This is a genomic window from Laedolimicola sp. (assembly GCF_051972735.1).
In the GTDB taxonomy this organism is placed as follows: domain Bacteria; phylum Bacillota; class Clostridia; order Lachnospirales; family Lachnospiraceae; genus Laedolimicola; species Laedolimicola intestinihominis.
Genome location: NZ_JBOKYU010000016.1, coordinates 1 through 45730 on the forward strand (window position 1 = coordinate 1; position 45730 = coordinate 45730).

Below are 45730 nucleotides of genomic sequence, written 5' to 3' on the forward strand. Positions count from 1 at the left end.
GATCATAATTTTAACAAAATCCGCGCCACGCAGCTTCGCCGTTTTCACCAGATCCCGGTAGCCCTGGTGATCATCGTAAGGCAAACCAACGATCCCGCCGTAATGCCCCCTCCTGTGAATGGCGAAAATCGGTGACCGATAATCAATGCCATATTCCCCTGCCAGCTCTCTGGCCCGCTCCGACACGCCGTAAGCGTCGCCGCCGTCCCGCACAAAGGTGATACCCGCCTGCTGCCAGGCCGTCAGATGCTCCCGAATGGCTTCCTCGTCTGGCTTCTCCTTATGTATCGCCACCGCCGCCTTATAATTTTTCCCGTCCATGATCACATGGGCATGACACTCTCCAAACATCAAGAATCCGCCTCCGTTTTCTGATTTGCCCTGTAGGATTTCTACTCTGTCAAGTGTACTCAAATGCCCGAAAAAAGTCAATCTTTCGCCCCGTTTTTGATTGACACCGATTGCCGTTTGTGATACTCTAAACCCAGCCGCATTAACGCGGTAATAAACCTTTTTTAATTATTTTGGAGGTATCACAATGAACAAAGGTACAGTTAAGTGGTTCAACAACCAGAAGGGTTACGGATTCATCTCTGACGAGCAGGGAAACGATATTTTCGTACACTTCTCCGGCATTAAATCTGATGGATTCAAGTCTCTGGAAGAGGGTCAGGCTGTAGAGTTTGACGTAATCGACGGAGCTAAGGGACCGCAGGCTACCAACGTAACCAAGTTATAATCAGCCGTAAATCATGTGCCTTTTTCTAATATACAGATTGAACAGTTTCTGACTAGAAAGAAAGCATCGTAATTAAAAGCAGATTAGGAAAAAGGGGACGCCGCTTCTGTGATAACTCACGAAGCAGCTCCCCTTTTTTCTTTGCAGAACTTCATCTGAATTTTCGCATTTATTTCGCAACTGGTCAGTTCAGTGTAACTGGCCAGGTATTGAGCAGTTACATTATTTCAATAATTCCTTCAGAATCTCATTGACTTTACCCGGGTTTGCCTTTCCTTTCATCTCTTTCATGGTCTGACCCACCAGGAAGCCCAGAGCCTTCTCCTTGCCGCCCTTGTAATCGGCTACGGACTGGGGATTGGCCGCCACGATGCGTTCGATGGTTTCACGCAGGGCGCCCTCGTCGTTGACTGTCTTCAGGCCCTTCTCCTCCACATACTTCTCCGGATCCACATCCTCATGGAAGATATGCTCAAAGACCTCTTTGGCTACACTGCTGTTGATGGTTCCTGCGTCCGCAAGCTCGATAAGCTTCGCCAGATGCTCCGGGGAAAACTTCATATCCTCGGGCTCCTGTCCGGCCTCTTTTAAGAGACGCATAGTCTCCACCATTAGCCAGTTGGATACCTTCTTCGGCTTCTTGCAGATGGCTGTTGCCGCCTCGAACATATCCGCCATCTGCTTGGAACCTGTCAGAATCCGCGCGTCATAATCGGGAATCTCAAACTCCTCCTTGTAGCGCTTCAGCTTCTCAGTCCGCAGCTCCGGCTGACGGGCCTTAATTTCCTGAAGCCACTCCTCGCTGATATCGATGGGCACCAGGTCAGGCTCCGGGAAATAACGGTAATCCTGGGCGTCCTCCTTGGAACGCATGGCGTGGGAGCTCTCTTTATTATCATCCCAGCGGCGTGTCTCCTGGATGACCTGTTTGCCCTCCTCCAGCAGCTCAATCTGACGCTGGCGCTCGCCCTCGATGGCGCGGCCAATGGCCTTGAAGGAGTTCAGGTTCTTCATTTCAGTACGGGTACCGAATTTCTCCGTGCCCACCTCACGGACGGACAGGTTCACATCCGCACGCATGGAGCCCTCCTGGAGCTTGCAGTCAGACGCACCCAGATACTGAATGATCAGACGCAGCTTATCCAGATAAGCAATGACTTCTTCCGCGCTTCGCATATCCGGTTCGGACACGATCTCGATCAGCGGCACGCCGCTTCGGTTATAATCCACTAACGAACAGTCTTCCCATTCATCGTGAATCAGCTTTCCGGCGTCCTCCTCCATGTGAATCTCATGGATGCCGATTTTCTTCACACCGGTCTCCGTCTCGATTTCCACATAACCATTTCTGCAAATAGGCGCATACAGCTGAGAAATCTGGTAGTTCTGGGGGTTATCAGGATAGAAATAGTTCTTCCGGTCAAATTTACTGTGACGGGTAATGGTACAGTTGGTGGCCAGACCTACAGCCATGGCGTACTCTACCACCTTCTTGTTCAGCACCGGCAGGGAACCGGGCATACCGGTACACACCGGGCAGGTGTGGGTGTTGGGCGCTCCTCCAAATGCGGTGCTGCAGGAGCAGAAAATCTTGGTTTTAGTGGCCAGCTCTACATGGACCTCCAGACCGATGACGGTCTCATACTGTTTACTCATTTTCTCCACTCCTTCCTAATCTCTCTTGCCTGCAAGGGCCGTCCGGCCCCGGCTGCACTCATATGCGTAAGCTGCCCGGATGATATGCTCCTCTTTGAAGCAGTCGCCCAGAAGCTGCAGACCGATGGGCAGTCCCTTGGAATCCATGCCGCAGGGCAGACAAATACCGGGAAGCCCGGCCAGGTTCGCGGAAATGGTATATACATCGCCCAGATACATCTGCAACGGATCGGACAGGGACTCGCCCAGCTTCGGCGCAGTGGTCGGCGCCGCCGGTCCCAGAATCACGTCATATTTTTCAAAGGCACGGTCAAAGGCCTGACGAATCAGAGCCTTGGTGCGCAGGGCCTTCAGATAATAAGCATCATAGTAACCGGAGCTTAAGACGAAGGAGCCCAACATAATCCGGCGCTTGACCTCGGGACCGAAGCCCTCGGAACGGGTCTTCTTGTACATGTTGTGGAGACCTTCGTACTCCTCGGTGCGGTAACCGTATTTCACGCCGTCAAAACGGGCCAGGTTGGAGCTGGCCTCGGCGGAAGCGATGACATAGTAAGCGGGGATGGCGTAGTCCACCAGGCTTAAGTCGAATTCTTCCACGACAGCGCCCTTCTCCTCCAGAACCTTCGCTGCCGCCTTCACTGCAGCCGCCACCTCCGGATCCAGGCCTTCGCCAAAGTAGTCCCGCGGGATACCAATACGCAGGCCCTTCACATCATCCTTTAAGGCGGAAGTGAAGTCATAGGACTCCCGCTTCACGGAAGTGCTGTCCTTCTTATCATAGGAAGCGATAGCCTCCAGAAGCAGCGCGCAGTCCGTCACATCCTTTGCCACCGGTCCGATCTGGTCCAGCGAAGAACCATAGGCAATCAGACCGTAACGGGATACCGTTCCGTAGGTGGGCTTGATGCCGGTCACGCCACAGAAGGAACTGGGCTGACGGATGGATCCGCCGGTATCGGAGCCCAGAGCGCAGGGTGCTTCGCCGGAAGCCACAGCCGCGCAGGATCCGCCTGAGGAACCGCCCGGCACATGCTCCGTGTTCCAGGGATTGCGGGTAACGCCAAAGGCAGAGGTCTCGGTGGTGCTTCCCATGGCGAACTCGTCCATGTTGGTCTTGCCGATCACAATCATTCCAGCTTTTTCCAGATTCAAAACTGCCTCTGCAGAATAGGTCGGCTCAAAGTTATACAGGATTTTGGAAGAGCAGGTGGTCTTAAGACCCTTTGTGCACATGTTGTCCTTGACGGCAATGGGAACGCCTGCCAGCGGACCGGTCAGTTCACCGTTGTCGATGTGCTTCTGCACCTCTTTTGCTCTTTTCAGAGCTCCTTCTTCGTCCACGGTGACAAAGCTATTCAAAACCTCATCCTGTTTTTTTATCTCAGCCAGGGCTGCTTTCACAGCGTCCACAGCTGTCATTTCTCCGGTCTTGATCTTCTGTCCAATTTCCGCTGCTGTCATTTCACGAAATTCCATTCTCTGTCACCTCCTACTCTACGGTCTTCGGTACCATATACATACCGTCCTTGACCTTGGGCGCGTTCGCCAGCATCTCCTTGTGGTCATCCCCATTTTCCACCTCGTCCTCCCGGAACACATTGCTCACGGGAAATACATGGGACATGGGCTCCACGCCTGCAGTGTCCAGCTCGTTCAGTTTATCGATATAATCCAGCATCCGGCCCATGTCCTTCTTGGCCGCCTCTTTCTCCTCGTCGGAGAGCTCCAGCTTCGCCAGAATGCCTACATATTCAATGGTTTCATCGGAAATAATGTTTGCCATGTTTTTCTCCTTTACTCCGCAGTGCACGCTCGATTTTGCTTCGCAAAACCTCGCTTTACGGGCTTCGCCCTATAGCCTGCCATAAAAAGTCATTGCTTCCTGCAAGCAGGCGCACTGCCTTTTTACGGCAGGCTGCACTGCTCATTGCCAACGCTAAGGCTCTAATCTGCTAAGGTCTCTCGGAAACAGGGTTGTTTCACGTACATTGTCTTCGCCTACCAGTTTCATGGTCAGTCGCTCCAGACCGATGCCAAGTCCGCCGTGGGGCGGCATGCCGTATTTAAAGGTATCCAGATACTGCTCCATGCCCTCCTCGGTCATGCCTCTGGCCGCGATCTTGTCAAGCAGCATCTGATAATCATGGATACGCTGACCGCCTGTGGTAATCTCCAGACCATCGAACAGCAGATCAAAACTTAAGGTGAACTTCGGATCCGCCGGGTCATCCATGGCGTAGAACGGACGCTTCTTGGACGGATAATGGGTGACAAATACAAAGTCAGAACCGTACTCCTCTTTGAAATAACGTCCGATCAGCACTTCCTCCTCCGGCTCCAGGTCGTAAGGGTTGCGAATCTTGTGTCCGTATTTCTCTGAAGCCAGGCGCTTTGCCTCATCGAAACGGACTGCCGGAATCCTGTCAGCCTTCGGTAAAGTAATACCGAGAATCTGAAGCTCCGACGCATAATCCTTTTCCAGAAGGGCCAGCATGTACTGAATAAATCCGGTCTCCATGGCCATAATGTCCTCGAAACCGTCGATATAACCCATCTCGAAATCCAGACTGGTATACTCATTCAAGTGGCGCTTGGTATTGTGCTTCTCCGCACGGAATACCGGGCCAGTCTCGAAGACACGGTCAAACACGCCTACCATCATCTGCTTATAGAACTGGGGGCTCTGTGCCAGCACAGCCGGGCGGTGGAAATAATCCAGACGGAACAGGTTTGAGCCGCCCTCAGCGCCCTTGGCTCCGAGCTTCGGGGTGTGAATTTCTGTGAAGCCCTGGCTGTAAAGGAAATCCCGGAAGGCTCTTACCACGCCCTCCTGAATCCGGAACTTTGCACGCTCTCTTACGTTCCGAAGGGAAATAGATCTGCGGTTCAGCTTGGCGTCCAGGGAAGTGTTCAGCTTCCATTTAGCAATAGGCAGCGGCATGGGCGCAGCCGGCTCAGACAATACGGTGATGCCGGTCAGTCGAAGCTCCACGCCGTGAGGGGCGCGCTCCTCTTTGTAAATCGTTCCCTCTGCCACGATACTGGACGCCTCTTTCAATGTCTTCAGGTCAAAGGCTGTCACGCCTTCCTCAAATACACACTGTAAAAGACCGTCACGCCGCCTTAAGATAAGGAAGGCTACCTCGCCCATGTTGCGAATGGTATGGACGGTTCCCTCAATTTTCACCGTCTTTCCTTCCATACCCTCTGCGGTCACTGCCGCCAGATCTACGGTTTCCTTTTCTTTCACTCCTGTCATGAATTCCATCATTTTTACCTACCTTTCGAATATTTGCCTTTTCAGGCTTAAAGCTCTTCCGGGCAGGTATCAGATAAAATCCTGCTTTGCAGGATTCTCCGCCTGCGGTGGGTCGCCTAAGCGACAACATCCACTCCGCCGCAGTGCGATCCCCCGGAGGGCTTTTGCATAGCCGGAATTTCCTGCTATACAAAAAGAACCCCGTCCCGGAATATTCTTATTCCGGGACGGGGTTTCGTATTCAACAGAAATCCCGCGGTACCACCCGCATTGAAATGCGTCCGCTCTTTCGTCAGGCTCACATTTCCTCTTTTATGCCCGTAACGTGGACAGCTCCGTACCGGCCTACGTCCGAATCTGCTATGCAAATTCAGGTTCGACCAATCTGCTCCCAAGTGTTCCCGAGATGGTACTGTTCACTTCGTTCACACTACCACACGGGATAGTGACTGCGAAAAGTAACATCATGATTTCCTAATCCAAATAGCGCTCTCAGTCGGTGACGCCATATTCCTGTCGGCCTCTGAAAATCCGAGTCTTGTTCTTTGCATTTCGTTATAGTATAATCGTTTGTAGCAGTTACAAACTTTTTTATGCGAGAAATATAGCACAATCTTTTTTCAATTGCAAGAGTTTTTTTCAGACTTTTTTGTGATTTTTAAATTTTTATGTGCCAGGTTCTGTTTGCCGAAATATTTTTCGTATTAACGCATTAAAATCTTAAGAATGAGGAGCAACTGATTATGGAACATCTGTACATACCGACGGATTATACCCCGGCGCTGGGGCTCTATGACACCCAGGTAGCCATCAAGACAGTTAAAGACTTTTTCCAGCAGTCCCTGGCAGAGCAGCTTTACCTGCTGCGCGTGTCCGCGCCGCTTTTCGTTACCCCGGAATCCGGCCTGAACGACAACCTGAATGGCGTGGAGCGCCCCGTCACCTTCGGCATCCGGGAGCAGAATGAGCGTCCGACTGAGATCGTACACTCTCTTGCCAAATGGAAGCGCAACGCCCTGAAGCAGTACGGCTTCCACATCGGCGAAGGCCTCTACACCGACATGAGCGCCATCCGCCGGGATGAGGACACCGACAACATTCATTCTATCTATGTGGATCAGTGGGATTGGGAGAAAATCATCCTGAAAGAGGACCGCAACGTGGAATATCTGAAAGAGACGGTCCGCAAGGTTTATAAGGCCCTGAAAAAAACCGAGAAATACATGGCTATCCGCTATGATTACATCGAAGAGATTCTTCCGAAGGAAATCTTCTTCATCACCACCCAGGAGCTGGCGGATCTCTACCCGGATAAGACGCCCAAGGAGCGCGAGGATATCATTGCCCGGGAAAAGGGCGCTGTCTTCCTCATGGAGATCGGAGACAAGCTGGCAAATGGCGAACCCCACGATGGACGGGCGCCGGACTATGACGACTGGCACTTGAACGGCGATATCATCGTGTGGTACCCGGTTCTGGGCCACGCGCTGGAGCTGTCCTCCATGGGTATCCGTGTGGACGAGGATTCCCTGGCACGCCAGCTGAAGCTTTCCGGCTGTGAGGACCGAGCGAAGCTGCCCTTCCAGAAGGCCATTCTGGAGAAAAAACTGCCCTACACCGTCGGCGGCGGTATCGGCCAGTCCCGCATCTGCATGTTCTATCTCCGCAAGGCTCACATCGGCGAGGTTCAGGTATCCATCTGGCCGGATGAGGTGCGGGAGAAATGCGCGAAATGCGGTATTAACCTGCTGTAAACTTGATTTCCGGCATAAAATAGAATCCTGCTCTGCAGGATTCTCCGCCTGCGGCGGATCGCTTTAGCGACATCATTCCATTCCGCCGCAGTGCAATCCCCCGGAGGGGCTTTTTGCTCTATAGGAATCACAACTTTCACGTTTTAATGCAGCACAGCATTTCCTATAGAGCAAAAAGGAGCGCGTCATCAAACGATGACACGCTCCTTCTTTTACATCTCAGGCTTTACTCTCATATGCCAGAATTTTCTGATAGATATCCTCATAGCTGACGGTACTGAAATCCGTCACGTCCACCGGTATGTCCAGCCCCAGGTTTATATTATATTCCTTATGGCTGATCGACGCCGTAAATTCTTCGAAGGTTGGCGCAAGCCTGGATACGGAATGCAGCATCTCCGGCCGGTAGGTTTCCTTATGGTAGCTGGTCAATAGATGTCCCGGATGTCTGTCATCCTCCTCATCCCGCTTTGCTCCCCGCCGGTAGACAGTCTCCGGATCGGTATACAGATACACAGTCACCGCGTCATAGCCGGATTCCTGAATCAGCTCCTCCAGCTTCGGTTTATGGCGCTGATAGAAGGGATACTCAATGAGAATGGTTTTATTCTCCCACATCCGTTTCTGAATCGTCAGATAAAACTCCTCCAGACACCACCAGTTTAACCTGTCCTTCTGCTTCTCATTGTCAAAGCCGAAGATATCCCAGTTTTTTTCTTTTATCTCGTCATAGCTGATCTTTACAATCTCATCATTTCCCAGATAGTCCAGAAAACGACGGGCCGTTCCGCTCTTGCCGGTTCCCGGCCCGCCTGTAAAGATAAGCAGTGTTCTTGGATTCGGAAATGTTTTCTTCATAGAGCTTTTCCTAGAACTGGAAGGTTCCGTCACGCATAGCCTGGACGTTTTCCGGGCTGATCTTTCCCTCCATGGGACCAAACGCCGCCACGTTCAACGCTCCGGCTGCCGCTGCAATCTCTGCGCATTCCTTCAGCTCCTTACCCTCCAGCAAAGCACACAGAAATGCTCCGATTGAAGTATCGCCGGCGCCGGTGGGATCTACACAGTTTACCTTATAAAGTCCCTGCTCTACCACCAGACCGTCACGGGTATAGATCTTAGAGCCCTTATCTCCGTTCTTCAGCATCAGAATCTCCAGGTTCGGGTTCTCAAAGCATTTCTTCACTGCTGCGTCCACATCATCCAGACCAGTAAGAAGCTTCAGCTCATCCAGACCCGGCGCAAAGAGATTGGTGATCTCCAACACCGCATTGATAATCTCAAAGGATTCCTTACTCTTCTTCGGATTGGTCAGATGCTCCACACGTACATTGGGATCAAAGCTGATCTTGGTTCCCTGGGCCTTCATGGCCCTGGCAGTCTTTACAATCTCCCAGCCATAGCTCAGACGGGCTGTCAGCGCGCAGCCCATGATATGAAGATACTTTGCTTCCTTCAGGGACGGCTCTGTCACATCGGGCATCACTGCCTTGGTTGCCGGAGTATCATCCCAATGGAACAGATATCTTCTGTCGCCCTTATTGTCGTAGGCTACAAAGGCACAGGCTGTAGAACCGTCCGGATCTACCAGAACCTTCGATACATCTACGCCGTCCTTCTTCAGACGGTTCAGCATACACTCTCCGAAACCGTCCTTTCCCACGCCGGAAATAATTCCGCAGCTGTGTCCCATCCGCGCAACCGTAGAAATCATAATTGCGGAGGATCCGGACGGATAGGGACCGGAAAACAGCGCTGTTTCATTCAGAGGCTTGTCAACCTCTGTTCTCATAATCTCAACCAGGGTCTCGCCCATTGTCCAAATCTCAGCCAAGTGCCTTCACCGCCTTTTCCTTTTCCTCTTCGGACGCAAATTTCTGAATAAATTCTACTACCTCATGGTTCGGTCCGAGAATGGTGATATACTCTACGCCATGCTCCCAGTAAGGCAGAAATGCCGGTCCTTCATTGATATAATAACCTGCTTCTCTGATCTCCTTTACACAGGTTACGATATCGGTACAGTTCAGAGCTACGTGGTCGATAGCGCCGGTGGCGTTGGTTGCGCCTCCATCCTTCTCATAGGTCTCAATAATAATGTTGCCGTGCTCAAAGAATTTTACCGGATGTCCTCCGTAGGTGGTCTCCCATTTCAGCTTGAAGCCAAGACCCAGATAGAATTCCTCTGTCTTTTTGATATCATCTGTAGGAATTCCGATGTGCTGATAACCTTCTACATAATTTGTAAGCATAATAAAACCCTCCTTAAACTCATAGGGCAGATACTTTTTTCAAAATACCTGCCCTTTTTTCTTGTTTTACATTCTGATTTAGCCGTAAATGCTCTTCAGTACAGCCGGAGCCTTTCCGCTGCAGTTGAAGAAATCACTCTTGCTTGCGATTTCAGCTGCAATTGCCTTACGTCCCGGTCCTGCAATCTTACGCGGGTCATACTCAGTCTCCGGAAGTGTCTTGATTGCCTCTCTGACTGCGTCGGTATATACCTTCTTCAGTCCTGTTCCCACATTAATCTTGCTCATACCCATAGCAACACACTTGCGGAAATCATCCTCCGGCACGCCTGTACCACCGTGAAGTACCAGCGCAACGTCTGTCTGCTTGCGGATCTCCTCCAGAAGGTCAAATTTGATTTCCGGAGCAGCCTTATAGAAGCCATGTGCGGTACCGATAGCAACTGCCAGAGCGTCAATACCGGTTCTCTCTACAAATTCCTTTACCAGAGACGGATCGGTATATGCTTTTCCGGACTCCTCTACGTGGATATTGTCCTCGTGACCTGCCAGCATTCCCAGCTCTGCCTCTACGGAGCAGCCGTTAATACCATACGGACTGTGATTATGGGCGAAATCCGCGATTTCCTTGGATCTTGCAATGTTGGTCTCAAAGTCTTCCTTGGAAGCGTCAATCATAACATTGGTGAAGCCTGCCACAACAGCCTGCTTAATCTGCTCCATATCTGTCGCATGATCCAGATGCAGACAGAAGGGAACCTCCGGATAAGTCTTTGCGATACCCTTTGCAGTCTCTGCAATCAGCTCCAGGGAACCGATGTATTTGATTGCACCCAGGGAAGCCATCAGGATAACCGGCGCATTCTTTTCACGTGCACCCTCTACGATACCAACCATCTCCGGAATGGTGCTGAAATTAAATGCTCCTACTGCATATCTTTCCTTCGGATCTACATCTGTAGTAGCAAGCTTTACAGAGTCAGCCATAATCTGTTTCATTGTAAGTAACGGCATAATATTTCTCCTCTTTTCTTAAATTTGACCTTACAGGCTTCCGTCAATGGCTTTTTTCACCATGACATACGCGCCGTAAGCTACAACCTTGTCATTCAGCTCGGAAACACGGATTCTGTCCTCGTCAAAGGGGAAGCAGGCATGTCTGCGTATCTCGTTCATCATGCTGTAACGGAAATACTTATCTGCCTTTGCCATTCCGCCTGCCAGAACAATCACATCCGGATCAAGCAGGTTAATCAGGTTGGACAGTCCCACACCAATATAGTATCCCTCCTGCCGCAGCATGTCAATGGCATAGGCGTCCCCCTCTGCCGCTGCGTCGCTCAGGATTTTTCCATTTACCTTTTCCGGATCATAGTCAATGCTTTCAAAAGCAGCGGACTTGATTCCGGAACGGATATCCCGTTTCATGCGCTGATTTACTGCAGTTCCGGAAGCATACAGCTCAAAGCATCCGCTTCCGCCGCAGCCGCATCTGGGACCCGCAAAATTAATTGTCATGTGTCCGAACTCTCCGGCAAATCCGGAGCGTCCATGATAAATCTCACCTCCGATGGCAATACCGCCGCCGCAGCCGGTGCTGATGGTCTGATAAAGAACCACCTGCTCGCCCTTGGCCACGCCTACATTTGCCTCTGCCAGCGCACCCAGATTTCCATCGTTTTCCACATAAACCGGAACGCCGAACTCTTCTCTCAGTCGATCTCCAAGTGGAAAATTCTTCCAGCCCATCATCGGTACATCAATAATCAGACCGGTACGGTAATCCAGCGGACCGGGCGCCGCAACGCCAACACCCGCCAGATCCTCTTTTGTTTTTCCGGCTTCCTCCAGAACCTCATAAGCAAGCTCAATGGTATTCTGGAATACAGCATCCTCACCCTCATAGGTTCTGGACTTTTTTACCTTAAATTCAGTAATCGGCTCCCCCTGATCATTGAACACTACAGAGGTCGTTTTCGTTCCGCCGATATCAATAATCAAATAGTACTTCATACTTACTCTTCTTTACCCTTCTGTGCCATATCAAGCATAACTGCCAGGATAATGATTGCTCCGATTACGACCTTCTGCCAGTATGCGGAAATCTCCATCAGAGTCATACCGTTGTTGATAACTGCAATGATAGCGCATCCAAACATAGCTCTTGCTACAGATCCGGAACCGCCGGCCAGGGAAGTTCCGCCCAGAACGGTTGCTGCGATAGCGAACATCTCATATCCGTCACCGGTTGCCGGATGTCCATTGTTTACCTTGGAAGCTGCTACGATACCTGCCAGACCTGCTGTAATACCACAGATCATATGGCACTTCAGTGTTACCATCTTTGTATTGATACCACACATATGCGCTACAGAGGCATTGGAACCAACTGCGAATACGTGACGTCCGAATACAGTCTTGGTCAGAATAATGTGGAAAATTAAAACAACTATAATGGTAAACAGTACGATAACCGGAATAATACCTGTCTTAAAGCTCTCTGTCTCAATCAGACGTCCTGCACCCAGTACAGAGAAGCCATTGGGCAGACCATAAACCGGACCGCCGCCGGAAATGATGTAAGCCAGTCCACGGAATGCCTGCATCAGAGCCAGGGTACAAATCATGGGAACCAGTCCTCTATACGCTACCAGCCAGCCAATAAAGAGACCAATCAGGGCTCCGCCTGCCAGACCAACCAGAATCTGGACTGCCATAATCAGCGGTGTAGACTGAATATTCAGTGCCAGTACAACCTGTGCTGCCAGGATACCGGTAATCGCCATGGAGGAACCAACGCTGATATCGATACCGCCCAGGATGATTACATAGGTCAGACCAGTTGCCAGAATTGCGTTCAGACACATCTGTCCGAACAGGTTGATTACGTTTGCTGTCTTCAGGAAAGTCGTGTTACCGATGGAGAAACCGATAACCAGAAGAACCAGTACGACAATTACAATATTATCAGTAATTAACTGTTTAATATTTTTTTCTTTCATTTTATTTTCCTCTCTTATCTATAAGCTTTGAATATCTATAAGCCTTCCAATTTTTTTCGGTATTACTGCTTGTCTGAACCATCGGTAACCGGATTTGCAAGAGAAATCAGATTCAGCTCTGTAATCTCCTCACGGTTCAGCTCACCTGTCAGACGTCCCTCTGACATAACGTAAGCACGGTCGGCGACCTTGATAACCTCCGGCATATCAGAGGAAATCATGATAATACATCCGCCGTTTTCAACAAACTGGTTCATCAATGCATAAAACTCTGCTCTCGCATTTACGTCGATACCCTTGGTAGGCTCGTCCAGAATCAGAAGCTTTACACCGGCTGCCAGCCATTTAGAAAGGATAACCTTCTGCTGATTACCACCTGACAGATTTCCGCACAGTGCCTTGATGTTCGGCGCTTTAATCTTCAGCTTGTCCATGTACTCCTCACTGGTGGATACCTCCCAGGGAACATTGACAAAACCATTCTTTGCGTGGAACGGCAGGTTCGGCAGCGCAACATTTTCTTCAATTGATTTTTTCAGAAGAAGTCCGGTACGACGACGGTCCTCAGTAGCAAGTCCGACTTTTCGCCGAATTGCATCCGCCGGGTTCTTAATATGTACTTCTTCTCCATACAGGAATACCTTACCGGAAGTAATCTTGGTAGCTCCGAAGATCGCCTCCATAACCTCGGTACGTCCTGCTCCAACCAGACCGGAGAACGCTACAATCTCGCCGGCATTGGCATGGAAGCTTACATTTTCAAATACACCCTTCTGAGTAAGGTTTTCAACGCGAAGCATCTCTTCCTTCGCGGTATGTTCCGGTTTCACATAAGCGCCCAGCTCACGGCCAACCATGCTGTTGACGATGGTCTGCTCGCTTACCTCATTTACTTTATATTCTGCCACCTTCAGACCATCGCGGAAGATAGAACACTTCTCGCAGATGATAGGAAGCTCTGCCATACGGTGTGTTACATAAATCATTGTGGTGTTGGCAGCTTTCATCTTCCGGACCTGCTCAAAAAGAGAATCAATCTCTTTCTCAGAAAGTGAGGAAGTCGGCTCATCAAGGACTACTACCTTTGCGTGTTTGGAAATAACCTTTGCAATCTCGACCATCTGCAGCTGTGCAGCGGTCAGTTTGGAACAAAGAGTATGCGCATCTACTTCCAGACCCATTTCGTCCAGAACGGCCTGCGCATCGGCCTCCATTTTTTTACGATCCAGTAAACCGTTTTTCTGTTTCGGCTCACATCCCAGATACATGTTCTCAGCTACGGTCAGATGGGGAGCAATTGCTGTCTCCTGCTCAATAACTGCGATACCTGCATCCAAAGCATCCTTCGGAGTTTTAAAGTTACATACTTTTCCGTCCAGAATGACTTCGCCCCTTGTGGGCTTATAAATTGAAGCAATAATTTTAATCAGTGTAGATTTTCCGGCGCCGTTTTCACCGACCAGAGCATGGCATTCACCCGGATAAAAATCAATGCTGATATCCTCCAACGCTTTTACGCCCGGAAATTCTTTGGCAATATTTTTTACCTGTAAGAGCGGTTCCATATCTGTCCTCCATTTCCCTCTTTATTAAAAAGTGCCCAGAACCAATGGCCTGGGCACTTTAGACCAATACTTACTTAGTCTGATTTCCTATAGAAATTACTTCAGGTAATCTGCAACGTTCTCAGCAGTTACAAGCTTACACTCGATCAGGTCCTTCTGATCTCCTGCGATTGCGCCAGTTGTGAAGTACTCAGCGATCTTATCTACGATACCAGCGCCGATACCAACCGGATCCTGTGCAACTTCTGCTTCCCAAATCTTACCAACAACCGGGTCAGCGATGTACTGGCAAGCTGTCTCACCTGCATCGAAACCAACGATCTTTGTGCTTGCGCCTGCTGCCTGGATAGAGGACAGTGCGCCGTAACCGGTCGGGTCACCTACTACGAAGATGTAGGAAAGGTCATCGCCGTACTTTGTGATCAGGTTCTGCATGATATCAGCAGCCTTTGCCTGGTCGTTATCAGCATCCTGAGACTCGATCAGCGTCAGATCCTTGCCGCCGTCGATAGCAGCCTGGATGGTCTCCTCGAAACCAGCCTGACGGTCCTGAGTGGACTGTGCGGAAGCGTATGTGATACATCCAACGATGGATCCTTCCGGAGCATGCTCAGCAACGTACTCACCAGCAGTAACACCACCAGCCTTGTTGTTGGAGCCTACGAATGCAAGGTACTGATCCAGATACTGGTCATCCAGTGTACAGTCAAATGTGAAGATCTTAACGCCCTCTTTGTTAGCTGCCTGGATAGCCGGCATGGTTCCTGCGGGGTCGTTTGCGGAAAGTGCAACTGCGTCATAGCCTGCGCCTACGTAGTTGTTGATCAGGTCGGAGCACTTATTTCCGTCAAGCTCCTGGTCGCCAAGTGTCGGAGCCGGGATACCGAGCTTCTCACACTGAGACTTGATACCTTCCTCAACGCTCTGATAGAAAGCGTCGTTCTCTGTACCAACGATGAATGCCAGCTTCAGGTCTGCCAGATCCTTTGTCTCGCCTGCTGCGTCAGCGTCAGCTGCCGGAGCCTCTGCGGTCTCCTCTGTCTTTGTGTCTGCTGCTGCGTCTGTGCTCTCAGCCGGCTTGGAGCCGCATGCTGCCAGAGATGCAACCATCATTGTTGCCATCAGCGCTGCTAAAACTTTTTTCTTCATCTTTTTCATCCTCCTAATTTTGAAAAGATTTTTTAGAGTGTATTTAAATACTTCCCGCTCTGGAAGTATACACTTTCTCCCTTTTATTCCGGTCTCTCTTATTTTGCTGCCGGATACTCTGTACAGAGCAGTCTGTACGGTGCTTCATCCTCCTCGATGGACGGATATCTTCCCAGCGGATTCTTGAAGCGGTTGTCTGTGTTGTCATCATTGGTTGCGGAAACCTCTCCAATCAGGGACGGGCCGCCTTCCGGAATGATGAACTCATGATACAGGTACGGATACAGTGTCATGCTTTCGCCCGGGTGAAGGGTTACCTTGCTTCCTGCCGGCATGGTGTACTGTCTGCCGTCCTGGCAAATCATAACGTCGGTATCCAGGAAATCTCCTGTCTCCGGATCTGCGTTGTAGAATGTAAAGATAATGTCGTTTCCGCCGCGGTTGATGATGTCTTCCATCTTATTCCAGTGGAAATGCATCGGAGAAACCTGACCGGAATCACACATCATAATTTTCTCTGCGTAGGGCTTTTTATATTTCGGATTATGTACATTACCATTGCGGATGGTAATCAGCGCCAGACCCAGGGTATCGAAATGACCCTCACCGTAGTCTGTTACGTCCCAGCCCAGAGCATTGTCACGAATCTCATCATACTCATGACCCTTCTCTGCCCACTCCTCCGGAGTGAAGCTTAAGTACGGCGGAAGCGCGAATTTGTACTCTGCCAGTAATGCTTCAAATTTTTTGATAACTGCATTGATTTCTGATCTCTTCATAACTCTGACTCCTTCTATGCTTTTATCGCATTGATTTTCTCTATTGCTGCATCTATCTTATCTTTTCCCTCGATGACGGAGAACTTAAGAACGTTGGTCTCCTTCTCAAAGGGTTCCAGATAATGTACGGTATTATTTTCAATATGATGAAGCTTTCCGTATACGCTGGAATTGGACGGCTCCAGACCCAGGACATAATCTCCGGATGCCATGGACTTCCATTCCATAAAATATGGAAGATTCTTCTGATTGAACTCAATGGTCAGGCCGATGTTCAGCTCATGGTTGGCTACCAGTACCATAGTGTCCAGCTTGTCGTCGGACTGCATATCATGGATGAACACGTACTCGCACTCATTGTCAATGGGCGTCTCCAGCTTGTTCCATCGTTCTACGTACTTCTCGGAAAATTTTTCTCTTCCGACCACCTTTTTGGAAGGTACGTAAAGCTCACAGTTTTCATTCAGGAACGGATATCCCACATTGCAATGATACAGGAGCATCAGCGGTTCCGGACGGAACGCCTGATTTTCAATCTCGTCCGTTACCGTAATACTGTTTTCTCCCAGAACGCTTTCTATCCTTCTGCGAAGAACCATATTCTCACCGAACAGCTCTGCCTCCCGCATCTCGCCGGAAATCACCAGCTTGCAGGTCTCGCCCTCGGTAATCACATCTGTGCATACATGCTCGGCCGGTGTGGTACGCATACGGCCGTGCATCGGATAATCCTTTCCGTCTACGGTGCAGGGAGCGCAGATATTTTCCAGGCCACAGGTGAAAAACAACCCACCCATGATGCTTCGAAGCGCTTCCTCTCCGTTGGTGTCATACTGATTTCTTCCTTCCAGCCCGGGCTTCGCAAGAAACGTCATGTTCATGCCCTTATAGGAAAAATCCGTAACGTCCAGCGCCTTATCCGCTGCGGAATGGAAGAAAATGTCGCCGCATTTTGCTTCGATGGCGTTCATGTACTCCGCGCGTCCCTCTTTATAAACAATCGGACGGGCGTATACCATCTGCTGCAGGCTTCCGCAATATTTCATCAGTTTCTTATCCATTGCTGTCATCCTCTCAACCGCTTACTCAAGATTTGCGTGATATCTCCAGAGGCTCTTCATATCAATCTTACGCTCGTCGATAATCATCTTTGCAACTACATCTCCGAAAAGCAGAAGGCTCTGCTCAAACAGGGATGTCATGGGCTGTACGGAATCAATCTCGTCCTCCAGATAATTCTTGGTTCTCACCGGAATACGAACCATGAACTCGCACAGGTCCTTCATCTCACTGTTGGGATTGGAACCGATATGTACGATTTTAGCGCCGATTCCATGTGCCTTCTTCGCAATCCCCAGCGGGAACAGGGAGCCGCCGCTTCCGGATCCTACAATCAGAAGATCCTTATCGGTGATAGCCGGCTCGGTGATCTCTCCCACGTAGTGGGTTTTGATTCCCAGATGCGCCAGCCTCTTGCAGATAGCCTGCAGGGAGAGAAGTACTCTTCCGACTCCTACGAAGTATACCTGATCTGCTTCCAGAACTGCCTGTACGAATTTTTCAACCGTTTCCGGTTCTACGGCTCCCAGAGCCTTGTCCAGCTCACCCAGGACTGATTTTACGGTTTCATTATAATTATCACTGTAATATCCCATCTTTATGACCTCTTGCTGTTAATCTCATCTTCCATGGCCTTCAGTCTCTTCAGACTTCCGGTCTGGTCATCCTTCTTGATACAGGTGCTTCCCGCTACGAAGATATCCGCTTCGCCGGACATTCCATAAGTAGAAATGTTCTCCGGGGAAATTCTTCCGTCCAGAATCACTCTGGTATCCAGCCCTCTCGCGGTAATCATTTCATGTAAATCATGAATCTTCTTTGCCGAGTAAGCTGTCTGTGCCTCGCCTTTCACCTGGGCGAAGCCCGGATTAATCAGCATCAGAAGCACTGCGTCGCATTTATCAAGGATGTACTCCAGCTCATACAGCGGCGTCGCCGGCTTCAGAGCCACACCAGCGCGGATACCCTTGCTGTGAATGTAATTCAGCATACCGTCCACGTGGTCACAGGTTTCTATGTGAAATACAATCTGAGAAGCGCCTGCCTCAATCAGTTCGTCGATAAAGAACTGTGGATCCGTTACCATTACATGTGCTTCGAACTCCAGATTGGTTTTCTTTCGGAGCTGCTTTACAGTATCAAGACCCAGCGGCATGCTCGGGCTGAAATGTCCGTCCAGAATATCTACATGAATCATCTCCAGTCCGGCTTTCTCTACCATCCGGCACTGCTGCTCCAGGTTACACATATCCAGCGTAATCATGGACGGGGAGATATGACAGGATTTTGCCCAAATTTTCTCGTTCATTTTTCCTTTTCTCCTACATCTTGTACATTAGTGCATTGCCCTTACTAACTTTATATGAACAAATTATACATCATTCTCATCATTTGTCAATCCGGCAATTCCAATTTTTATGTTTTACACAAAAGCTGTTTTCTTTTTTGTATAAATTACACAAAAAAGGAGAAGTCTGCTGGTTCATTCTCCCACCAGCATTCTTCTCCTTTGTACATTGACTTTATTTTAACATTTAATCCAGCATTTCCCCTTCAAAGGTTTTGTTTACTGCATTACACACAGCGCCGAGGACCGGCATTTTCTCCATAAACTTTACCTTTTTCACCAGAGTCCGAACCTTTTTGTTGGCAAACTTCCGTTCGTTGATGATGTCCTCCAGCCGCTTCAGATACTTTTCCTGCCAGAAGATACTGTCCATTCCCAACAGGATAATCTCGAAGTTCATGATATTCTGCAGACTGATGATCGCGCAGGACAAGTCGTCGATCAGCTCCTGCATAACCCGATCTGCTTCCGGATCCTCCATCTGACAGAATTCCCGATACGGAATCTTTCTGCCAAAGACGGCCTCTATCTTTTCCTCCACTCTGTCAGAACCGATGTAAGCCTCCAGACAGCCGATATTGCCGCAGACACATTTCCGGCCATGATGGTTGATGGAAAGGTGTCCCATCTCCGGAGGATAGCCGGAATTGCTCTGGTATCTGTGTCCATTGGTCATGATACCGCTTCCGACGCCCTTTTCAATACCCAGTACCAGCACATCCTGATATCCCTGCCCGTTTCCGTAGAGCTGTTCCACCAGCGCCGCGCTCTGGACATCATGATCCAGGAACACCGGAATTCCATAGCGCTTCTGCATAGGCTCCGCCACATCCAGATTCTGTATTCCGTGAAAATAACCCGGATTGATAATCCGGCCCTTCTTCACATCTACCGGTCCCGGCGTCGCTACTCCGATGGCAATGATCTTTTCTTCCCGCTCCAGCAGGCGATCCAGCAGACGGTAGGCGATCTCCATGATTTCCTCTCCGCCCGACCATTCCCGTTCTACCCGTTCGTAGGCAATGATATTCATGTTCAAATCACAGATCGCCGCCTCCAGACAGCCGCGTCCAAACAGAATTCCTATGTATTTCGGAGCTTCAGGACTAATCTCCAGCTTTACAGGCGTTCTTCCCAGCTTTGCCTTCGTCGTCACTGCCGCTTCTCTTAAGTATCCCTGCTCAATCAGTTCATTGACAATCGCGGAGATCGCCGTCTTGGTCAGATGCACCTCTCTTGCCAGTTCGATTCTGGAGGTGCATTTTCCCGTAGCGATCAGTTGGAGTACCAGACCTCGGTTTCGTTTTTTCAGATAATCTTTATTTACCCCTAGTCTAGCCATAGCATTTATCAGTTCTCTGCGAGAAACTTCTCAACCTTCTCTCTGGTAGGCAGAGATGAGATCGCTCCTTTCTCCTGTACGGAAAGGGAGCCGCTCACATTGCCGTATTTTACCGCTTCCTTAAGAAGCTCCGCATTCAGCTGCTCCACGGAAGATACACCGTGATTCAGCACACAGGAAAGGAAACCGCCCCAGAATGCGTCTCCGGCTCCCGTGGTGTCTGCCACATGGGATACCGGAAAGCCCGGAACCACATAAGACTTTCCGTCGTAGAATACCTCCGCGCCATCGCCGCCCAGGGTCAGGACTGCCGCTGCAATATCATATTCCTTCATGACATTCAGAAGGTTATCATGTCCCCCTACCATGTCAATCTCCTCATCGGAGAGCTTCAGGAAATCCACGTATTTCAGAATGGAAAGCACCTTCTCGGTGCAGGCCTTCTTGTCATCCTTCCACATCAGATTCCGGTAATTGATGTCAAAGCCTACCAGCTTACCCAGCTCTTTCGCTCTGGCCATGGCATACTCGGTAGCCTCCACTGCCGGTCCGGCAGAAAGGCTGCAGGAGCCTGCCTGTACGATACGGCAGTCCTTCAGATCCTCGTCCCGGATCTCGCTCTTGTCCAGCAGCATATCCGCGCCGGGCTTTCTCGCGAAGGTAAAGCTTCTGTCATTGTTCTCGTTCAGAGATACAAACGCCATGGTTGTAGTCGCGTCGTCTGTCATCTCCGGCGCCAGCGGCGTTACATGATTCTCCCGCAGGGTTTTCAGCAGAAACTTTCCGAAATCGTCATTGCCCACCTTGCAGTACATGCCTGCCTGAAGTCCGTTTCTTGCCGCGCTGATTGCTACATTTGCGGGCGCGCCGCCTGCGTTCCGGATATAACTTGCCTCCTCCTGGCCGGGAAGAAAATCAATCACCATCTCACCAATCGTAATAAAATCCATAAGCCCTCCTACTTCATCCTTCTTGTATTTTAAAGCACTTCACTTTAATCCTATGCTACTAAAATCATAACAATAAACGAAAAAATGTCAATCCCTGTTTTTCATTTGGCGTTTTCTCTCCCGTACTTCCATAAGGATTCTGCCCGCTGCCAGAAAGCTTACAAGCAGCAGAAACAGATAGATTTCCACCGGCGTCTCATCCCCGGTCGGCGCAGCCTGGGCACTGGTCAGCGCGTCTGGACCTCCTGCATGTTCTTCCGGTTTTCTCATATTCTGAATCGTCAGGCTTAATTTTATCAGCTCTGTATTTTCCCCTGCGTAAGTAAGGGTAAACGGCTGCTTCTCCTCTGAAAGCAGATACCCATCCGGAGCTGTGATCTCCTTCACATAATAGCAGCCAAAGGGCAGATCTGCTGTGAAAACAAGGGTGCCGTCCGCGTCTGTAACGCCTGTTTCCAGAAGCGTGTCCGCCGTGAGGAGACAGGTGCCATCCGCCCGATTGACGGGTTCTGCCGTATACAGGCCGATTTCTGCTCCCGCCAGGGCTTTACCGTCGGCGGCATCTGTCTTATGCACGGTCACTTCACTCCTCTGACGGGGATTGAGCCAGCGGACGCTTCCCTGCCGCGCATCTACCGTACTGGTGTAGCCGTCCCGGTAAGCAAGGGTGAAGAGAATCGGCTTTTCATCGCGCACATAGCCTTCCGCTGTCTTCAGTTCCCGAATCTCATACTGGCCCAGATAAAGTTCTTTGAACTCCAGTATGCCACTCTTATCTGTAACGCCCCGGGCCTCCTGCTTTTCAGAGCGTACACCCGTCAGCACCTGCTCACCTTTCCGGAAGCAAATTCCCGTGACGCCGTCCGGATGTTCAATGTCCTCCGCCGCATAGACTGCGAATTCCACCTGACCCAGACCCTTTTCCCGGTATCCAAAGGTCGAACGCAGCCACTGGCCCACATGCTGTGCCGGTGTCCAGCTTTCCAGAATTTCTCCGTCCTTTTGCAGATGCACATCGCCGGTTACAAAGGGATTTTCCAGGACAATGCAGCCCGTCTCCGGCACTGAGGCCGGGTTCAGATGGCCGCCCTCTGTCACACTGCCCGGCGCGTCCGGAATCTGAAACTCCACTTTTGCTCCCTCCGGCTCCCGCAGTTCCACATTGCCGCTCTCTGTATAGCTCTCTGTAAATTTCACCAGATAGCCCTCCCGCGGCAGCTTTTCTGTGATGGTGTAACACTTATCCACAGAGAGCCCCCGGATGGTATACCCGTTATCCACTCTGGTCATCCAGGTTTCCACAGGCTCTCCCTTCTCATCCGTAATCTCCAGGCAGGCGTCCGCCAGTTCGTTATGGGTCAGATCGTCCTGCAGGCGGATCGTGAGCTTCGTCGGGGCATTTTCCACAAAATCACTGAAATTCAGGTAATGAACGGAATCATCCTCCCTGTCCTTCGCCACGTCATAAAGAATCTCCTTCGTGCTGCTGTAGTAGCCGTCCGGCGCTTTCGTCTCCCGGATGCGGTAGAGACCGATGGGAACATCTGTCACAAAGCGCGCCAGCCCGTCCGCTCCGGACAGGGCCGTCTCCACCTCCGTTCCTTCCCGGTAAATCAGCTCACCAAAAATATTGCGGACGTCCTCTGCCGCGTATAGGGTAAAAGCGGCGCCGGATACCGGAATCCGTTCTTCTCCGTCCACACCGTATTTTTCTGCCAGCATGCCGATCCGGCGGGGAGCATCCGGATCTTTATCTGGATCCTTATCCGGATCTTCACCCGGTTTTTCGATCTCCTGTTTCGGATTCTCAAACCGTACGGAAATGATGTCTCCCAGATCCACCGTCTGCGTACACATTCCCGGATCCCGATAATAGCCAGCCGGAGCCTTCACCTCCACGACACGGTAGCTTCCCGCCGGAAGTCCGGTTACCTGCACCTTGCCATCCTGCCCGGTCCGCAGCACAAGCGCTGCCTCCGTACCATCCGGCAGCATGCGTTCTGCTTTCACCAGCTCGCCCTTTCCTTCCGGCACATCTATGGTAAAATACTGCATGGCTCCGGTTTTCTTCTGTTCCGCATACTGTTCCAGCACCAATGCGTCTTTTTCAAAAAGTACCCCCTCCTGGCTGTCCGGATAGCCGATTTGTTCCTTCGCCTGAAGCACATATTCCGCTCCCGGAAGTCCCATAATCTCATATATCGGGGTCTCAATCCGGTTACCATTTTCATCGGTTTCTTTTTCCGTTCCCACCGGAACCGGTCCCTCCTTCGTAATTTCCAGAACACCGGCTTCCGGCTTCAGGAACAGGCTCACCACCTGGAGCTTTCCCGTATCCAGTACGGTAAAGGCCACATCCTTTTTCCCGTTATTCGAAGCATACTGCTTGGACAACTCCAGGCTGTCTGTCTTGTCCGTTACATAGCCGTCCTTCAGCAGGAATCCTTCTTCATAGCCCGACGGAGTTACCAGTTCCCTTACCCGGTAGGTTTTTCCCTGCTCCAGCTTCCGGATAATCGGATTGTTTTTTGAAACAGTCGTGAATGTTTCCACAACGGACTCATTTTCGTCCAAAAGCTGCAGAGTTGCGCCGGTCAGCTCGTTTTCCGTAAACCAGTCCATCAGGTTAATCTGTACGCGGATCGGGGCATTTTTTACCACGCCCTTCAGGCTGATGGTTTCCCGCTGATCCGCCCGGTAGGAAGCGTCCACATTGACGCGCATGGAGCTGCCTGCGTATCCTGCCGGGGCATGAAGCTCTTTCACGTAATATCTGCCCAGTGGCAAATCTACGGCAAAGACCGCGCGTTCTACCTTTCCTTCCGCGTTCAGCGCCGTGGCCGCCTGACCCAGCAGGGTATCCTTTTTCACCAGGATTTTTCCCCGGTAATCAGCAATATTCTCCGCCGCGTATAGTCCAAATGCTGCTCCGGCCAGCACCCTCCCGGTCTCGGCGTCCTGTTTCTCTATGGCAAGCCGCACCTGCTGCCGGGGATTCTGATACATCGTATCCCGGTAAATGACCGGCACCTCCTGGCCCGCCCAGGTAATCTCAATACTGCGGGGCTTCGCGTTTTCCGTACTCAGGGCAAAACCTGCGCCCGCCTTCACCTGCGTCACCGTGTAGCTTCCAAGCGGAAGCCCCCACGGAATATCGGTTCCTTCCAGATCCTTCTGTCCGGTCCAGGTCTGGCCTTTTGCATCGGTCACAAGGGTCATGAGCAGTTCTCCGGCTTCGTATAGCTTCTCTTTGTTTGCTCCCTCCTGCGTATAGATATCTGCTGCCGCGCGGATTTCAAATTCCGCGCCCGCCACCGGCTGAGCCTCATAGGTAAACTGATATCCTGTTTCCGTCTTTTGTGCTCCTTTCAGCTGTTCCCCCTCCGCGTACACACTGATTTTACCCACTGCCGGGGTGTTTTTCTGGCGCACCTTCACTACGAAAGCCTTTGCTTCGCTGTCATAAACTGCCTCTCCCGAGGAAATGATGAATTTCACAGAGCCTTCCGGCGTCGGCCTCCATTTTCCATCGGCCTCCGTTTCGTAAAAGGTTCCGTTTCCACTTTCGAAAATACTCTTTTTGGCAATGACGCCCTCATGCCCCTGCAGGATATATCCGTCTGGGGCGGACACTTCCTCCAGCTCATAGATACCGGTCGGAAGCGCTGTGGGCGTATCCACATAGCAGGTTCCATCCTTCTTTACCTGCCGGGTCGTATACGGCTTTGTATAGGTTCCAAGCTGCGCGCCCTGGCTGTACTGCACTACCAGATCGCCATACTGCTCCTGATAGGCCTTCTTCTGGGCCGAGCTCCATTCCGTTGTGTAATAAGAGAACCATTTTCCCTCCGTATCATGGATCACGTAGGACGCACCCGGCTTTTGCACCGGCTTTCCCGTGACACTGTCGTATTTTTCTATCCGTACCAGGGCATTGACCGGACGGTCCTGAAGAATCACCAGATCCGATAGCTTCCGTCCCCGTCCGTCTCCCTCGACCGTTCCGTCCCGATCGTCACCCGCTATCTGCACCACAAAGGGCCGGGTAGCAATCCGGTTCTTCGGAACTGTTGTCTCCACAATCAGATAACGGCCATAGGCCAGGGACGGCGTCGTCACCATACCGCGACTGTCGCTGAACAGCTCGCCTGTCAGATACTCGTTCGGGCTCTCTGCCTCATAGACATATCCCTCTCCATAGTCCAGTTTCTTAACCAGCTTTCCAGCCTTCACTTCCGCACTGTCCGCCTCCGCGAAGACCTGTGCCGGGCAAAAAGCGCGCACGGCACGGTAATCCAATGTCTGTCCGTCCCGAAAATCATCTATGACTGCCTGCACCACCTCCACGTCGGAAAGATCCGCATATCTTCCATCTGCGAATTCTGACAGGGCATAAATGGAAAATCCGGCTCCCTCCAGAGGATCCAACCGGTCGGTCCGATCCGTTCCTGCCACCTTGTAGAAGGTCAGCCGCTGCTTTTTCACCTGCTCATAGACTTTGAAATCCCTGATTTCCACCTCCGGTACTTCCTCGCCCTGCCACTCCAGGGTAAATTCCGCTTTCTCCGGATTGACCAGGTAGCCCTCGCCCGCTTCCTGCTCCTGCAGATAATAGCAGCCAAGCTCCAAATTTTCGATGCAGATCTGACAGCCCGTCCCAATCTCTATCGTGTCCCTTCCGGACGGATCCTGCCGATAGTACCGCACACCGTCCCGGCTTCCGGTAAAGCGCAGTCGAATCTCCTCATCCTTTCGGTACAGAGCACCTGTGGCGCCGTCCTGATGGATCAAATCCGCCGCTGCGAACAGCTTGTAGGCTGCACCGGTCAGACTGGCTTCGCCCTGGGAAACGCGCTCCTTTCCCTCCGCGTCGTTTTTCGTAAACCAGATTTTTCCCCTGACCCGTTGATTTTCAAAGGTTCCGCTGTCCCCATTGGTCAGCGAAATCGTCTCTCGGTTTCTCGCCACATCCGGCGAAATCACCAGGTCATAGACATTTTTTTCGTTCTCCCCCTTCCAATCTCCGTAATAGCCTTCCGGCGCCTGTGTCTCGATAACCCGGAATTTACCCTGATTATCCGGCGCGTAGTACAGCCAGGCCGGGCTTATGTATATCCCTTTCTGGTTTTCCGTAAGCTTCATGCCTTCCGAACCGCCGTTCAACGTCCCTGTCTCGTAAGTCTGGCCTGTTCCTTCTGTGGTTCCCTTATAGGGCAGATATTTTCCGGCTCGCCGGCTCCACATAAAGACAGAAAACTCCGCGCCGCTCAAGGGATTGCCGGTCTCGCTGTCGGTCTTTTCCACCTGAACCTTTACCTTGAAGGGTTCATTGTACAACTGGGTATCTGTCACGTCTCCACCGGTCACCAGACTCTCCAGCTGCGTATAATAGCCTGGCGTCTGTTCCGTCACCTGATAGGAAATGAGTCTGCCTCTTTCGTCATATTTGATAAGCGGCTTCTCGCTTCCATCCGGCATGACGCGTCGATTAAAGCTGTAACGCCAGCCCCGGCTTCCGTTAGTTCGTGTATTATTGACCTGCGTAGCCGTGGTCTGTCCCGGAAGTGTCCGCATCAGGCGTACAACCAGGCTGTCTGCCCGGGAACCTGAAACAGTCCAGTTCTTCTTCCCCTGAAACTGCAGGGTTCCATACTTCAGCGTTGGTGTGACCACGCCTGCCTTTCGCGTCTGCTGATGATACATACCGCCTTCAATGGCGTAATCCAGCACTGCGCCTGCCTTCACCGGATCTGCCGAAATCTCCGGCTGTCCTGCGCCTGTCTCATCCCTGTTGGTGGGATAGACAGCATCCGCCAGAAGATAACGGTACTTCTCCTTCAAACGCAGCCTCACGGTGCAGCGATAGGTCGTTCCCGCTTCATCCGGCACTTTCCAGATAAGCTTTCCAGTGGCCCGGTTAAGGGATGCCTGTCCGCCGTCAGCGCTCAGAATTTCCACCGGTTCCCAATATTTCGTCTCAATCTGATCCGTCAGCGTCTTCCGAACTGCCTTAACCTCTGACGCTTTTTTCTCAATATTTAAAAGTGTCTGGGCAAATGCGGAACCATTTCCTCCGTCAAAGGATAGGGTCTGCCAGAAATTGGCTGCATGATCGGCGCTTCCCGCTATTTCCTGCAGGAGTTTCGCACCTGACGCGTCTGCGGTCATGCCTATCGCCAGTGTAAACAGCTCCGTATTGGGCAGACTGCGAATCTGTGCTGCCTTCGCCCTCACATTTGCCAAATCCGTTTCACACTCACCGTCCGAGATAAATATGACCTTGGTGTATACATTTTTCCGACGGCTGTCCGTGGCGTTTCGTGTTGTGATAATATCATACGCTTCCTGAAGGGACGAAAGATAATAGGTTCCGGAATAATTCTTCACCTCGCTGACCGCCCGCTTCACCTGCTCGTAATTGTCCGTCAACGGCGTATAATTATACAGTCCTTTATCCCGCTTATCGCCTGTGATTTTACTGTATTCATCCGCAAAACTCCAGAACGCCACCCGGGAACGCAGTCCGTCTCCGGTCACTTTCGCATTCTGGGCCGCAATCATATCCACCAGCTCCTGGATTCCCTTTTTTGCCATGGAAAGCCGATCATAGCAGCCATTTTCCAGCATCGGCATGATTTTGGTTCCATTCTGGTTGTAATGGCGCTCCCAGAAATCAAAGCTGCCCGGCAGATTATAAAACCACACATTTTTTTTGTAATCATACCCTGTAAAGTAATCTATCATGTGCAAATAAATACCACCCTTGTAATAATAATGGGCGGGATTGATGCATGGAGAATGATAACCCATGTAATTATACGCGCTTCCGTCTTCATGATTGTAATCGCTCAGCGCCATGGTTCTCGTTCTGTCCAGAATGATAATATAATCGGTGGGAATATTAGAATAATCTGAAGTATCTTTTTCTGTGATCGTCAGTTCCGCGTAACCATCCTCGATATTGGTCCAGCGGGCAGACTTTTCAAGTTCAATATCCGGCTCATTGTCTTTCCTTGTGTGGGACTGATTTCCCTGGAAATCTCCGGGAATGCTGCTGTCTTCCCCGGACAGCTCCCCCTGCTCCTGACTTTCCAGTTCATAAATACGAACTTCCACGTCCGCATCCGGCATTTCAAAGGTCAGGACATCTTCTTCCTCTACGGCCTCCAGTTCGCCATCCTCACAGGTGATTTCAGCTGCCCAGATATTCATTCCCGTGTTGGTCACACGGATCTTTACCTTGGTTCCTTCGTAAAGCTCGTCGCTGTCCGCCTCTGCCGACAGCGTTTCGGAAGGATTGCCGTTCGGATCCTCACAGCGGATCCGAAGTGTCCGGAGTCCTTTTTCAGACTCTCCGGGCTCCTCCGGTTCCTCCTGCTCTGTCGTTTCCGATACCCCGCTGTTTTCCGGCTGTTTGACGCTCTCTGCCAGATCTTCTGTATCCAAATCCGGCTCTTCTGTATCTGTCGCTTCTTCTGTCGGTTCTTCCAGCCGAACGGTCACTTCCGTCTCCCCGGCCTTTCCGGGACTCTCTGATACATCCGGTGTCTCCGATATTTCTGCCGCATAGCTTATGCTTCCTCCTCCAATCAGAGGACCCAAAGAAGACACTGACAGCGTCAATGCCAGCATCAGTGTCAGCAGTCGCTTCCCGGACCACTTTTTCCATTTCATTCCATGATCTGTCCTTTCTTTCTTTTCGTATCATCCTCCTTCGTAAGTAACCGTCGTCCAGCGTCCTCCGTTCTTCTACACCTGACTACCTGCCTTTCCTGCCGCTTTGTCTGCATGTTTTCTTCTTCGTGGAATCGTGAGGAGATGCTCCTCTGTGAATCAGTAAGAATCTCTGATACACGAAGAATACCAGATTCTGGAAAATAAGTCAAGTATCTAAATCATTTTTCTCTCTTTTGCCTCTGCGATAGCCGCTGTTTTATTTTTCACGCCTAATTTCCTGTAAGTTTCCCGACTGTGGTATTTCACTGTAGCTTCTGACAGCTTCATTTTTTCCGCAATGGCCGCTGAGGAAAGCCCCTCGGACTGATATCTCAAAATTTTTACCGCATTTTCACTCAGAATAATTTCATCTTCCTGTCTGCCGCCAAGATACCGCGGATAAAATTCCTTCATCTGTCCGCATTCTTCCAGCACCTGCTTACGGAATGAGCGATCCTTCCAGGTCGGTTCTCCTTCTTCAAGCATCGAAAGCAGAACGCTCCCTTCCCTGCTCAACAGTCTCACAAAATGATAGCTTTCTGCCTGACTGACGCATGCCTGCAGATTTTCCCGCCACTCCTCCTGTCCGGTTCGGTACTGCACCACTGCCAGAAGAAGATGCAGCTCCATCAGAATGTAGGTCCGATTCATGGTTTCCGCGTAATAAAGCAGCTGCTGCAACAGACAATACGCTTCTTCATAACGCTTCTGTTGAATATACACGCGTGTCTTGGTCAGATAACGAAAACGTTCCAGGATACTGAATTCCAGCGTCTCGTCAGGCGCCTGCTCCATCCAGGACGCCCCGTCATTTCCCTGATAAAGGGAAATCCGGCATAGAAAGGCATCGATATTTGTCAGTAAATTCGGCGCTTCCTTTTCCGCGCGCGTCCGAAAGCCTGCAAGGGATGCCGCTGCCCCTTCCGCATTATTTTTCAGCACCGACAACCAGGCCAGTGTCCCAATGCCCACGAATACCTGATCCAGTTTTCCGCCGCTTTCGGCCTCCATTTTTCCTTTTTCCGCCTGAGAAAATATCTCAAAGGTGTCCTCGCCTTTTTCCAGAAAACTCTCTGCCAGTATCAGTGACACTAAGCCTTTCCCATATTTTCCCAGAATAAATTCAGCGGGCTTTCCGATACTCACCACCATTTCCCGTTCTTTTCTGCTCCATTCGCAGAAATCCTTCCCGCCATTCATCATGGAAGGCAGATTACTGGTCACAGACAGATCCGGGAGCGTACTTCTCCACTCACGCAGAAACAGATCCGCATTTTTAATTAAATCAATCATATCCATGCTTCCCCGATGGGGCAGCGCAATTTTCAGATATATCAGCCGGCTTCTGGCTTCCCTTCGCTGGCCGCCTGTGTGCGTATCTGCATACTGCTCCAATGCCTGATACCATCGCTCGCTCTCCTCGATGTTCATAAGCATGGAGTGCAACAGACTCATCCCCGCCATCAGCGCAGGACTCTCCTCTATGATTTGTTCCGGCAGTTCCAGATAATAGCGGCGCAGTTCATAATACCACCCGCTGGACGGATTTTTATTTGCATTGGAAATCAGAAGTCTCGAAATGCTCTCCATATCCCGGCACTCCTCATACATGGACAGCGCTTCCGGTATCTGATTCTCCAATTCATAGTATAATCCGGCAGTATAATAAAGCCGGCGGATTTGTTCCAGCGTTTTCTTTCTGCCCAGTCTCTGACGCATGGATTTCCGCATGGGCCAGCGGCATTTCCAGACACCGTCCACTCCGGCTGTCTCAAAGAAATTGCCGGTTTCTTCTGCCTTGGCGATCACTTTCTCCACATCGCTTCGACCGGTCAGCATAGCCGCCAACCTGATTGTAAAGGTCTCCACGATGCAGATGTTCATAAAGAATTCCTGTAGCTCCACATCCCATTGCTCATATACATGGCTTTCCAGATAATCCCATTCACGTTTCTGGGTACGTTCCAGATCGCCCTTTTCCATGGCAAAGAAAAGCAACGAAAGCGGATTGCCGCCGCCCATTCTCCATGCCCTCTCATGGAGCTCGTCCGGAAGACAGATCCCGTACTGCTCCAGGTATGCACGCTGTTCTTCAATGGAAAAGAGAAAATCGGATTCTTCTATTTCCACAAAGATGTATTTGGTACGCAGGGTGAGCAGCCAACGGGGGAAGGGACAGCGCGCAATCAGAATCAGCCAGACATCTTCCCGTCCCAACAATTCCTGAATCACCTTATAATAGGCCTCCCGTTCTTCCACGCCTGTTACACTCTGCAGGTCGTCAATAACGACCGTATGCTCCACGCCCTGCTCCCGGACCGCGATCTGACTGGCTTCCGTCTCTGCCGCACTGTAATAAATGCATCGCTTCATATTCAGATTATGGATAATCAGCGATGTCTTTCCCACTCCGGTTACGCCATACAAATACAACGGCGTCCGAAACCGCCGGCTCGACCGAAGCTTTCGCACCGCTTTCTCCGGGCAGATGTATTTATCATCGGTGGTTTTGGTGTTCTTTGACATGGCAGATTCCTCCTTTCCCGCTATGATAGTATTATAACAGATGCCGCAGGCAGAGGACACTATTCGAAAGGATAGTTTTATATTTCGGGAAGACTTTGTTTTATGCAGAGGGCCCCCCACCCCACCTCCGGATTCGGATACTCTGCATACGCCGGAAGCGGACGGGTTCCCTTTTTCAGATAGGCAATCGCTTTTTCTCCATAGAGATAAGGATCGTTGCCGTCGACGATCCCCCACTGCAATAAAAGAGCGGCGGCTCCAGTGGCAAAGGGGGTGGCGAAGGATGTGCCGGTGGCTTCGGCGTAGGTGCCACCGAGGGCGGTGGTGAGAACACGGACGCCCGGGGCAACGAGAATCGGTTTCTCACGAAGATCACGGGTGTTACCACGGCCGGAGAAATCGGCGTAAGTAAGGGTGCGGCTGTCATAAGCGCCGACGGCTGCGACACGGCGGGCGGTGGATGGAATCGTGAGGGTAGTGTCTGCAGATGGGTGTAAGAACCGGGTGCCGCCGTTCAGGGCGACAGCGCTGGGGAGCCACAGGTGATAGCGGCCATCGCGAATCTCGCCGGCGGACAGTTCAAGTGTCCAGATGCCAGTGTCCACGTAATCGCTCCGGGACAGCAATTCCAGATAAATCTCCTGGGACTGGCTGTAGGGCGAAGGTTCCCCGTAATACAGCAGAATCTCTGTCTCCTCCAGCACAAAACGCTGAGCTCCCAGAAGTTTCTGAATAGGCCCCGCCTTTCTTCCACCCGGGCTTATCAGCGTTATGTCAACCTCATCCAGATAGGATTTCCAGATCTGGATGCTGAAGGCGGTCTCGTATTCGCCCACAGCCAACTCTACTGTCTCCGTCGTCCGCTCCTGCAGGCTCCCCGCCGCGTGACCGGCTGCATAGCCCTCATTTCCCGTACCGATACAAATGACCGATTTCCAGACGTTAGCAATGTCAGCGATATAAGTCTCCAGAAGAGAAGTGCCATCGTGGGCGCCATAGGTATTGCCAATGCTGATATTCACTGCCACGGGCAGGCGAAGCTCCAGTGCCTTTCGAATGCAGTAATCCAGCCCCTGCATCAGCTCCGTGGTCCTGGGGAAACCGTCCTCCCGGGGCGTTCCCAGCTTCACGGCCAGGAGCGGACTGCGGCTTGCGATTCCCCGGTAGCGTCCGCCGCTGGCCCGGCCATTGCCCGCCGCGATACCCAGAACCCGGGTGCCGTGGCCGCTGACGTCGCGGCTTGGCACCCTCTCATACCGCTCTTCCGGTGTCCCGGCCTTCAATGCCTCGTTGAGTTCCTGCTGCGTGTATTCCGTTCCGATACGGTAGCCCTCCGGAGGTCTGCCGGGTATAGTCTGATCCCATAGAGCCAGAATCCGCGTTGTACCATCCTCATTTCGAAAATCCGGGTGGGCGTAATCCACCCCCGAATCCAGCAGCGCCACCAGCACCCCGTCCCCATACAAATCATACCGGGCATTCTGGACCGCCGGAATACAGGAGGCTGTCTTTCCCTGATTCACAGAGAAAAACAGCCTCTTTGGTTTTTCGATATATTCGATTTCCGGTGCCTGGGCCAGGCCTCCAAGCCCGGATTCCGGTACCTGTATGATTGCATATCCATTCAGAAGCTCGGTTGCCCGTATGCCTTCCCGCTCCAAAAAAGCAAGCGAACCGGAATACTTCACAATCACTTCCCAGGTTTTTTCCTGCCTGTCATAGCCCACCTCCAGATTTCCGGATCGCGCCCGCTCCTCCGGGGTAGCCAGAAGCGCCAGGTTCAGAAGATTTTCCATAACCGGATTATTCATAAGTTACCACCTGACCAGTCTTTCTACAGCTTATGCGCTTCTTTTCCTTCCGGTTCTCTTCCCACACATACCTTTCGATTGTTCCGGTACTCCTTCGGAGAACAACCCTGGGTCTTTTTAAAAATATAGCTGAAATAATGCGGATCTTTATATCCCACCTCAAAGCCGATTTCCGAGGTTTTCATAGCAGAGCATACGAGAAGCTCCTTCGCCCTGTCCATCCGGGTTTCCGTCAGGCATTCTACAAAGGTTCTGCCAGCCTCTTTACTGAAAATACAACTGAAATAGCTGGCGCTCATGCCGACCTTGGCCGCTACAGAATTCAGCGAGATATCTTCCGTCATATAGGAAGTCGCAATGATTTCTTTTGCCTTGTGAATAATATCTGCATACCGGCGGTCACTGAGTTCATCCCTTAAATCGAGCACCAGCTTCAGCATTTTCTGTATATACGCACTCATATCTTCCCTTGTCCGGATTTTCTGCGCATCTGTCTGAAAATCATCTCCGCTATACGGTATCTCTCCCACATTCAGTTTTTCCATAAATGCCATGGCAGCCACGTAGATATCCATAATTATATACTGACGCAGCATCATAGACTTCAGGTTATTTTCCGGAATCTTTTTCACATAGCTTTCTGTGAAATCATAGATTTCATCCCGCATTCCATTGTTCAGGAACTTTTCAATTCCGATCCTGGCATTTCCTATATTTTCATAGCTGTTTATCTCAAAACCTACTTCCTCATTCAGTTCCCTCAGTTCTCCAATGGATAGAATTTGATTGACCTGCAGAATGAATCTTCCGGCAAAAGCCTGTTCCGCCTCCTGAAACGCGCTGTGAAGTTCCCTCACACGGGAAACCGGACGACCGATTCCGCCGAAGTATTCTACCGCCTCGAACCTGTCCAGAAGCTGCTCCAACTTGTCCTTTAGTTCCCCTGTATACATCTCCATCTGCGCTTCACTGTCAGCTGTCAGCAAAAATGCCCAGCCTTCCTCTGCCCGCCGAAAACTGTATACATGTTCCATTCCATATGTCAGATTTGTGATTGCTTCCCCGGCCTGAAGCCGCTGCTCCTTATAAATCGCCTGTCCATCGCCCATCAACATATTAAACAGTATCACATTATAATACTGCGCACTCAGATTCATATCAAATCGTCTACCCTTCTCAAGCACCTGCGGCAACGGCATCATACCTGACATCAGTTGTGTGAAAAAACGCATCTTTTCATATTCCGTATTCTTTCTGGTTTCTTCAGAATATTGCTGCAATACCTCTTTTTCTTCCCATTCCTTCTGAATCTGCCCCGTAACCTCATGCAGAGCCTTTAAAAGATTTGCCATGGAAATCGGCTTCAGCAGATATTTGGTCACTCCGATTTCAATTGCTTCTTTCGCCAGCGAAAATTCATCATAACCACTCAAAATCAGAATTTTAATATCAGGCAGTTCATTTTTGACCAGACGGCTCAGCTCCAGCCCATCCATAAAAGGCATTTTGATATCCGTCACCAGAATATCCGGCTTTGTATCCAGAATCATCAGATAAGCAAGCTCTCCGTCTGACGCGGCTCCCGCAAAGACAAATCCTTCTTTCTCCCACGCAATGCCGTCCTTGATTCCATTTCGAATCAAAGACTCGTCCTCCACCAGAAATACTTTAATCTCCTGCATACCCTTTTCTTTCATACGCGTTTCCTCCACACCCGTTCCCGCAAATGCTGGAAGTTCCCCTACCTGTTATTATAGGGGAACTTCCTTGCTTAAAATATGGAATTATTTTTGCGTTTTTGTATATTTTTTGGTCTTGCGGAACACCACTGTCAGAACAGCTAATGCAGCCAGGCACAAAATGCCATACTCCACAATCGGAGCACTGTCTCCGGTTTTTGCCGCCGCAGCCTGGGTGGTCTTCGCAGTCTCTGAGCTGCCTGAACCGGATTTGTGGTCGGAGCTGCTGTCCGTATTTTTGTTTGAACCGCTCGCATTATCCGTAGTTCCACTATTATTGTTACCGGTGTTGTCTTTCTTGTCACCGGTACCCGGTTTTTCTTCCGAACCATCTCCCTTATCTGCCGTCACCGTTACTGTCGCCGTCACCGTTTTGTAAGCCGGATTCAGTTCCTCCTCCGCAGTCATATTGAAGAGCAGAGCACCGTCTGCCGCCACATGAATGCTTTTCACCACCGTATGACGACAGGGATCATAAAGTCCTCCTGCACCGTTCTGCCCCGTGTGGGGATCCGGATAGGGTCTCGCATGATAAATCAACGCCAGATTGCCATACTCGTCCAGTACGATGGAATTGTGTCCGCCTCCCACATGAGCGCCGTTTCCGATTTGTCCCTCATAGGTATCATAGGAGCTCAGCAGCGGATATGGAATATTGGTCCAGCTCTCCGGATCCATCAGATCGCTTCCCTTATCCGCCATCATCAGACCCAGCGTATAGTATTTATCTACTGTCGCAGCAGAATAGCTCATATAGACCTTATCCCCATAGGAGAACATATACGGTCCTTCCACCACCAGCTGATCATTGCCCTCCGGATTCGACGCGGTAATACTGCCTTCGTAGACTCCATATTCCCAGGGCCATTCACCGGACTTCAGAAGCACTGCTTCGCCGGTAGACTGGGGAACTTTTCCTTCGCCGCCTGCCGCTTTTACCATATACAGCTTCGCGCTCTTCGGAATCAGATAATAGCCCTGACCGTCCGCATCCTCGTAATAAGTCACGTCAAAGGACGCGTTTGCGTTGCCCGGGAGATTGAGCACAATCGGCGTTCCCCACTGGGAAGCGTCCAGCATACCTCCGTTCTTCATCTGCTCCTCGGTTCCCTCATAAGGAATCAAAATGGAGCGCGAGCACCAGTTTGCCTTGTTCCAGTTGGTACCGGCCTGCACACCGACGTTTCCGAAATCGTGAGCTCCCACCAGACAGTACCAGGTTCCGTTGATCTTATGAAACTCCGGTGCCCAGAAGAAGCCGCCCCATCTGTCTCCTACACTGGATTCCAGAATATAATGCTCTTCGGTGTTCTTCAGTCCTTCTATGGTTTTTGCCCTCCGGATATCCAGCTTCCGGTAGGACTGGGATACATTCGGAGAGGTCATACCCTCCTCGTAATAGGAACCGGTCGCATAGTAATAGCCGTCGTCCTCATTGTAGAAAATATGGGGATCCGCCCGTTCTGTGATAAACGGATACTCATAAGCGTCCTGCTGCACGGTACCGGTAATCTGATAGGTTCCTGCTTCGCCCGCGCTGATTTTCGCCAGCATATCCGCATCCCAGATTACGCCAAGCTTCTTCGTGCTTCCATCGCTGTAGGAGGCTGTCACCGTATCCGGAAGGCTGACGCCCTCCCCGGCTTTCGCCGTTATCTGCACGCTTTCCACGCCTGTATTATAGACTGTGCCATATTTCTTTCCGATGGCCTCATACTCTGCCGCGCTTGCCTCAAATACCGCGGCCTCTTCTTTCACCGCATTTTCCGGAAGCTGTCCTGTCACGGCCGCTTTTTCGTATTCGCTTTCCACCGTCTGGGTCGGCTCGCTTCCTTCTTCCAGATCCTGGAACAGGCTTACGTAAGTCTTGCCTTCTTTATCTTCCCAGAAGACCTTGTACATCTCCGTCATGGCGTCATAGACGACTACCGGATTCCGAACCACCGCGTCCTCCGCCACGGTCAGGAACCGCTCTCCTGTAAAGAGCAGATTATCCGTCGTATCCCATACATAGATACCGTTCCGGCTGTTATTACCGGAAGCCGCTGCCGCCAGCTTTCCTTCCTTTGTGCGGAACAGCGTCGGAGAGCCCATCTGTCGATCCGGCTCCTTTTTCTGATCGCCGTCCCATTTTACATAGACGACCGCCTTGCCTTTATTTAATTCCGTATAGGCTTCCTCATCAGAAGTCTTTGCCGCCAGATACAGCGCGTCGGAGCGTCTGCTGTCCTCTGCTGCCAGAAGATCCCCTGTATTCTCATACAGATTTCCGCCCTGAATCACGTAGCTTGCGATCTGACCGCCCTTCGACATCACCGTCACCTTCCGGCTAATCTTCACATCTCCAACTGCCGCTGTAACGGTTACCTTTACATCCTGCTCCGGACGGGTCAGCTTTCCATCTGCCGCAATCAGTCCCGGTTCGCTGCAGGTCCAGGTAATCTCCTCATCGCCCGCCTTGCTTTGCAGGTTTTCTGAAATATATGCCGGGATCAGAATCTTCGTCTGGTATCTGGCTTCCTTTGCCTCCTCCTCTGTCACAACGGTCAGGGTGAAGCCTCGCTCCTCGGAACAGGAACCGTTCACCACCTTCGCCGTCAGGCGCACCCGGGTCCGCTCCTTGGGGAATTTCACGGTTCCATCTGCCGCCAGGATCTCCGGCTTGTCAGAAGTCCACTGAATCGTGCAGTCTCCGGAAGCTGTGGGAAGCTCCAGATTCTCGTATACGACAGCGCCATCCTCCAGGGTAAGACCCAGCTTGGCTTCCTTTACCTTCTGGATTTCCAGCGCCTTCCGGTAAAGCTGGCCTGCCTCCACCTCTGTCATAGCCTTTCCGTAGATTCTCACATCCCGGAAGGAGCCTGCGAAGGTATCGTCGCCGTATTCGGACGCGCCGAGATAGGCCGTCAGATTTTTGCCGAAATCCGATACGGATACATGGGAAATGGCCGCTGTACCAATCTGCTTTCCGTCCAGATAAGCTGTAATCGCGTTTTTACTGATGGTAATGGTATAATACAGCCATTCATTCATCCGATCCGACGTCTTTGTGGTTCCGTTGACGCCCACCTCGGTGTTCCAGGGATTGGCTGTATTGCCCGGCTCCGGATCGGTGTAGACCGCCTTATAGTAACCACTGGGATTCGTCGGATTCAGCAGGAAATAATAAGTCGGATACGATCCGGTTCTGGCCGTTCCATTGATGGAAAAGGCCGCTGTATTTTTCTGGGTTCCATTATTTTTGATCCACATAGCTATGGTCAGGCTGTCCTGTCCGTCCAGGAAACCGGTCGGAAGCTGTACATAATTCTTCGCCGATTTTGCGCCTCCCGTCAGAACCAGGGCTTCTTTTTCAAATATTGCCTTTCCGTTTACCGCTGCGTCGTTTTTCTGACCGGAACTGTCCTTGGCGTCCTTCTCCAGCTTGTAATGGGCCAGCAAATCCTCCTCTGCGTCAAAGGACACATCGCCTGCCACAGTCACCGTAGCCGTCACGGTCCGATATTCCGCTTTCAGCTCCTGATCCGGCTCCATGTCCAGTCTGGGGGAGCCGTCCGCGGACCAGTGAACTCTTCTCACAGTCGCGCTTCGGGTACCGCCGTTTGGTTTCATATGATATACAAAAATAGTTCTTCCGTCTTCGTCCACGCTGAAGCAGCTGTGGCCCGGCCCCTTTTCTCCCTCCGCGCTCTCAGAGGTCAGAATCGGATAATTGGTTTCTATCCAGCTCTCTGCCTTCAGCAGGTCTGCGCCTTCCTCTGCGGTCAGGAGTCCCACCACATAGTTATTGCTGACACTGGAACCGGAAAATGTCATATAGATCTTTCCGTCCCGCTGAATCACATAGGGGCCCTCGTCTACGGCCGCACCGTCTACCCGATCCCAGCCGTACCGGCAGCGCAGAATGCACGCCGGGTCGCTGGTCAGCCGATACGGATTTTCCGGATCAATCGTGGCAATCCAGAGATCGGAGGTTCCGTTTTCACTGCTGGTGATTTGACGCTGTGCCCAGCATACATAGTGGGTTCCATTTACCTCAAAATACGTCATATCCAGCGTGATACCACCGTTATACAGGGCGCTTCCGTCCTTTCTGGTCACCTTCACAGCCTTTTTCCAGTCGGCTTTGGCTTTTGGGTCGCCTCCCTCTTTCAGCTCCATGACGCAGCTCTGCACATTTTTCCAGCTGCTTCCGACAGCCAGGAACAGATACAGCTTTCCATTTATCTCATGAAGCTCCGGTGCCCAGTTGGGCGTCCGGGTGTTCGCCAGCAGCTCGTGATCGGCCGCGCTGAACAGTCCCAGGGGCGTGTCCGCCTCACGGATACAGATCTGCGACTGGTTCTGGGTCTCGCCGGTGGCGATGAAATAATATTTACCCTTATATTTTACGATATCCGGATCAGCTCTTCCCGATAAGACCGGATAGTTTGTCAGCTTTGCCTTACCGGTTATGGTATAGGTACCGGCTGTGTAAAAATCTACACTGCTGTAGTCCCAGTCGATGGCGATCTCATCGGTCGTACCGTCGCTGTACTCCGCCGTAATCGTGGCGTTCTTCGTATTCTCCTTCGTCAGTGCTGTTCCGGCCTTTGCCTGGAACGCATAGCTCTTTTCTTTTACACCGGTATTTTCCACCGGAAGCAGCTGATTGCGGAGCTTCCGCGCTTCCTCTGCGGTCACCGGAATCACATTGCCGGGAACGGCGTTGGTGATGTCCGACGTCCGGAATGCAGACGCCCGGAAGGAAAGCTCCACCGGATCGCTTACCGTCTCAAAATCCTTCGTGGTATTCCGATACAGCTTTCCATCGGATCCCTTCCAGCTGATTACATAATCGGTTCCATCGTATTCACATGCCGGCTCGGAAACCGTCAGATTCGTATGGAGATCAAGAAGCTTTTCCTCATAACTCAGCAGATCCGCTGTCTTTGCAAAGAGGAATTTTCCATCGTCCCTTACAGCCACGACGCCCAGAGCGCCGTCCACCATCCGGAACAGATACGGCGTCTTCAGGGTACGCGTAGTTCCCGTTCCATAGCCGTTCAAATCTGCCTTTGTAAAATAGATACCGGTATTATTGTGGAGCGCTTCAAAGCTCTCGTTATCGCTGCCAAGAGCCAGATGCAGGCTGCCGCCGTGTCCGGCGAGCACATTTTTCCGGGTGTAGCCCATCACGTATTCCGCGTTCTGTTCCATGACCAGAAGCTTCAGCTGCTTATCCGTCTTTACGCTTCCCGCTGTGATATGAGCCGTCACCTCCACTTCCGTATTCTGCTCCGGCGCTTTTACGGTACCATCTTCCTGAATCAGGCCCTTTCCGCCGTCATCCCAGCTTACAGTGATTCCGCCGTCAAAGGCTGTGGGCAGCGGCATTTTTTCCGCCACTGCGTAGGGCACCTGTACCTTTTCAGCCAGCAGTCTGACCACGTCGGCCCGTGCGGCAGTGGTTACGGTAAACTGCTTCTCGACACTCTCATCCTCCCGGGTCAGGGTCGCCGTCAGCACGGCTGTCTGCACACTGTCGCGAAGCGTCACAGTGCCGCCCGCGGATACCACCGCCTCATTGCTTGACGTCCAGCGAATCTCCACGCCGTTTTCTCCCTCTGTGGGAAGCGTCAGATCGCCCACCACCTGAGAGGTCTCTCCGATATCCAGCTTCGCCTTTGCGTCCAGGAGCTGATTCCGAAGGGTTCCTTTGCTGTAAAGCGCATGGACCGCTTCGGAGGACAACGCCTTGCTGTAGATTCTCAGATCACGGAAGGAACCGTGGAACAGAGGATCCTCCAGATATTGGGATTTCCCGATGTGTGCCTTCAAATTGCTTCCCAAATCCGATACGGTCCGGGAGAGTGTAACGCTTCCCAAATCCTTTCCGTTCAGATAGGCTGTCATCTCTTTTTCATTGATAACTACGGTGTACATAGCCCACCGGTTCATGTAGTCCGTCGTACTTGTATTTGTAATCCCCACTTCGGTACTCCACGGTGTGGCCGCATTTACCGAATCGGTAAATGCGGCTTTGTAATTGCCACCGGGATTACAGGGATTCAACAGAAAGTAATTAGCCGGCAGCACTCCGGTTGCCGCGCTTCCGAAATAGAAGGCGGCGTAATTTCCTTTCGTGTTGACATTGTTAATCCACAGAGATACGGAAACCGTATCCTGTGCGTCGAAGAGACCGTCCGGGAGCGATACGTAATTCTTACTGCTTTTGTCTCCTCCCGCCAGATTCAGCGCGTCGTTTTCGAAATTGACGCCTGCATTTGTGGCTCCATCCGCTACAGCTGCGTTCTTCCCATTCCCCGAGATGTCCGCTGTATCGGCTTCCAGGGGATAGCGAGCCAGTAGATCACTGGCAATATCGTCCGCATCCGGAACTGTCTCATCCGCATTCTGCACCTCTGCCAGAGTTTGTTCTGTGTCCGATTCACTCTGATTCGTTTCTTCGAATTTATTCTCTGTCGGTGTGTTCTGCGCTGATGTTCCTTGGTCTGCAGAAGTTTCATCTATATCTGTCCCCTGCGTCGGAGCCTCTTTTGCCGGCTCCGTTCCTTTATTCTCTTCCTGCTGCGGCTGGCCATTCTCTGCTTCTGTGATGCTTTGCAGTTTCGGCTCCGCCGCCGAGGCGGGCATGACGGCTGACGCCATCATCGCCCCGGCAAGCAGAAATGCTAAAAATCGTTTTCTTCGCATACGCTTTTCCTTATTCTTTTTCGGATTTACGGATTCTCTTTTTTAATACCGGAAGAATACCAAGGCCAGAAGCCATGGCCAGAAGCAGCCACAATTCTGTCTGCGCCATGTCCGCGGTCTTCGCGGCTTTGGTCTGGGTGGTCTTCGAAGCTCCTGCGCTTCCGGATCCGGATTTGTGATGGGAGCCACTGCCTGTATTCTGGTTTGAACCGGTATTCTTATCATTGTTATCCTTACTCTCTCCGGCATCCGGCTTTTCCGGATTTTCCGGTTTTTCCGGTTTTTCGGGCTGCTCTGTCTTCTCCACTACCTTCACGGTCAGCTTCACAGTCACTGCGGTAGAGCTATACAGGGTCTTGCCGTCTGCCAAGTAGTTACCGGATCCGTCCGCCGCCTTCCACTGGTTGTCGTTTGCGCCGATGGATTGTACCACGCCGGTGATTTCATATTCGCCGATTTCACCGGTCTTCACGCCAGACAGATCCCAGATTACCGGGAGCTTTGAGGTTCCCTTATCGTATGCCAGATTCACCTCTGCGGTCTCGGGAAGCGCTGCCTTCAGTGCCGTCTCGTCGGCGCCCTGTGCCACTTCCACGCTGTCCAGAGTCTCCTTCACCGCAGAAACCGCGTCTGCGTTCCGGATAGCGTCATACTGGGCCTTGGTCAGGGAAATGACGCCGCCGTGCTTGGTATACTCGGTCAGATAGTAATCACTGCTGTCCAGATATTCCCAGCCCTTGCTCAAATTCGTGGAAATCATTGGCTGATAGCCGGGGCTCGGCATATCGTCTACAAAGAGATACCATCTGTTCTCCGTGCTGTGATCCTTGAATACCGCCGGTCCCTCTACTGCGCCATAACGGGACACTCCAATCCGGCTCTGTACCCGGGTCCACTCGGTCGTCTCATAGTTCCACCATTCCTTCGCCTCAGTCACTTCCATGATAATCTGCTCGGCGTTGCTCTTGGTGATATGATAGGTCTTATTACCGTCCTGCAGAATCGTGGTGTCGATCCAGCCGGAGCTTCCGCCCTCCAGCATTTTTCCGCCATAGCTGTAAGTTTCCTGTGTAAAATCGGTGGTAACGCCATATGCAATATCGGAAGCCGGCTGCGGATTATCGCTCTGATCCGCATTCCCGTAAAGTCTGGTAGACCAGTACACGATGAACGCACCCTTGCCTTCGCCGTAGTAATCCTCTACCCAGGTTGCCTCCGGCGCCCACATCATGCCCATATTGGCCTGCTTTACGCCTTCGGTGTTCAGAGCTACGTCAAATTGCCGCACATCGCTCCAGTGAATCAGATCCTTGGATTCCCACACGTTCATTTTTGTGCTGTAATTTCTCTGCCATACGCCCCAGCCTGCGTTATCCGCGCCAAATACACGGAGATCCGTTGCAATGATATAATAAGTCTCTGTCTCCGGATTGTAAGTCAGGAACGGATCCCGGACACCGGTAGTGCCCAGATTGGAGGCCAGAATCGGCTCTCTTCCGTTCAGCGGATCCCATTGCTCCGGATTATCTCCACGAGAGATATCCAGGTAAATCTTCTCCGCGTAACCCTTGCTGTTCTCGACAAAATGCACCATCAGGTAGCCATAAGACGCGTCTGCAGCTACTTCTGCTTTTATCGTAGCATTCACTGCTTTCTCATAAGTCTTCCCGCATACGGAAATTACTGCGGTCAGGGTCGTTTCATAATCCTGACTTCCTGCTGCCGGAAGCTCAGATACTGCGGTATAGCCGTTTCCTTCAATCTGAATCTTCGGATCGGTGGATTTCCAGGTTACCATATTGTCATAAGTTTCCAGATTGCATCTGGATTCTTCGATAACTACGTTCTGAATCTGCTTCTTGATTCGATCCGCCGCGTAATTCTTATAAGCGTCGGATACCTTTGCCTGAAGCTCTTCTTCCGTCAGTGCTTTGCTGTAGATCTGCAGATTGTCCAGCCAGCCCTTGTAATATTCGCCGCTGCCCCAGTTCGCTTTTCCGATATACAGAACGCTGTTGCTGCCCAGGATATCACGCAGGTTGTAGGTGCTTTTTACTTCGGACTGTTTCACGCCGTCCACATAGATGACAGTAGCCGTCTTGCTTACGACCACATCCACATGTCTCCAGTTGCTTCCGGTCTTTACAGACGCGTTAGCAGGACGGGATCCGCTGTTTTTATACCGCTCTGCGGTCAGGGTTCCATTGTTCTGCAGGATACCAAGATATTTTTCCTGCCCCGCAGTCTGCTTATTTTCATTGGGTGCCGCATAGAACGCCCAGTTGGTATTGGTGCGATCCGGCTTCAGTTCAAAGGATACGGTCAGCTCCTCCACGCCGGTCAGAAGGCTCTTGCCCGCCTTGTCCGTTACGGTCAGGAAATTCGTGGAGCTGCCGTCCAGATACAGGGCCTTTCCCGCACCCTCATAGCTTTCCTTCTGGCTGTAGCTTCCGGTTGCCTTTGCGTTGCCGCCCTCGAAGCCCGCAGCTGTCACATCATTGAAGTCAAAGGCTGCCAGCAGTTCCGCGATTTCCGTGTCGTCGTCCTTCTTCGGCTCGAAGCTTACGCCCTCCAGAGTCGGTGCAATCTGCATATAGCCTTCCGTATCGAAGGTAATCTCATCGACGCAGGTCTCCCGGTGCTTTCCCAGACCGTCTCCGGAGGTAAAAATATCCAGCGGAGTATAGAATCTGTGGTATGCCATAAAGTAACGGTCCTTGCCGTCTGCGTCTGTGGCCTTTACTACGGACTGATGCGCGGATCCCAGAATGCCCTGGGACTCATCCTTGGAAAGCAGGGTTCCCTTATAGGTAATGCTACCTGTCAGGCTATCAGATACGCCATAATTTACATGGTAATTGGGGCTGTTGGCGTCGTCGCAGGACCAGGTCCAGTGATAGGTGTCCTTAATCTTTGTGACTACCACAGATTCCCGGAAATCCTTCAGGCCGGTAATCTGCCGGATGGTGCCCTCTTTGATGCTCATCATATCATCGTTCAGCTCTGCCATGGCCGCGCTGCCATTTCCAAAGAAAATATAGGAAGTGCCATCGTCATCTGTGAAAATGGACGGATCGATGGCCTGACCCATCTTTACGCCCGCCGCGTTGCACATCGCTACAGTCATCAGCGCCTCGCCCTTATCTGTATACGGACCGGCCGGGTTGTCAGCCACTGCCACGCCGATGGCGGACTGGCCGTTGCTGAATTTTGCACAGTAATAGAAATAGTATTTTCCGTTCTTCGCTTCGATAGTCGGTGCCCAGGCGCTTCCCACGGACCAGGGTGAAGCCGCGATCTGTACGCCCTTCTCATTCAGGCCGGGATTGTCGTTGGCCACATCCAGAATCACGCCCTCGTCGGTCCAGTTCACCAGATCCGCAGAAGAAAATGCGTGGAATACAGTTCCTGACCAGCCTGGATATCCGTCTGTAGTCGGGAAGATCCAGAATTTGCCATCCATGTAATCGATATCCGGATCCGCGTACTGTCCGGGCAGAACCGGGTTGTTCGCGGCGATTGCCTTCTTGACGGTCCAGGTTTCTTCCTTTCCGGCCGCGTTTTTCACTGCAATTGTTACATCCTTTGTCAGATCCAGCTCGCCGCCGTTTTCAAAGGCTGCTCCATCTGCGGTCAAAGTGACGCCCTCGCTCTGGAAGGTGAAGGTCACCGGTACCTTCGTGAGCTCCGCGCTCTGACGGAGATAAGATGTAATCTCTTTCTTTTTCTCATCTACTTTTGTATAGACTGCCGTATGATTATCGGTTCCGCGATATGTAAGAGCCGTCTCCCGATCCGGCGCTGTTCCGACCAGCACGCTCTTTACTGCAGAAATGCTGTTTGCCAGGGTGGCCGCTTCCGCGGTTACCTCTTCCTGCGTCATGGCGTAATTGCGGATGGTCAGATTATCCAGCCAGCCCTTGTAATACTCGCCGCTTCCCCAGTTCGCCTTTCCTATCTGAAGGATACTGGAATCTCCCAGAATAGAAGACAGCCTTACGCTGCTGGCAGCCTCAGACTGCAGCTCGCCGTTCAGATACAGCTTCGTGGTGCTGCCGTCTAGCACTGCGTCCACGTGAACCCAACCGTCCCCTGCGTCTGCGGACGCGCTTGTGGGCCTACTTCCGCCGTTATTGTAACGCTGTACGGTTACCTTGCCGCTGCCCTGCATAATTCCGATATATCTTTCATTCAGATAGGTCTGCGCGCTGCCATTCGGAGCCGCATAGAAAGGCCAGTTGGTGGCAGTCCGATCGGGCTTCATATCGAAGGAGACGCTCAGCTCCCGGACACCGGTCAGAAGGCTCTTGCCCTCCTTGTCGGTCACGGTCAGGTAGTTTTTAGCGCTGCCGTCCAGATACAGGGCGTTTCCGGCTCCTGTGTAG

26 protein-coding genes and 1 pseudogene are annotated in these 45730 nt (G+C 51.4%); 2 read left to right on the forward strand and 25 right to left on the reverse strand.

Translation table 11 applies throughout. The features are described from left to right. A pseudogene (locus tag ACTRC3_RS05605) lies at positions 1-351 on the reverse strand (Xaa-Pro dipeptidase); the annotation flags it as partial. A 187-nt stretch (positions 352-538) separates the two neighbouring features. Between ACTRC3_RS05605 and ACTRC3_RS05610 the strand changes: the two are divergent. Further along, the gene (locus ACTRC3_RS05610) at positions 539-739 is read left to right on the forward strand and encodes a cold shock domain-containing protein (protein ID WP_178039583.1); all 201 of its coding nucleotides are present in this window, start codon (positions 539-541) and stop codon (positions 737-739) included. Between the two features lie 222 nt (positions 740-961). Here the strand turns inward: ACTRC3_RS05610 and gatB are convergent, their stop codons facing one another. From gatB to aspS, 4 genes are all read right to left on the reverse strand, one after another. After that, positions 962-2395: an Asp-tRNA(Asn)/Glu-tRNA(Gln) amidotransferase subunit GatB gene (gene gatB, locus ACTRC3_RS05615; RefSeq protein WP_178039584.1), complete on the reverse strand. Its 1434-nt coding sequence runs from the start codon at positions 2393-2395 to the stop codon at positions 962-964. Positions 2396-2410: 15 nt separating this feature from the next. After that, positions 2411-3874 (reverse strand): Asp-tRNA(Asn)/Glu-tRNA(Gln) amidotransferase subunit GatA, encoded by a 1464-nt coding sequence (gene gatA, locus ACTRC3_RS05620; RefSeq protein ID WP_178039585.1) that lies wholly within the window; start codon positions 3872-3874, stop codon positions 2411-2413. A gap of 13 nt (positions 3875-3887) precedes the next feature. After that, on the reverse strand, positions 3888-4181 hold the full coding sequence (gene gatC / locus ACTRC3_RS05625) for an Asp-tRNA(Asn)/Glu-tRNA(Gln) amidotransferase subunit GatC (protein ID WP_349164518.1): 294 nt from the start codon (positions 4179-4181) through the stop codon (positions 3888-3890). Between the two features lie 153 nt (positions 4182-4334). After that, the gene (aspS, locus tag ACTRC3_RS05630; protein ID WP_349164531.1) at positions 4335-5666 is read right to left on the reverse strand and encodes an aspartate--tRNA(Asn) ligase; all 1332 of its coding nucleotides are present in this window, start codon (positions 5664-5666) and stop codon (positions 4335-4337) included. A 734-nt stretch (positions 5667-6400) separates the two neighbouring features. On the opposite strand from aspS, the gene asnA reads away from it, so the two are divergent. Next, positions 6401-7411, forward strand: a complete 1011-nt coding sequence (asnA, locus tag ACTRC3_RS05635) for an aspartate--ammonia ligase (protein WP_440322156.1) — start codon at positions 6401-6403, stop codon at positions 7409-7411. Positions 7412-7630: 219 nt separating this feature from the next. Here the strand turns inward: asnA and ACTRC3_RS05640 are convergent, their stop codons facing one another. From ACTRC3_RS05640 to ACTRC3_RS05735, 20 genes are all read right to left on the reverse strand, one after another. Further along, positions 7631-8269 (reverse strand): AAA family ATPase, encoded by a 639-nt coding sequence (locus tag ACTRC3_RS05640; protein WP_440322158.1) that lies wholly within the window; start codon positions 8267-8269, stop codon positions 7631-7633. A 10-nt stretch (positions 8270-8279) separates the two neighbouring features. Further along, entirely contained in the window at positions 8280-9245 is a 966-nt protein-coding gene (locus ACTRC3_RS05645) for a sugar kinase (RefSeq protein WP_440322160.1), read from the reverse strand. Then, positions 9238-9663: a VOC family protein gene (locus ACTRC3_RS05650; RefSeq protein ID WP_178039591.1), complete on the reverse strand. Its 426-nt coding sequence runs from the start codon at positions 9661-9663 to the stop codon at positions 9238-9240. The genes ACTRC3_RS05645 and ACTRC3_RS05650 overlap by 8 nt, the downstream gene beginning before the upstream one ends. A gap of 78 nt (positions 9664-9741) precedes the next feature. Next, the gene (locus tag ACTRC3_RS05655; RefSeq protein WP_349164515.1) at positions 9742-10677 is read right to left on the reverse strand and encodes a class II fructose-bisphosphate aldolase; all 936 of its coding nucleotides are present in this window, start codon (positions 10675-10677) and stop codon (positions 9742-9744) included. A 30-nt stretch (positions 10678-10707) separates the two neighbouring features. Then, complete coding sequence (locus tag ACTRC3_RS05660; RefSeq protein ID WP_349164514.1) at positions 10708-11676, reverse strand: ROK family protein; 969 nt, start codon at positions 11674-11676, stop codon at positions 10708-10710. Positions 11677-11678: 2 nt separating this feature from the next. Continuing rightward, positions 11679-12665, reverse strand: a complete 987-nt coding sequence (locus tag ACTRC3_RS05665; RefSeq protein WP_440322163.1) for an ABC transporter permease — start codon at positions 12663-12665, stop codon at positions 11679-11681. Positions 12666-12727: 62 nt separating this feature from the next. Beyond that, positions 12728-14230, reverse strand: a complete 1503-nt coding sequence (locus tag ACTRC3_RS05670; RefSeq protein ID WP_440322164.1) for a sugar ABC transporter ATP-binding protein — start codon at positions 14228-14230, stop codon at positions 12728-12730. Positions 14231-14326: 96 nt separating this feature from the next. Beyond that, on the reverse strand, positions 14327-15379 hold the full coding sequence (locus ACTRC3_RS05675) for a sugar ABC transporter substrate-binding protein (protein ID WP_440322166.1): 1053 nt from the start codon (positions 15377-15379) through the stop codon (positions 14327-14329). Between the two features lie 98 nt (positions 15380-15477). Further along, entirely contained in the window at positions 15478-16158 is a 681-nt protein-coding gene (locus ACTRC3_RS05680) for a D-lyxose/D-mannose family sugar isomerase (RefSeq protein WP_178039597.1), read from the reverse strand. 14 nt (positions 16159-16172) lie between these two features. Beyond that, the gene (locus ACTRC3_RS05685) at positions 16173-17219 is read right to left on the reverse strand and encodes an aldose 1-epimerase family protein (RefSeq protein ID WP_440322168.1); all 1047 of its coding nucleotides are present in this window, start codon (positions 17217-17219) and stop codon (positions 16173-16175) included. Positions 17220-17240: 21 nt separating this feature from the next. Beyond that, complete coding sequence (hxlB, locus tag ACTRC3_RS05690) at positions 17241-17813, reverse strand: 6-phospho-3-hexuloisomerase (protein ID WP_349164509.1); 573 nt, start codon at positions 17811-17813, stop codon at positions 17241-17243. A gap of 2 nt (positions 17814-17815) precedes the next feature. Further along, the gene (locus ACTRC3_RS05695) at positions 17816-18526 is read right to left on the reverse strand and encodes a ribulose-phosphate 3-epimerase (RefSeq protein ID WP_440322171.1); all 711 of its coding nucleotides are present in this window, start codon (positions 18524-18526) and stop codon (positions 17816-17818) included. A gap of 226 nt (positions 18527-18752) precedes the next feature. Beyond that, positions 18753-19907 carry an ROK family transcriptional regulator gene (locus tag ACTRC3_RS05700; RefSeq protein ID WP_440322173.1) on the reverse strand — a complete coding sequence of 385 codons (1155 nt, stop codon included), beginning with the start codon at positions 19905-19907 and terminating at the stop codon, positions 18753-18755. Between the two features lie 8 nt (positions 19908-19915). Beyond that, a complete protein-coding gene (locus tag ACTRC3_RS05705; RefSeq protein WP_440322175.1) occupies positions 19916-20857 on the reverse strand; it encodes a carbohydrate kinase family protein in 942 nt (313 codons plus the stop codon). An 87-nt stretch (positions 20858-20944) separates the two neighbouring features. Beyond that, positions 20945-28531 (reverse strand): SpaA isopeptide-forming pilin-related protein, encoded by a 7587-nt coding sequence (locus tag ACTRC3_RS05710; protein WP_440322177.1) that lies wholly within the window; start codon positions 28529-28531, stop codon positions 20945-20947. A 216-nt stretch (positions 28532-28747) separates the two neighbouring features. After that, positions 28748-31099: a LuxR C-terminal-related transcriptional regulator gene (locus tag ACTRC3_RS05715; protein ID WP_440322179.1), complete on the reverse strand. Its 2352-nt coding sequence runs from the start codon at positions 31097-31099 to the stop codon at positions 28748-28750. A 77-nt stretch (positions 31100-31176) separates the two neighbouring features. Then, on the reverse strand, positions 31177-32910 hold the full coding sequence (locus ACTRC3_RS05720) for a S8 family peptidase (RefSeq protein WP_440322181.1): 1734 nt from the start codon (positions 32908-32910) through the stop codon (positions 31177-31179). Between the two features lie 23 nt (positions 32911-32933). Further along, on the reverse strand, positions 32934-34607 hold the full coding sequence (locus ACTRC3_RS05725; protein ID WP_440322182.1) for a response regulator: 1674 nt from the start codon (positions 34605-34607) through the stop codon (positions 32934-32936). An 87-nt stretch (positions 34608-34694) separates the two neighbouring features. Further along, on the reverse strand, positions 34695-41345 hold the full coding sequence (locus ACTRC3_RS05730) for a family 43 glycosylhydrolase (RefSeq protein WP_440322184.1): 6651 nt from the start codon (positions 41343-41345) through the stop codon (positions 34695-34697). Positions 41346-41355: 10 nt separating this feature from the next. Next, on the reverse strand, positions 41356-45730 hold a 4375-nt coding region (locus ACTRC3_RS05735), incomplete at its 5' end, for a family 43 glycosylhydrolase (protein ID WP_440322185.1).

Bases quoted from the DNA above. Each gene is read 5' to 3' on its own strand.
- ACTRC3_RS05610 (WP_178039583.1), top strand. From the start codon at position 539: ATGAACAAAGGTACAGTTAAGTGGTTCAACAACCAGAAGGGTTACGGA.
- gatB (WP_178039584.1), bottom strand. From the start codon at position 2,395: ATGAGTAAACAGTATGAGACCGTCATCGGTCTGGAGGTCCATGTAGAG.
- gatA (WP_178039585.1), bottom strand. From the start codon at position 3,874: ATGGAATTTCGTGAAATGACAGCAGCGGAAATTGGACAGAAGATCAAG.
- gatC (WP_349164518.1), bottom strand. From the start codon at position 4,181: ATGGCAAACATTATTTCCGATGAAACCATTGAATATGTAGGCATTCTG.
- aspS (WP_349164531.1), bottom strand. From the start codon at position 5,666: ATGGAATTCATGACAGGAGTGAAAGAAAAGGAAACCGTAGATCTGGCG.
- asnA (WP_440322156.1), top strand. From the start codon at position 6,401: ATGGAACATCTGTACATACCGACGGATTATACCCCGGCGCTGGGGCTC.
- ACTRC3_RS05640 (WP_440322158.1), bottom strand. From the start codon at position 8,269: ATGAAGAAAACATTTCCGAATCCAAGAACACTGCTTATCTTTACAGGC.
- ACTRC3_RS05650 (WP_178039591.1), bottom strand. From the start codon at position 9,663: ATGCTTACAAATTATGTAGAAGGTTATCAGCACATCGGAATTCCTACA.
- ACTRC3_RS05655 (WP_349164515.1), bottom strand. From the start codon at position 10,677: ATGCCGTTACTTACAATGAAACAGATTATGGCTGACTCTGTAAAGCTT.
- ACTRC3_RS05660 (WP_349164514.1), bottom strand. From the start codon at position 11,676: ATGAAGTACTATTTGATTATTGATATCGGCGGAACGAAAACGACCTCT.
- ACTRC3_RS05665 (WP_440322163.1), bottom strand. From the start codon at position 12,665: ATGAAAGAAAAAAATATTAAACAGTTAATTACTGATAATATTGTAATT.
- ACTRC3_RS05670 (WP_440322164.1), bottom strand. From the start codon at position 14,230: ATGGAACCGCTCTTACAGGTAAAAAATATTGCCAAAGAATTTCCGGGC.
- ACTRC3_RS05675 (WP_440322166.1), bottom strand. From the start codon at position 15,379: ATGAAGAAAAAAGTTTTAGCAGCGCTGATGGCAACAATGATGGTTGCA.
- ACTRC3_RS05680 (WP_178039597.1), bottom strand. From the start codon at position 16,158: ATGAAGAGATCAGAAATCAATGCAGTTATCAAAAAATTTGAAGCATTA.
- ACTRC3_RS05685 (WP_440322168.1), bottom strand. From the start codon at position 17,219: ATGGATAAGAAACTGATGAAATATTGCGGAAGCCTGCAGCAGATGGTA.
- hxlB (WP_349164509.1), bottom strand. From the start codon at position 17,813: ATGGGATATTACAGTGATAATTATAATGAAACCGTAAAATCAGTCCTG.
- ACTRC3_RS05695 (WP_440322171.1), bottom strand. From the start codon at position 18,526: ATGAACGAGAAAATTTGGGCAAAATCCTGTCATATCTCCCCGTCCATG.
- ACTRC3_RS05700 (WP_440322173.1), bottom strand. From the start codon at position 19,907: ATGGCTAGACTAGGGGTAAATAAAGATTATCTGAAAAAACGAAACCGA.
- ACTRC3_RS05705 (WP_440322175.1), bottom strand. From the start codon at position 20,857: ATGGATTTTATTACGATTGGTGAGATGGTGATTGATTTTCTTCCCGGC.
- ACTRC3_RS05710 (WP_440322177.1), bottom strand. From the start codon at position 28,531: ATGAAATGGAAAAAGTGGTCCGGGAAGCGACTGCTGACACTGATGCTG.
- ACTRC3_RS05715 (WP_440322179.1), bottom strand. From the start codon at position 31,099: ATGTCAAAGAACACCAAAACCACCGATGATAAATACATCTGCCCGGAG.
- ACTRC3_RS05720 (WP_440322181.1), bottom strand. From the start codon at position 32,910: ATGAATAATCCGGTTATGGAAAATCTTCTGAACCTGGCGCTTCTGGCT.
- ACTRC3_RS05725 (WP_440322182.1), bottom strand. From the start codon at position 34,607: ATGAAAGAAAAGGGTATGCAGGAGATTAAAGTATTTCTGGTGGAGGAC.
- ACTRC3_RS05730 (WP_440322184.1), bottom strand. From the start codon at position 41,345: ATGCGAAGAAAACGATTTTTAGCATTTCTGCTTGCCGGGGCGATGATG.